Here is a 57,671-nt window from a genome sequence, read left to right as displayed (position 1 = left end):
GGCTACAAATTCAATTCCTTCCTCTTCCAACAGTTCAAGGGCATCATCACCTATTGAAGGGGCTACAAGTATTCCTCTGACTTTCTGCTTCTCTCCGTTTCTGCCTTTGATTTCTTTATTTTCCTTATTTTCAAAATCAGTCAGATATCTTCTTATCTGCTTAACAGCAGCCACTCCAGCTTTACGTGCCTTCAATTCCAAGACCATCAGGTTTCCTTCGCTATCCTTGCCTAATATGTCTATAAATCCATGTTCAGTGGCATATTCCCTTACTGTCGGTCTGAATCCCTCTTCGATTATGTGAGGCTTTTCCCAAATCATATCTCCCATATCCTTTTCATAGCCTGCTCTTTCAAGCTCCTCATAATCTTCAATTAGGTTATAGTTGGCATAATGGACTTTCCTTACCTCAACTTCCAACCTTTCAGGAGGACTGCGCCTATGGCTTTCCAAAAAGAGTATTTCATCTTTGATATATGCTCTTGGCCTTGATTTTGGAGGCTGCCAATTGACTGGATCCACCTTATTGTCCTGGTGAATCAGGAAGCAGCCGTCAGGTTTCATCATGATGATTCTCTCACCGTAATCAAGTTCGCTTAATGCACGGCCTTCATAGCTGACTCTACAGCATGCAAAAAGCAATATGGTTGCCTTTTTCCTAAGTCCTTCCTCAATGAGCTCATAGGTTTCCTCATAATTGGGGTTTTCCAATATTTTATATTTCATTTTATCAGTTTAAAATTTGTATTTAAATTTTTATTTTTAATAAATAGTTTACTAATCAATATTTGTTTTTATTTTTTATAAATTTAATTAATTTTAGTCTTTTTTGATTAATCATCATTCCTAAAAAATCTATTTCAAATTAAGAATGAATTCCCATAATTAAAATTTAAATTCTTAACATTTTATATATTACTATCTATATATTATTAATAGTTAGGAAATGATTATTATGGAAATGAATGAAAATGTTGAAATGATTACAGGAGACCCTAAAAAGGCAATCAATAAGCTTGCTTGGCCTTTGATAGCCAGTATGTTTTTGATTTTTTTAAACAATATTGTAGATAGTATTTGGGTTGCAGGGCTTGGTCCGGATCCACTTGCTGCAATCGGATATGTCACACCGCTCTTCATGGTGCTTGTGGGAATTGGAAATGGTATCGGTGCAGGTGCAACTTCCCTTATTTCCCGTTTCATAGGTGCTGAAAGGCGAGATGATGCAAACAATGCAGCCATTCACTCTGCCATATTAAGTGTAATTGTTTCACTAGTTCTTACAGTCATTCTGCTCTTATCATTGGAATCTCTATTGAAGATTATGGGAGCAAGTGCCGTATTGGATTATGCTATGGATTATGGTATGATTGTATTCCTTTTCACTGCCCCTATCTTGATTCCACCTATTTTTGGAGGAGCCTTTAGGGCTGAAGGGGATGTCAAAAGAGCAACCTTGCCTATTGCCATTGTGGCAGTCATCAACATGATCTTAGACCCGATATTCATTTACATATTCGGTTGGGGAATTTCAGGTGCTGCTTTTGCAACAGGATTGGCCCCTATCTTCGGTCTTTGCATGATGCTTTATTGGATCTTCATTAAGAAAGACACATATTTATCCTATAATAAAAAGGATTTCCATAATGATTTGACTATGTATAAGGATATTCTGGCTGTAGGAATTCCAGCAAGTCTGGAACAATTGATCATGTCTGCACTTGCAATCACTGTTAATTTCATGCTCACTATAGTTTCAGGCTCTGTCGCAGTGGCGGTTTATACCGCAGGATGGAGAGTTATTGCCTTAGGACTATTGCCTGCTATCGGTGTTGGAACTGCGGCGATTACCGTTTCCGGTGTTGCATATGGTGCAAAGAAATATGAAAACATCAGAACCACCTTAAGATATTCAGTGAAGTTAGGTTTGATATCTTCCATTATCGTTTGCATATTGCTCTTTGTATTTGCAAATCAGGTATCATATATCTTCTCATATTCAGAAGCGAGTGCTGAGCTATTGCCGCTCATTGCAGGATTTATCCAATTGATGTGCCTCTTCATATTGTATGTTCCATTTGGTGCAAGTGCAGGGAATGTATTCCAAGGCCTTGGAAAGGGAACAACTTCCTTTATCTTAACCACATTCAGGGAATTTGTTCTTGTATTGGCATTTGCTTATCTCCTAGGATTCGTATTTAATATGGGAGAGCGTGGAATTTATTACGGTATGCTCATAGGCGGTTTCATAGGTTCTGTAATTGCATATGGATATATTGAATATTATGTGGACAGATTGATTAAAGGAAAAGTGAAAGGGAGCAGGATCTAATGCAGAAAGTAATTAATTCACATTGTCACATTTATCCGGATAAGATTGCGGCAAAGGCCGTTAAGGGAATACGTGATTTCTATGACCTTCACATGTCTTTGAATGGAACTGTGGATGATTTGATTGAAGACGGCAATAAGGTAGGGGTTGTACATTACCTTATCCATTCAGTTGCAACAACTCCGAAGCAAGTCAAATCCATCAATGAATTCATCAGCTTTGAAGTAAAATCCCATCCCGGTTTATTTACAGGCTTTGGAACATTGCATCCTGATAGTGAAGACATTGAAGGGGATCTAGATTATATTATTGAACTCGGCTTGAAAGGAGTCAAGGTTCACCCGGATTTCCAACAGTTTGCCTTGAATGAGGAAAGGGCCTTTAAAATGGGTGAGGCAATCAATGAAAGGGGATTGCCTATCATGATTCATTGCGGTGATTTCAGGTATAATTATTCAAATCCCGAACATTTAAAGCCTTTCCTTGAAAGCTTCCCTGACCTTACTGTCATTGGAGCTCATTTTGCAGGATGGAGCATGTGGGAAAAGGCCACTGAGGAATTGGCAGGAACACCTAATCTGATTGTAGACTGCAGTTCAAGCCTCTATTCATTGTCTAGCGAGACTGCAAAGGACTTGATTCATGCATACGGTGCGGATAAGGTTCTATGGGCAACTGATTTTCCAATGTGGGAATCAGTGAGCGAGATGGAAATGTTCAACAAAATCGATTTGACAGATGAGGAAAGGAATCTGATTCTTTATGAGAATGCAGCTAAGTTATTAGGATTGGAAAAATAAGGTTTGGCGAGTGTATGTTTGATGTAGAAGCTATTGAAGCGGAGCATTTCAATATTCCAGAATTTAAGTTTAAAAATGGTGAAGTGTTGAAAGATGCAAAGGTGGAGTATATCACTTTCGGAACTCCAAAGTATGATGATAATGGAATCATTTCAAATGCATTGATATATTTCCACGGTTCCAGTGGCAGCTGTTACTCTGTAAAGCGTATTTCTGAAGATATCGGTGTCGGAGAGATATTTGATACGGATAAGTTCTTCTTCATATCATGCAGTGCCCTTGGCTGTCCGAATTCTGCAAGTCCTTCCACAACAGGGCTAATGAATAAGTTTCCAGAATATGATGTGGAAGATATGGTAAACTTCCAGAAGCAGTTCATTGAAGAGAAATTCGGAATCACTCATGTCAAGGGGCTTATAGGAAACTCTATGGGAGGATTTGAAGTCTTGACTTGGGGATGTGTTTATCCCGATTCCGTTGACTTCATTATTTCTCTTGTAAGCAGCTTTAAGGTAGGGGGACATAATTATGCCTTATCAAAGATAATGAACAATATTTTAGTCTCAGACCCTGATTATAATGATGGAGCATATGAGCTTCCTATTTCAGACTCATTAAAGAGAAGCTTGAAGCTTTCATCAGATGCGATGTACTGTTACGGTTTATCAAGGGAGGAATACCGCAATAACATGAGCAATAAGGAGATTGAAGAGGCCATGGCGGAATTTGCAGAGGAAAGCTTGGAAGAGGATCCTAATGATTTGATTTATATGAACAATTCTTCCTTGGATTATGATTTGACTGATCAGTTGGAAAATATCACTGCAAAAGTGCTGATAATAGCAATTAATCAGGACCAATACTTCCCACCAAATCTGGATGCGATTCCAATGAGCAAAATGATCAAAGACAATAAACTGCTTATCTTTGATTCTTGCATGGGCCATGTCGGCTCAAGCGAATTATTTAAGATAAAGGATGACTTGGAAGAGTTCATTAAGGAATTCAGAGACAATTAAAGATTATTCTCAGGTGTTATTATGGAAATAACTTACAAAGACATTCATGATTTTGAAGAAAAAGATTTAGAGGATTTATTCTTATCAGTGGACTGGTCTTCAGGCCATTTTCCAGACAAGCTTGTTATTGCCATGAAAAACTTTGAAACAGTCTATTCTGCATGGGATGGAGATAAGTTAGTTGGTCTTGTCTCTGCAATGGATGATGGAATAATGACCGCTTATGTTCATTATGTTCTCATCAGGCCTGATTATCAGGGAAAAGGCATTGGAAAGGAATTGCTCAAAAGGGTAACTGACAAGTACAATGATTATTTGCGTATTGTGGTTGTTTCCTATAATGACGAGATAGAGTTCTATGAACATTGCGGATTTGAAAAGGCAGATGACGCAAGTCCAATGTTCATAACTGATTTATGGACTTAATTATTTTTTAAGATTTAGAAAATTATTAAACTTTTAAGGAACATATTCTATTTGAGGGAGATTATATGTTAAGCGTTAAAGTTGAGGATTATGGCGAGACTGAAGATGAAATGCACTATGTAACCTATAGGGCATCTGGCTTAAGCGATAAGGAATTGGAATTCCTATTGAATAATCTGGAAGGAGAGACTGTTGTTGAAGATGGCGATCTGCTCCTCAATATATTTTATTCCAGAAAGTTCTTCCCATTTGCTTCAGATGATGCACATTTCAAAATCGATGATTTCATAAAAAGAGAGGAAATTGAAATGACCTATTTCATATCAAGTTTCCTGGAAGACATGAAATAATTTTCAATTTTCATTTAATTTTAAAAAAGAGTTTTTTAATTATTTTTCAAAAAAAGTTTTTATTTTTATTAAAATTTTTAAAAAAAAGAAAGGATAAAAAGAATATTTCTTTTTATCTAGTTATTTTACTATTTTTACTATTCTTATTTAGATGCTTCGAGCATTCTTTCAATTGCATTGATTGATTTTTCAGCTATTTCATCCGGAACGACTATTCTTGGCTCTTCATTCTTAAGGCAGTCTCTTACCTTTTCAAGAGTATGAAGTTTCATGTTTTTGCAGATAGCTCCTTCAAGCAATGGATAATAGGTTTTGTCAGGGAACTCAGATTCAAGTCTGGTAATGAGGTCCACTTCAGTTCCAATGACAAACTCGTCCTTAGGGCTGTCCCTTACATGTGAGAGCATTCCTCCAGTACTTAAGACATAGTCTGCAAGCTCTTGAACATCCTTATTGGATTCAGGGTGAATGATGATGTCTGCATTAGGATATTTCTTCCTTGCATCCTCTATGTCTTCCTTATGGAACAGTTTGTGCACATAGCAGTGTCCGTCACCTGGAATTGGAATGATCTTTTTGTCAGTGAATGGCTGTACGAATTCACCAAGGTTGTTATCAGGTCCAAATAGGATTGTGTCCTGTTCAATGCTTTCAACAACTTTCTTTACATTTCCAGAGGTACAGAGTATGTCTGATTGGGCTTTTGCCTCACCGAGACTGTTTACGTATAGGCAAACCGCAGCGTCAGGGTATTTTTCCTTAGCTTCTCTAACTTGCTCACCAGTAAGCATATGTGCCATAGGACATTCTGCCTCCATATCTGGAATCAATACCTTCTTGTCAGGGTTTAGCATATAAGCGGTCTCTGCCATGAAGTCTACACCACAGAAGACGATGATTTCCTTATCATCCACTTCTTTTGCTTTTATGCATAATTCTAATGAGTCTCCAAGAAAATCAGCTATTTCCTGAATTTCCTTTGGTTGGTAATTGTGTGCGAGGATAATTGCATTCTTTTCCTCTTTCAATTGAATAATTTCTTCTTGTAATTCATTTGTCATATTCTAACCCTTTTTTATTAGTTATTATCATGAGATTTTTTATTATATGATATTATTTTAGTTCTTTATGCATAAAAAATTAACGATTGTTATTTTTTTATATCTCTTTAAAATTTATTCTATTTTCAAGTTTTTTTCAATTTATTTTTTATATTTGATTTTTATTCTTCTGTTTTTCCTATATTCATCAGCTAATCTATTGATGTTTTCTAGGATTCTTATCTTTCCACAGTCAATATACTTATATTCTGTAATCCAGTAGCTAACCTCTACTTTAGGACCCCATTCAGTATAGTCCTTTGAAAAGAACGTGGTCTTGTCCTTAACGACCCAATCGTAGGAATACATTTTCTTATCAAGGTCCGCCTTGAATTCATCCAAGTTCATTCCATGAGGCAATACTGCAGTTATCCTAAGTCTGTGGTCTTCAGTTGGCTTATACATCTTATAGATGTTCTTGGCTAAGACAGAGTTTGGAATTGTTATCTCATAGTTGTCCTGATTTATCATATGGGTGTTTCTAAATCCGACTTTCTTGATGGTTCCCTTGAAATCATTGACTTCAATGACATTTCCAACTTGGATCTTCTTATCGCTGATTACAAAGATTCCTGAAATGAAGTTGGAGACAATGTCCTGGGATGCAAGTCCTATTATAATACCTACAACACCTAAACTGATTATGATGCTTTCCAAGTTGATTCCAAGAACATGCAGTATCCATGCGATGGCTATGATGATCACTGTGTATTTCAATATGTCCTTAAATAAATAATGGGCGGTGAGATTCAAGTCAAATTTATGCTCTATCTTGCTAAGTGCCCTATCCCCTAGTCTTATGATTATGATTCCGCCTATGATAATCAGTAGGATATAGAGAATATTTCTAAAATTGAAAAGATGAAGAAGTATTTCTAATATCTGGGAAGCGTAATCCATTTAACCACCTTTCATTATCCATTTTAATTAAAATTTAATCATGATTCTTTCATTCATTGTTTACAGTTAGAATATTCTTGAAGTTTATAGTTGTCTTATCCTTTCCAATGTTTATTTCTGTAAAGTCATTGGCCACAACAGTGTTTTCAAATATTTCCTTGGCCTCTTCCTTGATATTCAAGTCTGTTGTATATCTTGTGCTCATATGTGTGAGCACCAATAGTTTCACATTTGCCTCTTTAGCTATTTCTGCAGCTTCCTTTGATGTGGAATGGCAATTTTCAATTGCCCTGTCCCTGTCTGCATCTTCGTAGGTTGCTTCATGAATCAATACATCGCTGTCACGTGCAAGTTCAATCAATTGTTCGCAAGGCCTTGTATCTCCGGAGTATGTCACCTTTTTGCCTGCTCTCGGCGGGCCCAAGACTTGCTCAGGCTTGATGATCTTTCCATCCACTTCAACCTCTTGGCCGCTGTGAAGCTTTCCAAAGGCAGGGCCTACCGGCACTCCAAGCTCAATGGCCTTTTCCCTTAGGAAGCGAGGCTTTTTCTTTTCATAGATGGAGTAGGCAAGATTCTCAATATTATGCTCTGCAAGAACTGATTTTATGATGTATTCCTCTGTTTCAACAACTGTTCCTTCCCCTATTTCGTGAACATTGATATTGAAGTTTATTTGGAAGAATCCATAATTTGAAATCACATTCAGTATCTTATTCAATCCTTTAGGTCCGTAGATGTCCAGATCATCTTCCCTTCCTCTAAAGCCCATGGATTGAATGAGTCCTGCCAAGCCTAAGATATGGTCTCCATGAAAATGGGTTATGAATATCTTGTCTATTTTCATAGGGCTTATCTTAGCATAAGTCAATTGTCTTTGTGTTCCTTCACCGCAATCAAATAGCAGTGTATCCTTAAAGTACTTTAAGATAATTCCCGCATGGTTTCTATATTTTGAAGGCACAGCAGATGAAGTTCCTAAAAATGTAATTTCCATAAAATCACTTGAATTCTTGAATTTTATTGTCTATTCGATGTTTGGAATAGTTGAATCAGATTATTGTTTTTATTTTATGATTAATATTATGTTAATTTAAATATATAAAATATATTAATACTATGAAACATATATTATCTTAATTGAATTTAATTTCTAGAATATTTTTTTAAAATGTATAATTTATAAGTTTAATAATTTTTAATATCTTGGTGTAAGAATGGATGAAATTATAAGGTATATGCTTAGGGAAGATGAAGGTTTTGGAGATATCACTTCAAATGCCTTAATTCCAGAAGATAAGGTATTTTATGCTAAACTGATCTCTAAGGATGATGGAATCCTTGCAGGAATTGAAATCATAAAGGAAATGTTTTCAGAGTATGGCATTAAGATCATTTCCTCTAAAAAGGATGGGGATAGGATTTCCAAAGGAGACATTCTTTTAGAGCTTGAAGGAAATGCCCGAAAGATTCTTCTTTTAGAGAGAACTGCACTTAATCTTCTTATGAGAATGTCTGGTGTGGCTACCGTGACCAATAGGATTGTAAAGAAGGTGCATGAGCTAAATCCTAAGATAAGGGTTGCTGGAACCCGTAAGACTGCACCTGCACTTCAGAAGTTTGACAAATTGGCTATTTCCATCGGTGGCGGAGACCCTCATAGGTCTGCATTGGACGATATGATATTGATTAAGGACAATCATATTGCCGTTGTCGGTTCAGTGAAGGAAGCCCTTGAATTGGCCAAAGAGAACAACAGCTTTTCCAAAAAGATTGAGATTGAAGTTGAATCAATTGAAGATGCAATCATTGCCTGTGAAAACGGTGCAGACATTGTCATGTTTGACAATATGACTCCTGAGGAAGCTCAAGATACTCTAGATGCATTAGAGGAAAAGGATTTGAGGAAAGATGTATTGATTGAGATTTCCGGAGGAATCACAGAAGACAATATTCTGGATTATGCTCCATTGGATGTTGACATCATATCATTAGGTTCCATAACCCATCAGGCAAGCAGTTTGAACTTCAGTTTGGATATGGATTAAAAAGGCTTTCGGCTTATGGGCTTATGGATAAGTTTATATGCTATCTTGTTTAATGTAAATATAACTTTTAATATGAGGTGAAATTATGGCAGATCTTGAAAAGAATATTGAAGAAAAACTCACTGAAGTATTTAAAGGCGAATTTGAAAAGGAAGATTTCGAATTGAATTATCTCATAACCGATGATGTAATCACTTTCTTTTTCCCAATTGCAGAAGGAAAGGAGCTTTCCCTTGATGCAATTGAAAAGATTTCAAGCATTATCGATGGAAGATTCGAAGGTTCCAATCTTGTAAACCAAGAATACAGATATGCATTTAATTTAGATCCTTGTGCAGACTAAATTAATTATCAAAATTAAATTTTTTTAATTTTTATTATTTTTCTATTTTTCATTTATTTTTATTAAATTTATTAAATTATAATTTTTCTATTTTCATTATTGTTTTAAACATAGTATACTATTTCTATTTTTTACAACATTTTTAATTAATTTTTCAATTGATAATTTTCATATTTTAAACAAAATTCATAATTTTAAAAAAGGGATTTTTCAATTTTTTCATACCATCAAAATTATTGATTTTTGCTATAATTATTCATATAGTTTACTCAATAACTATATGAAAAATTAATCATAAAATTAAAATAATGCGATACCTTTATATATTCCTTTAAACAAATATATTATTACATCTAGATAAGCAAATGGTTTTTTTAGATTTTAAATCATTTTTTATTGAAAAATAAAAATAATTTTTTATCTAAATTTAGATTTCACTTGCTTTTCATGATTTAAATTTAATTTGAATAAATTTTATTAATATTGAAATTTTTATTGCATTCATCAAAATAATTTTTATGAATTGATAAATTTTTATGAACTAATTATTGCATTAGCCAGTTAATAATTCAGTTGTAATTAATTATTAATAAAATTTAAAATATTTATTAAGGAGTCGTTATTTATGGCTGAAGAAGAAATTGAAAATATTGAAATCGAAGAGGAAGAAGAAGAAAACTTACCTTTTGCTAAAGCAGAAGTTGTTCGTTTAATGAAACAAAACCTTGATGATGACAAAATGATCAGGGAAAGAGTAAAAGTTGAAATGAACAAGTTCTTGGGAGATATCCTCAAGCAAGTATGTGAGCAGCTCAATGACTACCCATACACTACCATTGAGTATGAGATGCTTAAGGAATCAACCTATCCATACACTAACATCAAAAGAATCAACCAAGAAAAGGAAAGAATCTTATTGCACTTAAACGCTATTAAGGCAGATTGTGATGCATTAGCTATGGATGTTCAAAAAACTCTCAAATTAAAAGATGTCGTAGAGGAAGATGAATTCACTCCATTATCTATGACCAAACAAGAAGAAGATGAAGAAATAGAAGAATAATTCTTCTATTCATTTTATTTTTTTTAACTTTTTTTATAGGATTTTAACTACTATTTTTAATATTTTTTTAAATTTTTTCTAAAGCTATTTTTCACTTTCAATCATCGATTATTGTAAATCCTGTTTTTAAATTCTTTAACTCTTCATCTGTTAAAGGTTCTGTTTTTGCACGGACATCCATTATTTTGCTTTGTCCGAATGGATCTTCTATAAGCAAGAGAGTTTCAAGCTCTCCATCCAATACCTTATGCAGGTTTTCAAGAACTCTTTTTCCGTTTGTTTGTGAAGTCTCATCAGTAAACATGTTCAATGCACGTTCAGTTGCTTCGATGAATCTTACAACAACTCCTTCAACATTTGATATGTATCCTTCAGACTTTGGACCAGGTTCAACCTTGATTCCAATCTCTGGAAGTGACACTGTAGCTGACTGTGAACGGACCACCCTTGAGTCGAGATTCTTTTTGCTAATGATCAAACTGTGTTTGGCAGGGTCCTTCTGTTCAGTTGCCAAAATGTCATTATGTCTGAATCCACATTTCTCACATTGTATGGTTGATTCAACAACCTCTCCAAAATAAGCAAGTTCATGAGTTTGAGTAGTATAGGTTGCAGTATTTTTTCCTCCACATACCGGACAATCCATTTTCATTTCTGCACCTTTTCCAGTCTTCACATCATCCATGTTCATATTAGTTTTCTCCTTAATTATTTTTTATAGTTGAATAATGGGTATTGATAATTATGATATCTAAATGCAATTATTTGCATAGTTGTTATCAAATCTCTATTTTAGATTTCATTGATGTAGATATAGTTTACCATATATTAAAAAGTAAGTTATTTTTATAAATTTTTTTAGTTTTTATTTTTTTAATTTTCAATTTGATGAAAATTTTGTCTAAGTTTTATTTTTCTATAATATTTTTATTTTTTTAATATTTATAATTTTTAATGTTATGATAAAGAAATCATTATCCTCATGAAATTCGATTTTAATAATTCTTATGCTAATATTTATTAATAATAATAAATATATACATACATTAAGATAAATTCTATAATGTTGGATAGTGTATTATTTATTGCATTAGTATTTAATATATGTTTTCTGAAAAGATTCAATATTTGAATAATTTATCATTAACTATATTTTTATCAAAATTACACAATTTTTTAAGAGGAGTGATTACTTGTATTCTATAAATTCTGTTGAAGATCTTCAAGAATTGAATCCTTATATTATTGTTGGATGTGGAGGTGGAGGAGAAAAATTCTCTAACCTTGAAGGGATTGAAACAGTAGGATTCCTTGATGATAACCCTGCAAAACAAGGAAAACCTTTCTGTGGTCTTGAAGTGGCATCAAACCTATCAGATTTATTTGAATCTACTGAAGCAAAAACTGTAGCCATCATGTTACCAATCGGCGCTGAAGGAACTGCACTCAAATATGCGGTTCAGGCATTGGCAAACGGCAAGAACGCAGTTGTTTCATTTAGATCTTTATCTTTATCTGAAAATGAATCTTTATTGAAATTGGCAAAGCAAAATGATGTTTGCATCAAAGAGATTAGTCCAAGATTGGATGTTGTCCGCAAGATTTGCGGTGTGGCACCTGAAAAATGCTGTGAAGTATTGCCTAAGATTTCATATGAGCCAAAGGCATCTGTTGTCTTTGTAGGAGGTACTTCCCAGGAGTGCGGTAAAAGGACCACCACCAAATCATTGGGAATCGAAGCAATGAAAAGAGGCTTGAAGGCTTCCATCATTTCAACTGATGAAATGGGATTGGAACAGCCTACTGCATTCAATTTCAGAGCAGGAAGCCTATCTGCAATGGACATTCCTTCAGCTATCTTAAGTTCAATCAAATATGTTGAGGAAAATGACCAGCCGGATATCATCTTCATTGAAGGACAATCAAGCTTGACTGAAGATGGAAACCCTCACCCAAGAGGATTGTCTGCATGCATATTAATCGGTGCAGATCCTGATGCAGTCATTGTAGGTCACAGGCCAAACCACCCATACCGTGAACCTAGAGGCATTGACTATGAGGTAAAGGCCATTGAAGCTGTTGTGCCTACCACTAAGGTTGTTGGATTGTCAATCAACATGAGAAATGCTGATGAGGATATGACTTTAGAAAGCTTTGAAGAGAAATACGGCTTGCCTGCAGCAGACATGTATGCTGGTGGAGCAGGCAAATTGTTAGATGCAATTTTGGAATATTTAGATAAAAATTAATTGATTTTTATTTAATTATTTTTTCTTTTTTTATTTTTTTTAATATAATTTTTAATATAATTTTTTAATTATTTTTAAATTCTATTTTTGATTTAATTTTTTATTTTTCATCAAAAAAATAATAAGTTTTATATCTATAAAAAAATATATACTTTAATGTAACAAAAGTTTAATCCATTAAACTTTTAAATTAATAAGCAAATTTTTTATAAAATTATATGAAATTTTTAGAATTTTTTTAAATTTATTTAAAATTAATAATCAATTTTATTCATTAAATTTAAGGGAAGAGTCAAAATGAGTTTTACTGATAATTTAAAGAAAAGCCTTGGTTTTGAAGAAGATGACTTTGGCAGTGCATATGGTATAGGCGATTTTGGAGAAGAAGAATTTTTCGAAGATGAATTCACTTCCATTTCTCCGGAACAAACCTTTTATGAGATCATTTTAATTAGACCAAAATCAGTTGATGATATGGATTATATTTTCGACCAAATCGTTGAAGAGAACAATCCTGTGATTCTTGATTTAAAATTCCTTGAAAAGCAAAGTGAAAAGGACTTTAAGCAAGCAGGAGAAATCATAAAGCTTTTAAGACACCAATATGGTGCAGAAGCAATCTTGCTTTCACAAGCTGAAGACAAGAACTTGATCATTGTAACTCCATCAAGAGTCAAATTGGTTAGAAAAGATTAATTAGAACTCATATTGTTCCTATTCTCTTTTCTTTTTCTATTTTTTTATTTTTTTTTAAGATTATAATTTCTTTTCTATTTTTAAATTATTTCATTGCTTTTTGTTCAATATTTTATTTCTGAGGATTAATTATGAATCATGTGGAAAAATCATTGGAATTGTTTGAATCTAAATTTAATTGTGCACAGGCTGTTTTTGCAAGCTTCTCTAAAGAATTGGGGCTTGATGAAAAACAAGCTCTTAAAATCGGAGGATGCTTTGGCAGTGGCATGCGTAAGGGTGAAGTATGTGGAGCCTGCACTGGTGCTTTAATGGTTTTAGGCCTAAAATATGGTCAAAGTGAAGTTGGAGACATTGACAGCAAGCTCAAATCTGATGATGTATGCGTTAAATTTCTGGAGGAATTTGAAGCAAAAAACGGTTCTTATATCTGCAATGAATTGTTAGGATGTGACATAAGGACTGAAGAAGGAGTTGAATATGCTCTGGAAAATAATCTCTTCACTGAGTTCTGTCCTAAGATGGTGGAATCCGCTACTCTAATCACAGAAGAATTAATTAAGGAATAATTTTTCATTATTCCCTATAAAAAAAGAATTTTTTAATTATTGATTAATACTTTTAAATATTGAAGAACTCTTTGGCATTTTCAAATGCCACTTTGTTTATCTCTTTTTCATCGTATCCTAATCTTTTCAATGTTCTGACTGTTTTAGGAACGGATAATGGATCAGATGGCTTGTTGCTGATGTCACTGTTCAATAGGAATTTGTCAAATCCATATTTGTCCAATATTTCAACTGCCTCTTCAACTTCCATCTTTTGAGGCTGCACGGTCAAGCCGATGGTGAAATCCTCATCAATGATCTCTTCAATGGTGTTAAGGTTTATATGATCAATGACCACAAGCTTAGGATTGATATTCTCGAGTACAATCTCTTTTATGTCTTTCAATACTTCCAGTTTGTTTTTTCTTGGGGTATGGATAATCACTTTTGATTGTGTTTTTTCAGCCAATTCCAATTGCTTTTTGAAGACTTTCTTTTCAATCTCTGTATTTTCATCCAATCCTATTTCTCCAATGGCTATTATGTCTTTGTTTTCTATCCATTTCTCCAATTCATTGAATATGATTTCATTGTTCTCTAAGGCATTGGCAGGATGAATTCCCAATGCAACCTTCAAGTCAAGGCCATATTCCCCCGCACGTCTTGGTTCAAAGTTCAGGATTCTATTTAAATGATTTAAAAGGATTTCAGGATTGTCATTGAATTTATATGGATAAAATGAGCAGGTGATAGCGGTATCTATCCCACTGATGAACATTTTTTCAAAGTCTTCACTGCTTCTTGAATCTGCATGCATGTGTGTATCGATCATATTCTCACATTCTTTTTGATTTTATCTTTTGCTTTTTATTGGAATTTTCTAATCATAATGTCTTTTTTATAGTCAGTAAGAAATTGGTTTCTAATTATTATTTGATTTCTTTTATCTATTATTTTTTTCTAAAATTCCCTTAAATCGGGTTTTTTCATAAAAATTTAACAGTTTGACATCAATATTGATGTCATCTCGTAATTGTCTTTCCCATTTTTCTTGCATGTTTATATAGGGGTTTACTAAAATAACTAATTAAGTTAACTATTTGTTAAACAGAAAAATTTTTGATTAGATCCTTAACCTTCTAAAAGGGTTATTGATTTGAGGGGTTTAATTTTTGTTTTATGATGATCTTTGAGTGGTGCGTCTGTATAGTTTTTTGAGGGGATTCTGATTTGATACTATGTATGGTGGTTATATGTATTATTTCTCAATAGTTGGAGATGAATTGAAATTTTTAAATAATTCTGATATTAGAATAAAAGTCTTGGTGGATTTGTTGAATGGGCCTTTGAAAATAAAGGATATAAATAGGAAGTCTCTATTGAGCTATAGCTCAATCTCAAGCAATGTTCATAAATTATGCGAGGAGGGCTATGTTGAAAAGATTCATAACAGCTTTCGGCTGACAAATCTTGGATTGATTTATATCACTATCCTGATTGACTTTCGTGATGTCATTTCAACAATAACAAATAATGCCGATTTTTGGCTGGACCACGACATCAGCTCATTGTCCATAGAGGATTTGAACAGATTGTCATCCTTGGAAGGCTCCGAATTGATCAGATGCAATTCAATGGATATCTACAGGACCCATAAGGAGTTCAAAAGATTATATAAGAATTCCAAGCACTTGAAAGTCATATTCCCCTATTTGCATCCGGAATATCCTAAATTAATCAGGAGATTGATTCTAAAGGGGATTAAAGTCGACTTGATCGTTTCAAGGGACATATTGGAGAGCTTCATAAGGGACATTGGGAAGGATGTCGTTAAAAAAGGAATTTATGAAGGGAATTTTTCAATGAAATACCTGGATGAGGATATCAAGATTGCCCTTGCGATTTCCAATGAGTTTGTTACAGTTGGATTGTTCAAGTTGGATGGCACTTATGACCAGAACAGACTCTTGCTGTCCGATAAGAAAAAAGCTATTGTTTGGGGATTGGCTATTTTTGATTCCTATGGCGAAAATGCATCATCCTTAGTTTTGGACTGATTTCATTTTCAATGAAAGGTTTTTTATTATTTGAATGATTTTTTAAGGTGGTTTGATGTTTAATGAAGAAGATTCAGTAGATAAGTATGATGATTTCATAACCGTTCGATTCTTATTGGCTTCAAAAATGAGGCCTTTATTGCTGTTGTTGCTATCCGAATCCGATTATGATTTGAATGGACTTAGAGAGGAATTGGATAAGCCTTCCGCTTCAATTCTACATGGATTGAAGGAACTGGAACATATCAATTTGATAAATAAGAATTTTAAGAAATATTCCCTCTCATCTAAAGGGGTCTTATGTTCCGCAAGCTTGAAGAAACTTTTTAAGGATTTGTATATCTTTCAAATCAATAGGGATTTCTGGCTGAACCATTCCATAGAATCGATTCCTAGTGATTCCTTTAGAAATGCCTATTTGCTGAAGGATTCTGTTTATGTCGAGTCCGATGAACATAATCTTTCAAAATCCTTCACCAAGTATCTGGAATTGTTAAGCGGTTGCGGCAATATGGAGATAATCCTCCCCATATTCTTGGAGGAGCATCTGGAGATAATCATTGAAAATCTGGAAAATGGAGATGACCTGCTTTTGATTACAAATGATGATGTATTGTCCTCCCTAAAGAAATCTAGATATTATGCAGATCTGCTTGATTTTTCAAGAAAAGGCCAAGTGGTCATCAGAAAGGTGGATTATGACTTAAGGATATTCCTAACGATCTGTGAGGATTTCATGTCTTTAAGTCTGTTTTTTAAAGATGGGCTTTTTGACAATTCATGTTTCATTCTCAATGAATATGATGATGGAATAGAATGGGCTAAGATTCTCTTTAAGAAGTTTTATGAAAAGTCAATCAGGGTGCTTTAATGTATGAAATCGTATGGTTTAAAAAAAGAATTTTGGCGGTTTATTAAAATTATTTATTTTTAAAAAGAAAAAAAGTTTATTGAAGTTTTGCTTCAATAACTTCTTTTAAATCTTCTATTTTTACTCTTTCCTGTTCTTCAGTGTCTCTATCCCTTATGGTTACAGTATTGTCCTCTTTTGTATCGAAGTCTACTGTAATTGCTATTGGAACACCCACTTCATCTGCACGAGCATATCTTTTTCCGATTGTTCCTGAAGTGTCATTGTCTACAGTGAATCCTGCTTCACGCAATTTGTGGGTGATGTCTATAGCTATTTCATCGAGACCTTCCTTGTTCATCAATGGGAAGACACTCACTTGAATCGGTGCGATTTCCTTTGCAAACTTGAAGTATTCCTTGTCAAAGCCATCCTCTTCGGTTTTGAATGAATGCAACAATGTACAGTAAAGGATACGGTCGATACCGAATGAAGGCTCAATGACATGAGGAATGATTCTTTCACCTTTCACTTCCTCTTCGATGTCTTCAAACAACAGGTGTTCCGGAAGTATTTCAAAGGTATTGTCAAGTTCAAGGATGAATTTTCCTTCACTTTCCATTGTTTCCTTAAGTGCAATCACCTCATCGTCACTAAGGTTTTCGATATAGGTCTTGATCTTTGGAGAATCCCCTTTGAATGCAGGTCCGAACAGTTTTAAGTTAGGTTTTGCAATGGTCTTTGATACAAGCTTAGGCTCATCGTATTCCATGTAAATGCTTAATTCCTCATTGCTGAATTGGCTGTGTGCGCTTAAGTCGTAATCTCCCCTGTCTGCAATACCGATGATTTCCACCCAACCGTATTGGTCGGTAAGGCATTCGACGTCCCAGCAGTCAAGGGCATAGTGAGCCATTTCTCCAGGCAAATGCTGTCTGAATCTGAGGACTTCATCTGGAATTCCCAATTCCTTTAGGAATTTTCTTGCAAGATACAATTGATAGATTAAGGTTTCTGAAGATACGACACCTTGGTCCAAGGCTTCCTGTGCTGTAATCTCCAATGTTTCCTTATCATTCATCTGAACGTCTTGAGAGGATAAGTATAATATCTCATCAGCTATTTGGCTGAATTTAGGATGGGTCTTGTCCTTAGGGTCCAGGAATATTTCCGCTTCAGCTTGGGTGAATTCCCTAAGACGAATGACTCCCTGTCTTGGTGAGATCTCATTTCTGTATGCCTTTCCCAATTGAACTGCACCGAATGGAAGCTTGTTCTTAAAGAATCTTGATAAACGCTTGAATAAAATGAAAATTCCTTGAGCGGTTTCAGGCCTCATATAACCTACTTTATCCCCTTTCGCTCCGATTTCAGTCTTGAACATCAAATTGTAATTCCAGATATTTGCCAAATCTCCACCACAGCTTGGACATTTGATTTTGTTTTCCTTTACAATCTCATCCATTTCGCTGTTTTCAAGGCTTTCAACATCTTCGCCGATTGCCTCTTCAATGATGTGGTCTGCTCTGAATACTTCTCCACAGGCAAGACATCTGGTCATTGGATCTGTAAAGTTGTCAACGTGTCCAGAAGCTTTCAACACTTCCTTAGGCATTACGGTAGGTCCTTCAATTTCATGGAAACCTTCTCCCGCAATGTACTGCTTTCTCCACTTTTGCATGATGTTGTTTTTCAGGCTTGCTCCAAGTGGTCCATAATCGGTAAATCCAGACACTCCTGAATAAATCTCAAAAGAGGGCCATAAGAAACCTCTCTTACGTGCTATATTAAACATTTTTTCATGATTCATTAATATTTCTCCATAAGTAAAATTAAGTGATAATCTTAAAATTTTGGATTGGCTATTTTTAATTCAAGTGATTTTCAGCTATTTCTTATAGTCAACCAATTCTCCAATCCTATTTAAAACGGAATCAACTGACTTTTGTGTGTAAGTCAATTCAATCGCATCAAATTTGCATTTTTGAACGCAATGTCCACAGCCAACGCATTTGTCCTGGTCAATAGTTATCTTTCCATCTTCAAGACTGATTGCACCACCAAAGCAGACATTGTCACCTAAACATTTCTTGCACATTCTGCAATTGTCATTTACAGGATGTACTTCAACATCATCAAGTCTTTTTACCTTATTGCTGATGTCGTCATCCAGATCCGGAAGCACTTTCCATAAGCAACAGCAAGGGCAGCAGTGACAGATTGTCAACAATTCCTCTTTAGGCCTTACATTCATCCAAACGCTATCAATTTTGTTTCTGCCGATGACATGGCTTAATCCTAATTCATCCGCTTTGTCAACATGGGCTAATGCTTCTTCAACACTTGCAGTTCTACCATATTTTGAAGCTATTTTCTTAGATGCAGGACCTATGAAGATACAGCCAAAGTCATGAGGATAATCCTTACAATTTGCTGAGCTTCTGCAAAGGCATTTGTGCATAATGACAATATCACTGGCTTCCTTGATGACTTCCTTGATGATTTCGCTTGGTACAAACTCGGAGTCATCCTTTTCAAAGCTTTGATTGATTTCAATGTTTGCAGTGATAGTTTCTTTTTTGGTATTGTGGATTGTATTCTTGTTTGGAAGGACATATACTTCATCATCTTGGAAAAGGATCCTATCAATGATTTTTTTAGCTATTTTTGATCTTCTGGTCAATCTTGAAAGGAAAAATCGTGTGTGGAAAGTGTATTTGACTAAGGTTGTAGTCACATCCTCATAATATCCTTTTCGTCTTTTTTCGTCCTTCATGTTCTAGTCTCTTTATGATTATAATTGGTTTTTATATAAGTGTTTATATTTAAACATTAAGTTTCTATATTAATTCTTTATTTATATCTATTTAAAACATTTGATAATTAGGTTAATGATGATATTCACTCTTTTTTTTAAAATATCTATTTTTCTTCTATCTTATTGTTCAAACGTCTTAAAATGCCTTTGAAGGTATGTGCTTCCCTTCCAGTAATGAATGCCCTATTGATGATATTCTTGAATACCTTAAGGCCGTTTCTCTTTTTATGGTCTGGAATGGACAATGAATCTATCAACTTTTCCATATCCTTTATCAGATATTCCTTTTCAAGTGCAGTGCTTTCCTCCAATCCTTCAACTGGAAAATTGTTCCTGTTCTTGAAGATTTCATAAAGGATTACTGCAGCTGCATGTGAAATGTTCATTATCGGATAGCTTGTGTCGGTTGGAATGCTTACTGTAATGTCGCACATTTCAATTTCTGCATTTTTCAAGCCATTTCCTTCCCTTCCAAAAAGAATGGCTATCCTGTCATTGTAATTCATCGCCTTTGCAAGCTCTTCAGGTTTCAATGGAATTCTTGAAAGATTGTAGCTTCCTCCAGGAGCCCCTGTGGAACCTACGATGAAATCAATCTTTTGGTCTTTTGCAAATTCCTCAACAGTATCATAAATCAATGCATTTTCAACGGTTTCCCTTGCATGCATGGCCTGGTAATAGGCTTCATCCTTAAGGGTGCATGGGTTGATCAGAACCAGCTTATGCAGTCCGAAGTTTCCCATTGTTCTCGCTAAAAATCCAACATTTCCAGGAGATTCGCATTCCACAAAGACTACATAGATATTTTCCTTAAGGCGAATGGTCTCTTCATCCTCAACCATTTCCTTGGCCTTGCCTCTGGATATGTCCTCTTGTCTTTTGTCTTTGTATTTCATGCTATCTCTTGGAAATTAGTCTATTAATATATTTTATCATCTAAGCAATGAAAAATAAATATCATATTCATTCATCATAAGCCATTTTAAGCAATTGAATAAGATTCATAATTTTAACATTCTCCAAACCGATTGCATTCAAACCGTCTTGAATGTTGATTTGACAGAATGGGCATATTGTGGTTACATAATCTGCACCGGTAACTCTAACCATTTCCGCTTTGTCCTTTGCAAGCTCCAAAGCAATCTCAGGCTTCCCTGACTTGATTCCTCCACCTGCACCGCAGCATTGGCAAGGAAGCTCAAGCTCTTCGAATTCAACTCCAGGAATCATTTCAATGATTTCCCTTGGCTGGTCCTTAATGCCTTGGCCTCTTGACAGGTGACAAGGGTCATGCCAGGTGACTTTGACATCAAGCTCTTTCATCTTGCTTGCATCAAGCTTATCCACAAGGAATTCACTGATATCCTGCACATTAAGCTTTGAACCGTATTTCGGATGGTCATTTTTTAAGGTAGCTCCACATCCTGCACAGATGGTGATTACCTTGTCATAATCCTTGAAGATTTCCTTGTTCTTGTCAACAAGATCTTGAACAACATCGACCTGACCGGTTCTTAGAAGCGGAGATCCGCAGCATACCTGTCCTTCCGGAATGTCTATTTCAATATTGTTTGCCTTTAGGACATCAAGAAGGGCATATCCCACTTCCTGGGCTCTGTAATCCACCATACAGCCTGTGAACAATGCAACCTTTTCCTTATTCTCATCCTCATCGATGTAGTATTTGCCTTCCTCTTCCCACTTTTTATGAACGGTTTCAATGAATGGCTCTTCTGGCTTGCTGACACTTCTTCCGCTTGCAACCACATTGTCCTTGAATACCTTATGGGCATCAAGTGGTCCGAGGTCTCTCGCATAAGCCATAGCCCTAAGCTTTTCTATTGCATCTCCAAAGCTGTTGATGTTTTTTGGACAGATTGAACCGCATTTTCCGCAGCTTGTACATGCATACATTCCGCTGTCAAGGGCTTCGATTATCCTGTCATATTCATCTCTTGGATCGAAGTCGAATTTGGAGATGTATCTTAAGTAATAAGGTCCGAGGAAGTCTTCCTTAAAGTGCTTTACAACAGGACATGTTGAAAGGCAGGTATAGCATTCAATGCAGCTTCTGACCTTTTTGGTATCCTTGATATCCTCAGGCTTAAGCTTGTCATGGGAATGCTTGCTGTCACAGTCAAGGCTTAATTGCAATTGCTTTATCTTAGCGTCTGCTGAGCTTCTATCAACAACCAAGTCCTTGATGACCGGGAAATCAAGAGGCTCTATCAATACTCCATCCTTAATTTCCGCCTTACATGCAAGTGCCCCATTTTGGTTAAGCTTTACACCGCATGAACCGCATTGCCCTGCAAGACAGGAGCTTCTGAAACTTATGTCCGCATCATATTTTCTATTGATTGCTTCCAAAGCATCCAGCACTTTCATTCCAGGATATTCTTCAATTTCATAGGATTCAACATGAGGCTCTTCATCAGTCTCCTTATTGAATCTTTTCACATAAACGGTTATCATAACAATCCCTTTTAAAACTATCAAATGGTTGATTTTTCATTCTTTAAATCATTATTTTTATTATATATTCTAATATTTATTCTAAATTTTATTCTTATATAATATAACAATATATCACTTTATATATTTTTATTTATTTTATTATAAAGTTTAGTATTTTTTAATGGATTATTTATGGATTTTTTATGGAATTATGGAACTTTTTTCCAAATTAAGGAATTTTTAAACATCTGATTTCCCTTAAAAAATGCCATGTATTAAATATGTAAAGAAACTTATATTTAATTATGATAATTTTTTAAATTTTTTTAAACTTTAAAGAATTTATTAATTATTATTTATCTTTACATTAATTACAATTTTAAAAAATGGAGATTAAATAATCGTTTTAGAGAGATATTTAATCTTAAATGGTGATTTTATGGCTTATGATCAATTAGTAACTAGTGAAAAAGGAGATAAGCTTTTCCTCTTGGGTAATGAAGCTGCTGTAAGGGGAGCCATTGAGGCTGGCGTATCAGTTGCAGCAACTTATCCTGGAACTCCTTCCTCTGAAATAGGAAATATCTTATCAGTGGTTGCTAAGAATGCAGAGATGTATTTTGAATTCTCTGCAAATGAAAAGGTGGCAATGGAGGTGGCAGCCACTGCAGCTGCAAGTGGCCTCAGGTCATTCACCTTCATGAAACATGTAGGATTGAATGTGGCTGCCGATTCATTCATGACCACTGCTTACTCTGGAGTTAAGGGAGGAATGATTGTTCTTGTAGCAGACGACCCTTCATTGTTCTCTTCCCAAAATGAACAGGATACAAGAAACTACTCAAGGCTTTCTTCCATTCCAATCCTGGAACCATCCTCTCCTCAAGAGATTAAGGACATGATGGTTTACGGTTTTGACTTGTCTGAACAATTCCAGATTCCTGTCATTCTTAGAACAAGCACTCGTGTATCTCACATGAGAGGAATTGTGGAATGCGGCGAGATTGAGAAACCTAAATCCACTACCAAGGCAACAGAATCAGACAGTCATTGGCTGAAGGGATACTTTGTCAAGGACCCAAAGCAATTCGTACCTGTACCTGCCAATTCACTTTCAATGCATTCAAGGTTGGCAGAAAAGATGGAAGAATTGGAGGAAGTGGCTAATGAAAGCCCTGTCAATGAAGTTATTTCCTTTGAAAACGGCACACTTCAAGGAAAATTCGGTGTAATCTCTTCCGGAGGTGCCTTCAATTATGCTTATGATGTTGTGGCTCAGGAAAATTTGGGCATGGATATTCTTAAGATTGGAATATCCTATCCTACTCCAAAGGATCTGATACATGAATTCTGTCAAAACCTTGAGGGAGTATTCATTGTTGAGGAAGTGGATCCTGTGCTTGAAAGGGATGTCCTTGCTGTTTTAGGTGAAAACAATCTGGACTGTCCTGTTTACGGCAAGTTCGATGGAACTTTCCCAATGGTTCATGAATATAATCCTGATATCGTGAAGGAATCCATTAATAAAATAATCTCTGATTTGGTTGATGATTCAGAGTTTAAGGAGGAATACAAATCAGAAAACGGTGAGGATTTCGAAGGTGATTTGATTGAAATCATCGAACCGATGGAATGCACTGAAGGATTGAATGAGCTTGTGGAGAACATTCCAACAAGGGCTCCTACATTATGTGCAGGATGTTCACATAGGTCCGCTTACTATGCGGCAGTTAAGGCTTATCAGGAACTTGGCTATGCTAAAGAGGATATGATATTTGCATCTGACATCGGATGCTATACCTTAGGAATCAGCCCACCTTATGAAACCGCTGACTATTTGCTTGCAATGGGTTCATCTGTCGGTGACGGTTGCGGATTCTCTGTTGCAACAAACCAGCATGTAATGAGCTTCATTGGAGATTCAACATTTTTCCACAGTGGATTGTCTCCACTTGTCAATGCAGTTCACAATAAGAACAGGTTTGTCCTTACAATTTTAGACAATAGGATAACTGCAATGACCGGAGGTCAGCCAAACCCAGGAATTCCAGTTGATGGAATGGGTGATGAGGCACCTGCAATCTCAATTGAAGATATTGTGGAAGCAATTGGAGTAAAATTCCTAAAGATTGTAAATCCTCATAACATCAAAAAGACTGTAGACATTTACAAAGAGGCACTTGAATACGATGGTGTTGCTGTTGTCATTGCAAGATACCCATGCACATTAATCAAAGGGCAAAAGAAAAAGGCGCCTATGGTGATAAAGGACAATTGTGTAAAATGTCTTACTTGTGTAAAGACTCTTGCATGTCCTGCTATTTCCTATCTGAATGATAAGGTAGTTGTTGATGAATCATTATGCAAATCTTGCACTGTCTGTATACAAGTCTGTCCGAACAAAGCTATTGGAGTGAAAAAAGGTGATTAAGATGGATAATAATGAAAATAACAATTACAGCATTTACATTTCCGGTGTAGGAGGTCAGGGAATCATTAAGACATCTGTAATCATTGGAGAATCTGCAATGCTTGAAGGTTATGATGTTGTAATGAGTGAGATTCATGGTATGAGCCAAAGGGGAGGATCTGTATCAACCGAGCTTAAGATAGGCAACTTCAAATCATCTATTGTAGAGGAATCCAAAGCAGACTTGATTCTTGCTTTTGAACCTATTGAAGTCTTAAGGGGATTGAATAAGGCAAATAAAGATACTACTCTCATCTTTAATACTTTCCCTATTGTACCTTCAACTTTAACTCAAACTGGAGAAAGCTATCCTGAAATTGAAGATATCATTAAGAATCTAAAGGATAATTTTGATTCAGTTTATCCTATTGAAGGAAATGGCCTTGCTAAAGATGCAGGAAGCATTTTATCATTGAATATGGTGCTTTTAGGTGCATGTGTTGCAAATGACAGTTTCCCACTTTCTAAGGAAACAGTTGAAACTGCAATGAAACACAATTTAGCTCCTAAATTCCATGAGATGAATTTAAAAGCTATTGAAAACGGTTATAATGCTATTAAAAGTTCATTATAATCCTATTTTTTTATTTTTTATTTTAAACTTTTTTTAAAATTATTTTTTAATAATTTCTTATTTTCCATGTAATTTTATACCGCAAATCTTACAGACCTTATCATCTTCCTTAACTCTATTACCACATTGAGGACAGAATTTAGGAAGTAACGGTTCGCTTGACTTAACTTTCTGATTAAGGAAAATATCCTCTCTGATCTTTCTGTTTTGAATGAGACAGGCTCTGTCCCAATCATGTTCCATTAATGTTTTCTTTACAAAATAAGCTTCGACCATACTATCATATTTGCCGAAATGTTCCTCTCCTCTTTTCACACAGAACTTACGTTCCTTATGGTCGAAGATGATTTCCCCTTCCTGTTCCTTCTTATTGAATTTCAGTCCCTTGATCTGTCCCCTTGGACGGCTTTCAGGAAATGGGGGAAGTTCCATGTTCTCATATCTGTTAGGCAAATCGCATTCCACAAGCAGGTCGTAATCAAAATTGCAATAGAAGAGGCAATCCCTTTCATAGAGGGCATCAGATAGCTTACTAAATTCGCCATAATCCTTATTATTATATTTTATACGATATTTCTTGCCGGATTTTACTATATTCCTATAAAAATATCTTATATTATTAGTTTCCATCTTGACACCTCCCTTGAATTGATGATAAGAAAATGCTCTCTATAAAGTTAATTTTTTATAGATTTCTTTAAAAAATAGGGTAAATATTATTTTGTATTATGTATTATATTAAATTTTTTAAATCATTTTTTTAAAATTGATTTTCTTAATTTTTCTTCCATATTTTCAGTATTGGTTTTTTGCATTTCAGCACTATGTTTTTGCATCTTGTTAATTTGGATAAGTATTCATTTATATAAGGATAAACTAAGTAATATTATCTAAAAACAAATGGAATTTCATTAATCATTTTAGAGAAAAGAAATTATAAAAAAATTTGTAGTGTGATTAAATGTCAGAAAGTGAATTATACAACAGAGCAGAAAAAAGAGTAGATGAAAAAATGGGCTTTTATCGCCATTTATACAGTTATGTTGCTGTCAACATAATTCTTATTATCATAAATGTATTGTTTTCCCGTGGTGAATGGTGGTTTTACTGGGTGAGCTTCTTCTGGGGAATCGGTTTGGTATCCCATTATCTCAAAACCTTCGTTTTCTTTGAGAAATTCGATGAGAAATACAGAGATCAAATGATTGAAAAGGAAATGGAAAAGATGAGAAAATAATCATTGATTTTAAAAATATTTATGTTCTTAAAAAACAATAATTAAGATTGATTATTAATTTATAAAAATTATTTGGTTATCTTATGAAAGTGCAATTATTTGTTTCAAAGGATCTTGAGGAACCTTATGCTGAGATATACACAGATGTATTGACAGACAATATTCAAAAGGCTATGGTTCTTCTGGAAAGTGAAACTCAAGAGGATGAGGAAGGAATCGGTGACAATTCAATATTGGCTGTTAAGAAAGGGCAGGATATTGTCCTTTTGGATTTTGAAGACATCTTCATGATTAGAGTGGAAGACAAGCAGACAAAGGTCTATACAGAGGATAGGGATTATTTGATAAAGAAACCTCTCTATCAGATTGAAGAGAATCTGGACTCTAATTTCGTAAGGGTCTCAAAGACCACAATTGTCAATTTGAGAAAGATAAAGAGAGTGGCTCCTTCTTTAAAGGGAATGATGTTCATTGAACTTAAGAACGGTTTGAAGGATAATATTTCAAGAAAATATCTATCAGATTTTAAAAGTGCTTTAGATTTATAATTTTATTAATGTAAAGGTGGTTATATGAAAATCGATTTAATAGAAAGATTAGGATTAGGGGCATTTGTAGGATGCTTTGTTGTAATGCTAGTAATGGTTTTGGGATCATATGCCATAGGGCCTGCCAATGTCTCATTCAGTGGTGGAGAAATTATAAATGCCTTCTTCGGATCCATTGTAATCGGATGGGCATTCAGCTTAAGTGGATTGATCTATGAAAAAGAGGAAGTTCCATTTCCACTTCAAGTCATTTTCCAAATGGTAATAGGTATGGGTGTATTGTTCGCTATGGCAATCTACTTGAAATGGATGCCTATTAGCTTAGGAATCGGTCCGATCATTACTTGGATTGCAATAGCATGTATCTTTGCCGCAGTGTTCTGGCTAGGATTTTTCATTTATTACTCTCTTCAAGCAAGAGATATAAATAAAAAATTGGAATTATCTAATGAATAGACAAGCTTTTTGAGGCTTTGCCTCAAAAACCTTGACCAAAACTTTTTCATGGCTTAAGAGTTTTTAACTCTTAACATTTTTTACTTTTTTTTAAATTTTACTTATTTTCTTATTTTAAACTATTCTTATTTTTTGGTAACTCCAGTCAATGTTCCATCTACAATGCAGTCGAAGTCAACCTTATCCAACCATCCTGCTTTGGTGAACATATCCATGTAGCCTACACCGATTATCTTGCCATCTTCCTTTAGGATTTCATTGATTGTCTCATTCAATTCATCAACATCCGTATTGGCCTTAGGCATGGTAAGTCCTCCTAACAGTACAACAGCATCAGATTCATGAGGGTCGGACACCTCATCGTTAAGCTGCATGCCGTATGGCTTGAATTCGAATTTGTGACAGGTTTCAATCTTTGTTGAAGAGATGAAATGAACTTCCTTATCCCTTATTGCATATGAGAACAATGCTGCAAATGGTGTACAGACACCAGGTGTGCCTAAGAATGTAACCTTTTCCACATCTCCGACCGCTTCCTTGAATGCTACAATGTTTCCGTTTAATCCTTTGAATTCACTGATTGTTTCCATGATTACACATCCTAATTATTTTAAGTTAATTAATAATTTTTAAATAAAAATATATAAAACTTATTTTAAAACTAATAATGATGAAGACTATAGCAAATGGATTGGTTCTGAAAGGAATTGAATTGAGTCCTGCAAAGGAAAACATTGTCATTGACGACGATAACAATATCATGGAAATCTCTAAGGATGCACTGGAAGGGGAAATCATTGACGCATCAGGCAAGATAGTTTGTCCAAGGTTCATGAATGCCCACACCCATATTGGGGATTCCATAATAAAGGATGAAGGAGACGGTCTGAGTCTTGATGAAATGGTTAAGCCTCCTCATGGAATAAAGCATATTGCTTTGGAATCAGCAGATGACGATGAACTGATAGACGCTATGAGAGAATCTATGTGGGACATGTACAATCTTGGAATCAGTCATTTCATTGATTATCGTGAAGGTGGCCTTGAAGGGGTCAGGCTTCTTAAGGAGGCAGCCAAAGACATTCCAATCACTCCAATCATACTTGCCCGTGACAGCTCTTTCTATGGTGAGGATGCAAATTACCATCAGGTTAAGGTAGCAATCAGAAAGTTATTGAAGGAAGCTGATGGTATTGGCCTAAGCGGTTTTGGTGAGATTGATACAACAGTGGCTGAAATCATCTGTGAAAAATGTGAAGCCGCTGGAAAAATATCATCCATTCATGTTGCTGAAAGTGAAGACAACCAATTCGCATCACTTGAAAAAACAGACAAAACAGAGCCTCAAAGGGCATTCGATGCAGGATTCAATCAGATTGTCCATATGACCAATCCAAAGGAAGATGACATCAATCAGCTTTCAAGATCAGATTCATCCTTAACAATCTGCCCTCGTTCAAACGGTGCATTGAGCGTTGGAATCATTCCACTTTTTGACATATTGAAAACAGGAGTAAAACCTTTGATAGGCAGTGACAATATAATGATAAACAGCCCTAATCTATTTAGAGAAATGGAGTTTACCTTAAAGATAATGAAAGGGATTTCAAAGGATTACATAGCACCTGTAGAAATATTGAAAATGGCAACAACTAATGTAGGCATAAACACTTCATTAGCTTCAAAAATCAATAAACCTTACATAGAAGTGGGTCAAAAGGCGGAGTTTATGATCATTAATCAGAAATCAAATAATCCATATCTCAGTATAATCAATAGAACTGAAGTGAATGACATATCAGATATTTTTTAGAAAAAATACTTTTCATAGATTGAGGTTTAAAATGAAGGAAATGAATTTGGGATTAAGAGAAAATCTTTATAAAAACTTTGAGAAGGAGATCGAGTTTGATTTAGAGAATAATCCATTTAAAAATTTTTTATCTTCAAGATACACCATGTCTGCAAGACTTAATGTGGAAGGTATGTGGAAGTATTCGAAAAGACATGATTGTTCTTTCTTTGTCTTATCTCTTGGGGCTTTAATGGGTGCATTAAATAGGATTCCTGCAATGAGAAGAAGAATTGTTGATGGAAAAGTGATTGAATATAATTATATAGATGCGATTTGCCCTATAATGAATGAAGAGCATACAGTTTTTAAGGAAATAAGAATACAATCCCCTCAATTATTTAGCAGTTTTATCCGATGGCATGAAAATGTTGAAGACAATATATTAAATGTTTTAGAGGGAGTTGATTCAGCTTTTACTATAGGCCCTTTGGAAAGGGATGAGCTGAACATTGCAAACTTTTCTTGCATTCCTTGGGTTGATTTTGATTCAATAACTAATGCAACTGCTTCTGGAAATGCAATACAACCATTGATTACTTGGGGTAAGGTCAATGAGGATTATGAAATGACTGTATCCATAACAGTTAGCCATATTTTTGTAAATGGTTTGGATTTAGCTCAATTTTATAAATATGCTCAAGAGAACTTTGATTGCTTCGAATAAAAATATTTTAGATTGAACATTTTTAATAATATTTTTTACAATAATTTCTAATTTTCACATAAAATAATTTGCTAATCCACTAATTAATTTTTATTTTTTCACTAATTTCCTATTAATTACCTATAATTATTTAAATGATAAACGATATATTAACAAATGTATAATAAGAATACTACTTTTTGTTAAAAAAATTTTATAACAAAAATATTTTTAGTATGTGATAATTAGGTGTGAAAATAGAAAAATATAATTATTTTAAAATTATCACAATACTCTTTCTTTAATCTTATTTAAAAAACAATTATGGTGTTACTTATGAAAGTAAAAGATGTAGCGTCTACAGATGTTATTCATGTGACAGTTCCAGGAAGCCGTGAAGATGCTTTGAGAATCATGAAAAAAGAGGATGTATCTGTAGTACCTGTTATTAAGAATGATACTAACAAATTAGTCGGGATTTTGACTCGTTCTGATATGATCACCAATCCTGATGAAGAGCAAATTGCTATGTTAATGACCAGAGATTTAATTACAGCAAAAATGGATGATGAATTGAAGACCGTTGCAGAAAAGATGGTTGAAAACAATATCAGAAGAATACCTGTTGTAGATGATGAAGATGAATTGGTAGGTATTGTAACTTCCTTTGATATTGTGGCTTTAGCCATTGCAGACATGGGAATCAAGGACCCTGTAGAAGATTACATGATCAAGACCATTCCTGCAACTTGGGATGAAACTCCATTGAATGTTGCATTTGAAGTAATGAAATTCTTCGGATTGAAATCAGTTATCGGATTGAACTCAAACAACAGAATGACCGGTATATTGACTGAAACCGACTTCATTGCTGAAAGTGAAATCATCTCTGAAAGAACTGAACACAGCTCTTCCGTTGGTACCGAAGGAGACAAATGGTCTTGGGACAGCACTTCAGTTTTATACATTGAGAAAAACCATCTCAAGTTTACTGACAAAGTGTTCAAGGATGTTGCAATCAAGGATGTTGTAACTGCAAACACCAAAACAAAAGTCTCTGTATGTGCTGAAAAGATGAGATCTCTTGATGTTGAGCAATTACCTGTTTTAGGAATTGAAGGAGAGCTCGTTGGGCTCATCAGAGCCAGTGATTTAATTAAGACTTTACTCTAGTTTTAATTATTTCTTTTTCTTTTTTATTTTATTTCTTCATTTTTTTTCGTTTTTATAAAATTAGTTTTCAGATATTTGTTTCATATATTACAAACATTTAATAAATTTTCAATATTTTCATATCTTTTTATATTTTTAAAAAAAATAGTAAAGGAAGAACAATTAAACGGTTCTTCTAATCAATGGCAATATTTTAACTAAAGATTCTTTTGCATCGTCTTTATTTTTATTATTCCCAATGCTTATTTTACCATCTCTAAATATTCTAGACTCTTTTTGATCAACATTTAGTTTAATGTATCCAATATCCTCAATGGTTTCAACATTGCTTATATGTTCATTATCATTCTCTTCAATTATTCTTGAGGTCTCTGAAATATTTATTCCAAATGGCAATTGCTTTCTTAAGGTCAGATTATTGGTTCCTTTTTCAAGCTCTTTGTCTTCAATGAGGTTTTCCTTATTGTTATCCATCATAAAATTGAATAGAATCTTATCGTATTGGGCTAATTGAAGTTCCTTGACGATTGATTCGATCCTTTCCCTCTCTAAGATGATTCCCATATTTTCCAATTCGATGGTGGCTGTGTTATTGCTTTCTCTAAGTTTGGCCACTTCAGAGTTTGTTTTTTCCTTAATGAATGATTCGCAGTAATCAATTCTATTTACCTTATCGAGGGTAACGGTTTCATTTGTCTTGACTCTTGTTGCAAGACAGGTTGTTGACTTTGAATATTCAATATCATTTTCCTCAAGGAATTGATGAATCTCATAGGTTTCAAGTTCGGCTTCTATGAATGGACTTTCTATCTCAAACTCATATTTCATAAGTATTCCTGGCCTATCGTGAGTAAGGTCTGTTATATTGTTTCCATCTATGATTATTTCATAACCTTCTTGATTAGCCAGTTGTTTAATGGCACCGTACATCAATCTTCTGCACACTAAACATCTTTTAGGACTATTGTTAACAACATCATCTACATCTAGGAAATTATTTTCAATAATTTCGTGTCTTATTCCAAGTTCGGATGCTCTTCTTTTGGCAAATTCCAAAAATCCGCTTGGAAATATCTGGTTGTCATAGGTTATTGCAAGCACATCACAACCCACCTCTTTTGCAAGGTATGCAAGGAGTGTGCTGTCTGCCCCTCCGGAGAAAGCCAAGGCTATTTTGTTATAGTTTTTTAATATCTCCTTAACCTTTTCCATCTTTTGATTGGTGCCCATATTATTCCTCCTTATGAGTTAAAAATAGTATTTTCTTATGAGTTAAAAATAGCATTTTAATTATAAAATTAATGTGTTGTCTATAAGTTTTAATTTTTATGATATAAATAATTAACGATTGTTATTTTTTCATATTTATTCTAAATTTTTAATATACTCTAAAACTTCAATGGCATCCAGATATTTGATGTCCTTTTCCTTCAATACAAAATCAATAAGCTTGGTTTTCTTCTCATCTTCCATTTCCACTTTTGAGAAAATGTTCTGATAGGACCTTTTCGGATAATAAATCTCTTTGGCAATGTTATGAATGTAATCCTTCTCCTCGTCTGTAATTATTCCTTCATCAACTGCCAATTCCAGTTTGTAGTCAACATTCACAAGAGCTTCTGATATTGGCACATTACGTTCAGGGTCAAAGCTAAGTGCGACATCATCATCTGATGTGATCGCTCCTGACCTGTATGCCTTGTAGACATAACCGATTCCAACCATGCCTAAATCATCCAGTTCAGAGGCTCTAAGGGCTCCCATACTGCTTCCCCCAACTACAGTGATCCCCTTGTCCAATGCCTTCATGATTTCCTTATGGGCAACTGCAGGTGAGTGGTGGAAAACCCCATCTATAATTCCTATGACATCTGGCTTTTCAGCTATTGCCTTTAGGATGTCTCCCCTTTTTACTGGAGGTCTGTAGTCGGCATCCAATATGGTCTTTGCCTCATCTTCCAAAATGGATAATCCTAAATAGACAATGATCTTTTTTGTCATATAATCAACCTATTCTAGTTAAAAATAATCAGACCAATCCTCTTCTTGCTTTTCTATCATATTCCAGAGCTCTAGTACCTAATCTTTCCTCATCAAGTGAGTATAACTCCGCCTTTGGAATGATTACCCTTGCAACATTGATTCCAATTTCCTCTCTTGTAAGGTCAGTGTAGAGGATTTGATCAAATCCTACTTTTCTACACTCTTCAACGCTTGTTTCAATGTCCTTTTTGATTGAATGGGAACTTTTGTCTTCAATGTCTTCAAGATCGATTGTTTCTTCTTCCCTTTGGAAGTAATGTCTGTTCATCTTCTTCATATGCTCATAGCCTGACTTTCTCATGAAATCCGCCCTTATGGTGTCTTCACGGGTTCCATGGATTTGGGTTGCCCTGCTTTGGGCAACTTCAGTAAGGGCCCTTATGACTGCCACTTCAGGGTTCAGGTGGGTTCCGACACCTAAAGTGAGTAGTGCAGGATCCTTAAGCACGGTATCGTCAGCGCTTGCAGCTATTGTTGTAATCTTCAAGTCAGCTGTAATGTCCATAAGCTTTATTTCAATTCCTTGACTATGGAATTTATCTAAAAGTTCATTGATGATTTCGTTATCAATATTGTCCTGAGCGATTTCCTTTTTGTTTCTTTTGGTTAGTTCAAAGATGCTCCATGCATCCCTTTCAACGACTTCAAAGATTCCATGCAAAACGGATTCCTCTATGATGTTACCAGAGGCAAGGCCATTTGTATTTCCTTTAAAAATAGCTATTGGACTAGGATTTACATCTCTTGTTGGAATGTAAGGGTGGAAGACCGCATTTGATGGGACATAAATGGTCTCTTCACTGATTATGTCCTCTGCCTCTATCCATTCAAGCCTTGAATTTTCCACATTCTGGTTGCCATAGTTATTCGGCAATAGGAGGTCTCTTGGGTCAAGCACATTGTTAGATATGGATGGGTCATTCTTGATGTTATTGTATGTGTCTACAAAGGTTCTCTCATTGTCTATATCCTGTCTTTCAGCAGAATACCTTTCGAATCCTTCCATCATTGCAGATGCCTTTGCCTGCTCGGTTGTGGCACCTTTTCCCGCATAGACGCTCACTCCACCGGACTGGGCGGTTGGGCGAATGGCTGAAAAGACCGGAATCTTGACCCTATCAAGGTCTGTAATTTCAGTGAGCCTTGTTATTCCAGCGGTTCTTAACTTATCCTCATTTATTTCAATTGTCTCCTTCGGGTCTCTTATCCTATGAGTTCCCTTAAAGAATTTTATTGGAATATCCTCAAACATGTTTCTTATCCTTAGCTATTTTTAAAATGTTTTTAAATTTATAATATTTATATTATGTATTTGATTATTTATAATAATTGTTATGTTGGAATTTTTAAAATATTAGTTTAATTTTTAAATAATAAAGGATATAACAAATTATAGAAGAAATTAATAATTCAATTGAGGCCTTTAAATGCAGATTAAAGAAAATGATATTCATAGATTTCACATCAACAATATTCTAAAGAAATTGGAAGAAAAGGACCAGGATGCCATGCTGGTAGCTAATTTCAACAATATCCATTACCTATCAGGTTATTTGTCAACAAGCTTTGCATTTCTAATCATCAAGGAATATCCGATCATTTTTGTATCTGGAATGGATATGGAAATTGCAAGGGACACCTCTTCCATTGATATTGTAAAATATGAGTCCTTTGATGTGATGATTAAGTATTTGAAGGAAGAGGGAATTAAGAATTTGGCCATTGAATCAGACTTGACTGCAAACGTCTATCAAAAGTTCAATGACTTCAATCTAAGCATTTCAGATGCAATATCAACCGAAAGGATGATAAAGTCTGATGATGAAGTTGAGAGGATACTCAAGGCAACAGATATCGCACATAAGTCCCTGATTGAATTGGATGTGAGGTCCAAGCAGGAGAAGGGAGCGGAAGAATGGGAATGTGCCTATGAATTAGGCTATCTGATGAGAAAAAACGGTGCAAGCATTGAATCATTCGACACAATATTCGCATCAGGTTCAGTGTCAAGCTTGCCACATTCCACTCCAAGACAACATATATTAGAGACTCCTGTACTGGTCGATTATGGGTGCAAGTTTGAAGGATATTGCTCTGACACTACAAGAACATTCCTATACACAGAAAGGCAAGAGGAAATATCTGATATTGTTCTTGAGGCTCATGACAAGGCCATCGATGCAGTCAAGGCAGGGGTAAAGGCCTGTGAAGTGGATAAGGTGGCAAGAGATATAATAACTGAATATGGATATGGTGACAATTTCATTCACAGCACTGGCCACAGCTTAGGATTGGATATCCATGAAAACCCTTCCGTATCTTTAAAGGATCAAACAGTATTGGAGAACAATATGATTATTACCATAGAGCCAGGAATCTATCTTGAAGGAGAGTTTGGAATAAGGATAGAGGATATGGTTCTAGTGGATAAGAAGGGCAAGTTGATTGGTGATTTGCCTCAAATATTATAATCTTTTTTTAAAGATTTTTTTTTAATTTTTTCATTCTAATTTTAATTTTTCAATTTAATTATAATTTCACTAATTCTTTGTTATTTTTTAAATTAACTTTAATATTGATGTTATTTTGAAATTTGGGGCTTTAAAAATCGTTATATTTAAGTATAATACTCAAAAAATCTATTTTTAGGTTTCACCATCTAAAAAAATCAGATATTCTCAAGAATGATTCGGAGGTGAATTTATGGAAATAAGTTTAAGAACAATTTTATTGCTTCTTGAAGTTCTAATAAAATTATTTCTAATCTTTATCCAGTAGTCATCTCTGCTATTTAACACCATGTAAAAAAAGTTTGGTTAGATTTTATCCTTGATGGGCTTTTCCTATCATTTTGCATTAATAATAACTTTTAAATATCATGTTAATTATATTATATTTATGGATTTAAATAGCAAATCCGAATCTTTTTGAGAATATCTTGTTATATGAATTCTTTTTGAATTCATTTAACATTTTTACTTTTTTTACATTTTTTTTAGATTTTTTCCAATATAATTTTAATTTTTCAATTTAATTATAATTTCACCAAATCACTTTAATTTTTCAAAATCAGTATAATTTTACTTGTTTTTTATAATATTCTAATTAAATCATTTATTTAACTCTATAAATAAGTTAAATTTATTAATAACTTATACAAATCTATAAATAATGTTTATAGAAGATTTAATTATCAAATTATCGAATATAATAGAAAACAAAACTAAAGAATCTATTTTAATAGGCTTTCAGGAATACCTTCTGAAAGCAGGAATATTTACATTGGCTTCCCAAATCTTAGCAATAATTCTGATGGTTTATGCCATATCCGTAATTCTGTTTACACTAACCTCATTAATGCTGTCATTTAACATAATTTTCGCTATTATTTTAGCCATTCTCATTCCAACAGCATCATTTATTTTAGTGCTGTTTATGAAAATAGAGAAAAGGGCAAGTGAAATAGAAAACTCCATTCCAGACTTTCTAAGGCAATTGTCATCTATGCTGAAGGTAGGTTTGAGCTTGGAAAACGCTTTGCTTGACATGTCCGACCATGGAAATGGACCATTGTATGATGAACTTAGAAGAGTTGTTGTAGAGATTCGAATGGGAAAAAGCTTGGACGAATCATTCAATAATATGGCAATCAGGCTCGATTCGAAAGACTTGGAAAGAAGCTTTAAGATTATATTGAATGCTCATAAGAGCGGAGGGTCCTTATCTGACATCATTCTTGATGTAAGTGATGACTTAAGGGCCATGCTGATATTGAAAAGGGAGCGCAAGGCAAGTGTTATGATGTCAATCATGTTTCTAATAATTGCATCAACAATTGCAGCTCCTTTTGCACTAGGAATGGTTGGAGTCTATTCTTCCTTTATGATGGAATTGGGAAAGGGAGGAGCCATCTGTGAAGTTGCTCCCCTTGCAGCAGAGATTTATTTGATCATCCATTCAATATTAGCAGGATTTTTGATAGCCTTAATCATGTATGGGGACTTGAAGAAGGGACTTAGATATTCAATTCCAATAACTTGCTCTGCATTTTTGGTCTTTTATTTAATAAATAACTTTGGAGCGGGTTTCTTTGGATTGGTCTAATTGGTGTGATGATTATGAAAAATGAGGAATTTAATTTATTAAATAGGCTTTCTCAAGACAATAATGGACAGGGTTCTGTTGAATTGATATTGATCATTGGAGGAATCATTGTAATCATTCTCCTTGTAGTTTCAATGTATAAATCTTACTTGGTCGATTTGGGAACTGAAATTGATTCAAATGAAATGAATGCATTAAACGGTTCATTTAATGAAATCGCTTCTAAATTCGAATAGATTTGATTTTGCCAAAACTTATTATTCAATAAAACAAATAGTTTAATAATTATTAAAAAAAATAAAAATCTAATAAAAATAAGATTTAGGAGTCAAAATCATGAAATTCTTAATCAATGGTGAACTTATAGACAAATCCGACCATTTTGATGTCATCAATCCGTATAATGGAGAACTTGTGGATACAGTTCCGATAGGATACAGAAGTGATGCAGATGATGCCATTGAATCTGCAAACAATGCAAGAAGAGCATTGAATGACTTGTCTGCAAAGGAAGTTTCAATCAAGTTATTTGATGCTTGTGAAGAGCTTGAAAGGGAAAGCGAAGATATAGCAAAGCTGATTGTTGCTGAAGCTGGAAAGCCATATAAGCAAGCCATTGTAGAGCTTCAAAGGTCTGTTGAAACATTGCAGTTTGCAGCGGAGGAAGCAAAAAGAATCTATGGTGAATCAGTGCCTATAGATGCTACAGGTTCTGTTGATGCGAGGTTCTTTGCATTTACCAAAAAGGTTCCTCTTGGTGTTGTCGGGGCAATCACTCCATTCAATTATCCTGTAAATCTGGCCCTTCATAAGATAGCTCCAGCCATTGCAGCAAAGAACACTGTTGTCATGAAACCATCTATGGAAGCGCCATTGGCTGCATTGAGATTGGCTGAAATAATCAACAATCACTTCCCAGATGGTGTGATAAACTCTGTTACAGGCTATGGTAGTGAAGTTGGAGATGCTATGGTCGTGTCAACCGGCATTAACAAGATCTCATTTACAGGTAGTGTGGCTACAGGTTTGTTCATTTCATCAAGGTCTGGTATGAAGAAACTGACATTGGAGCTTGGTGGAAATGACCCGTTGGTAGTACTTGAAGATGCAGACGTTGAAAAGGCTGTCAGTGCAGCTACATCTGGAGCATTTCTCTTCTCAGGACAAGTCTGCATTGGTGTTAAGAGAATAATTCTGGATAATAAGATAGCTGATGAGTTCATTGATCTTTTTGCAAAAGAGGCAAGCAAATTGAAGATGGGAAATCCAATGGATGAATCAACTGACATTGGTCCTGTAATCAATGAAAGCGCAGCCATTCATATTGAAACTGCAGTAAACAGTGCGATTGAAGATGGTGCGGAACTTATTCTTGGAGGAAATCGTAAGGATTGCTTCTATGAACCTACCATTCTAGACAATGTCAACATGACTATGGATCTGGTGGCAAATGAAACCTTTGGTCCAGTTGCCCCAATCATTAGGGTTGATGGATTGGATGAGGCAATCAAGGTTGCAAACGATACCCAATATGGCCTTCAGGCAGGAGTGTTCACCGAGAGCATTCGCAGTGCATTGAGATGTGCAAATGAAATCGATGCAGGTTCAGTATTAATCAATAAGGAATCAACCTTCAGGACAGATGCAATGCCTTTTGGAGGATTCAAGTCAAGTGGAATGGGCAAGGAAGGAATCAAATATGCGGTTGAGGATATGTGCAAGACCAAATTGATTGCATTCAATTGCAAATAGTTTAATAGGTATTAGAAATAAATATCTATTTAAGTAAAAACTGAGAAAGCATTGTGATATTATGTGGGATACTGCTAAAGATTATAGAATACTAATAGCCATGCATGCTCGTGAATTATTCTTGAGAACCGTTCAAACAGGAAGTTTCAGAGGCAATTGGAATAAGAAGGGAGCTATTGAAGAAACCAAAAAGATGGAACCGGATTTGAAGTCCTTGCTTTACTGCTATCTTGAAGGGGATGCTCTAGCTAATTGTGAAGATGTTGAAAAGCTTGAGGATAAGGCTCATAGGATCATTGACTTCCTTGGCGGCGATGATTGGGCTCATAAATTCATGAATGGCGCTCCTAAGGATGAAAGGGAAAAGACAGAAGAGAACATTGCCAAGGTAAGATTTTTCCTTGACACCATTTTAGGCCTTAGGAACAGATTTAAGTTTGGACCAATCGATGATCCGATTATCGGCATTGATGTTAAGGTTGGAGAGATTATGAGCGTAAGCAAACACCCTAAAGCCGATTCCCTGATGATCTGCAATGTGAATCTTGGAAAGAGGGCTTTGAAAGTGGTTACCAATGACCTGACAGTCAAGGAAGGCAATAGGGTTGGTGTTTCCCTGCTTCCGCCAGCTACTTTTATGGACATTGTTTCCGAAGGAATGTTCTTGGGAATGAACGGCAGCATTCTAAAGGATGTGAAGGGTGAATTGGGCCAAATGCCTAATGGAATACCTATGGAATCATTGAATGAAACCAAAAACATGATTACAAACTTTTTAGATTCTAAATAGTTTTAAAGGATTTTTTCAGATCACTTTAAAATTATCTTTTATCTTTTTCTTTTTTTCTTAATAATTTTTTAAATTTTCTTAATATCTCCACCAAATTCCTTAATGATATTATCATGACATTAACATTTTTTTCAGATTTCATGTAATTTTCAATGATATTATCATGTTATTATCATTTTTTCGAAATTTTCGGATTTTTTCTTGGAAATTTTTCTTATTTTTTCGGTTTGATATAAAATTTTTCTTATTTTTTTATTTTTACAAATGATTTATGATTATTTTTAATTTTTCTTTAAATTTTTTAACTTTTTTTAAATTTTAATAGTTAATTTTGACTTAAAAAACATAAAGTATTTATATAAGCAACTATACATATATTATATAATAGGCTTATTTGATGTTTAATTGTTAAATTCTATATGGATTTCTTAATAAATTTCAAAATTAAAAAATTCATATCTTTAATTATTAATTCATTGTTCATAGGCTAAAATTTTTAGAAATTAAAGGATTTTTCAATGTTTTAAGTGCATTGATAATAAACATGTTATTTTGATTTATTGAGTTATAATGGTGAAAAAAATGGTAGAAGTTTCAACTCTTTACGATTTGGATATATATACATTAGCAGGACAGTATGTAGGACAAGTACACGACGTAGTTCTTAATATCAGATACGGAACTATCTCTAGACTTCAAGTAAAAGCTTTAGAACCTGAGAAAAAAACTGCAGGGTTCAGAGATATCTTTAGAGGCGGATTCCAGTTCGTACCTGAAGAAGAAGTAGGCAGAACCTTCCAAGAAGGCTTACTTAACATTGAGTTCGACAGAGTCACTGCTATTGGCGACATTATGTTAATTGATCCTCAGGACTTAAAAAGACCAAAACCTCCAGTAGCGGGGGAAGAAATGTCTATCCGTCCAAGACCAGAGCCTGTTAGAGCAGCTCCGGCAGAAGCTCAAATAGAAGCTCCTGTACCAAAAGCACAATAGTTCTTTAACTGAATATGTTTTTAATCTTTGAGATTTTTACCATATCCTTTGATTATTAGCCTATTTTTTCTAAATGTAGTTTCAGATTAATTAACATATTTATTTTATTTTCTCTTTTTTCATTTATTTTTCATGAAGCAAATTTTGATCTTTTTCTTGTTATTATCAATGTTATTAACAATTTATAATAAATGGTTTACAAATTCTTAAGATTATTATTAAGATAGTTTTTTATTTAATAAAGATTAATTATTATTATGGAAAGCAAATTAAAATTTTAAAAATTTTATATTTATTCAAATTTATTTATGATTTTTCAAATTTTTACTTCGAGGTGAACTTATGATAGTAGGTATTGTAGGATGTGGAGCCATTGCAAATACAATAGTCAATGAAATCCTATCTGAAGATGGAATAGAAATCAAGTATTTCTATGATCGTGATGTTGAAAGAGCGGAAAACCTTGCACAGATTGCTCATGGAATAGCTGTTATCAAGCTTGAAGACATGTTGGATGAAGTGGATCTGGTTGTTGAGGCAGCTTCACCTATGGCCTTGAAATCCATAGCTATTGATATTTTGGAAAAAGGCATAGATCTAATGGTCATGAGTGTAGGTGCATTGATGGATAGGGAATTCAGAAACAAGGTCCATAAGACCGCTCAGGAGCATAAGGCGAAAGTATATGCCCCATCAGGTGCCATTGTAGGTTTGGATGGTATCAAGGCGGCATCCATCGGTAAAATCACCCAAGCTTCCCTTACCACTAGAAAGGCACCTAAATCATTAGGCAGGGAAGTTGAAGAGGAAGAGATCCTATTTGAAGGAAAGGCCTCTGAAGCTGTAGAGAAGTTTCCGGTAAACATCAATGTGGCTGCTTCATTAAGCATTGCATGCAATATGGATATTGATGTAAAGATCATAGTGGACCCTAAAGTTGACAGGAATGTTCACGAAGTTGTAGTCAAGGGGGACTTCGGTGAGTTCAGGACAAGTTCTGAAAACTACCCATTTGCAGCAAACCCAAAAACAAGCATGCTGGCTGCATTTTCAGCTATCAAGCTGCTAAAAAGCTTCAACGAATGCTTCTCCGTAGGAACATAGCTACGATTCGCTCTAGTGAGATTCATAAATATTAAGAAAAATTAGTTTAGGTGATTGAATGAAGGATTATGAGATTTATTCAACTATGAAGGTTCCAAAGAACTCAAACATCATCATACGCTTGGATGGTCGCAAGTTTCATAGTTTATCAAAAGCATTAAGTCTTGAAAAGCCTTATGATGAGAAGTTTTATAAGATCATTTCAAATGTTTGCCTCGACATCTTCAATCAGTTCGCACCTAAATTCATTTACACTTTCTCAGATGAAATCAGCATACTCTTGGATGAGATTCCATTTTCAGGGAGAGTTGAGAAGATAAATTCAGTGTTCGCCTCACTGGCCTCAAGTTCCTTTACATATTATTTATTGAACGAATATTCTAATGAATTTGATTTGGACAAGCTATCAGATAATGAAAGGAATATTGTATTTCCTATATCCTTTGATTCAAGAATAATTCCAATAGACGCTCACCATATATCAAGCTACTTCAAATGGCGACAGGATGAATGTTGGAGAAACTGCATCAACGGATATGGTATCTGGGCACTCAAAAAGGAATACGATTCTGAAGAGGCAAATGAAAGGATAAAGGGATTAAAATCAAATGAAATCCATGACCTTCTCTTTGAAAGGGGAATAAACCTCAATGATGTTGAAACCTGGAAGAAAAGAGGAATCGGAGTTTATAAGAGGTCATGGGAGATTGAAGGTTTCAATCCTAAAAAGCAGGTAAAGACAGTATCCACAAGGTCTGAAGTTTATGTTGATTATGAATTGGACATTTTCAATCAGGAATTTTTTGAAGAATTAGAATGAAATTTTACTTTAATAAGAATTTTTAAGAATTATAAATTTAACTATTAAATTATCTATTTTTTAAAGCCAGATGTGATGATATGGGATTTGATGATTTAGTATCCAAGATGAATGAAAGGAATCAGTTTGAAAGGGTCTGTGTTGACCAGGGAGTGATTGATTCTGTGGTTTTCTATTCCAAGAAGTCATATCCCAATGAGTTTTTGGCCATGTTTGACGGTCATGTAAAGGATAAGGTTCTCTACATTACAGGGCTATTGTTCCTTCCTGGAGAGAGGTCACATACAAGTGCCAGCTTCAATGACTGGATGATTCCTCCAAGCCAGAAAAGATGGGGTTCCGTACATTCCCATCCTGGAAACAATGCAAATCCTTCCCATGCGGATCTTATAACATTCTCAAAGCATGGTCCATTCCACATAATCGTTTGCGAACCTTATTCATTGGAAACAATGAAGGCATATAATGCTTATGGCGAACCAACTAGCTTTGAAGTTGGAAGTTTCTCCGATTCAAATAGGGATTTGATGCTTGAGGACTTAGAGCAGATCAAAGAGGAGATTGATGGAATGGAGGATGAGGAACTCAGTCCGTCATTCTTTGATTTGGATAAGGACCTTTCATATTTTGATGACGATAGGGAAAAGACCAATAAGTATTCCCATGAATTGGATGAGACTCTTAATCCTTACAGTGTTTCCGATGAGGATTTGGGAGCCATTGACTTGAATCCGAAAGTTGTTGAAATAGGTGGGGAGAGAATAAATGGCCAAAGCCCTAAATTAGGTCTTGTAATTGAGTTTAGGGATGGAAAGCCTATTTTAAAAGGAGTAAATAACAGATTCCTTGAAGATTTGGATGATGAAAATAATTATTAGATTCATTCATCTAAAAAAAATATATTGATAAAAAACTATTTTTAAAAAAAGAAAAAGAGATTAGAATTCAATTGAATTCTAATAATTATTTTTAGTTCAAATATGAACTTTTTAATTTTAATTTTGTTTTAACTGTTTTTCCACTTAAAGGGTTAATCTTGCGGCGTCATAGACATTGTCCAATTGCTTGATTGCTTCAACTGCCTCTTTAGTGGCAGGTTCATCCAAGGTAAGGATCATGATGGCCTCTCCACCGGAGGAGTCTCTTCCCACTTGCATGATGCCTATGTTAATGTTTTTCTCTCCGAAGATGGTACCGATTGCACCGATGCTTCCAGGAATGTCCTTATATTTTGCAATGAACATGTTTCCTTCAGGTTTCACATCCACCCAGTATCCATTGACCTTGATGATCTTTGGTTCGTGCAAGTAAGTACCGTCTGCAGACATTTGGCCAGCCTTGGTTTTGGCAGCAACCTTGATCATGGTTTCATAACCTTCGCTGTCATCGCTTACCGCTTCGGTAATGCTGATTCCTCTTGCCTTTGCAACAGTGGTTGCGTTTACAGCGTTAACTGCAGTTTCAGTGATTGGGTTTAGTATACCTTGCAGGATGGTTCTTGTGAAGAGTTCTCTATTCGGAATCTTTGCGATTTCACCTTTGTAGGTGATTTCCAATTTGTTTATTGGGCTGCTTACGGATTGGGAAATGAAGCTTCCTAACTTTTCACAAAGCTCCAAGTAATTGTTGGTTCCTTCGAATTCACTGTTGTTCATGCGAGGCATGTTGATGACGTTCTTAGGCATGTCTCCTTTGAATAATGTGATCACTTCATTCGCTACGATGATAGCTGCATCCCTTTGAGCCTCTTTGGTGGATGCTGCAATGTGAGGGGTGCATACGATATTGTCCAATTCGAATAATTTGTTGTCCTTTGCAGGTTCCTCTTCATATACGTCAAGACCTGCTCCTAAGATTTCTCCAGTAGTCAACGCTTCGTACAATGCGTCTTCATCAATGACTCCACCACGTGCACAGTTGAATATGAGTGCGGTGTCTTTCATAAGTTTGAATTGTTCAGTGGAAATTGAATGTTCGGTTTCAGGAGTGAGTGGAACGTGAATGGTGATTACATCCGCTCTGGTCAATACGTCTTCAATGTCTTCGTATAATTCCACACCCATGTTCTTAGCCACTTCAGGTGGCAAGTATGGGTCGTAAGCGATTGCATCCATTTCAAATGCCTTGCATCTGTTTACAACTTGTGATCCGATTCTTCCCATACCGATTACACCAAGGGTCTTGTTTCTAAGTTCCATACCCATAAATGCCTTTTTCTCCCATTTTCCAGCTTTGGTGGATTTGTCAGCAATGGCTATCTTACGGATAGTGCTTAGGATGAGTCCCATTGTGTGTTCAGCTACAGTGATTGAAGTGGATTCAGGTGCGTTGACTACCATGATACCTTTTTTGGTAGCTGCATTCACATCAACGTTGTCCACACCTACACCTGCCCTTGCAATGATCTTGAGATTGTCTGCCTTTTCAATCACTTCAGCAGGCAATTTGGTTCTGCTTCTTATGAGAATTGCATCATATTCCCCGATTGTTTCGAGTAATTCTTCAGGGGTTATGCTTGTGTCCACAACAACTTCACATACTTCCTTTAAGTTTTCGATTCCTTGTTCATTTATTGCATCTGCGACTAATGCTTTCATTATTTCACCATTTTCCATTGAAATGAATTTTTATAAGTTTTAAATTTTTTAAATTAATGATAAATTACCTAATGAAATATAATCAAGATTAGATAGTTTATAATATTATTATCTATTGTTGACATTATATTTAAATAATTGTACAAAATTCATATTGCTGTCATTTTCATTTTATCTGATGTTTTTAATATTTATTTCAGTTCTAAATTCTTTAAATTAGATTTAATAAAGTTTATATACTTAATGCCTCTATATTATTATAGTTAACCTTTGTTAACGCTAGAAAAATAATGTGAGGTATTTAAATGGTAAGTATAGAAGAATTTCCTATTGCAAGTGCGGATTATATTCCAGGATACAAGATTGTAGAAGAAAAAGGATTCGTATATGGATTGACAGTACGTGCACGTGGTCTTGGCGGAGACATCGGTGCAGGATTGAAAGGACTGTTAGGCGGAGAGATCAAGCAATATGTCCAGATGATGGAAGAATCAAGAAATGAATCCATTGAGCGTTGCATTGAGCACGCTAAGGAATTAGGTGCAAATGCAATCATAACCATGAGAATGGATTCAGACAGCATATCCCAGAATATGCAGGAAGTATTGGCATATGGTACTGCTGTTGTAATTGAAAAAGAAGAATAGATTTCTTTTTATTCTTTTTTTATTACTTTTAATTATTTTTTCTCTTTTCATATTCATTAATTTCAGCTATTTTTTTCTTTATTTTGAACTTTTCTAATCATTAACTTTATATATCATCACTTCAAAATATATAACTACCGAACGGTAGGTAGGTAAAATATGAACACTAAAGAGAAGATATTTGATGTGTCTTTAGATTTGTTTTCAAAAAAGGGATATGATTCCGTTTCACTTAGAGAGATTGCAGAGGAAGTGGGGATTAGAAAAAGTTCAATATACAGCCACTACTCCTCTAAAGAAGCGATATTGATGGATATATTTGATTACTTAAGAAACCTTTTTGAATATGATGAATTGCTGAATAATGAGGAATTGGACTTGAGTGCAGACAATGAGATATTGATTGAAAACCCTGAACTTTTCTATCATATGGGTTCTGAAGCCATCAAGACAATGTTCTCTGAGGAGAGAAACCTTAAGATATGGAAATTGATATTTATCCAGATGAATCATAACGAAAAGATCAGATTCTTTTTCCAGGATGAGATACTTGTAAAGCCATTGATTTTTTGGGAAGGGTTCTTCAGCATTTTAAAGGAAAAAGAAATTATTAGGAAAGATTGCAACCCTAAGCTATTGGCTAAGGAATACTATAGCTTTCCAATCTATCTTCTTTTGGAGATTTGTGCGAAATATGATGACATTCCTGAAAGCACATTGGATAATTTCTTTAAGGAAGCGGAAGAGCATGCAAACTTCCTTTTGGATTGTGTGAAGGTGAAATAATGGCAGAAAATAATTTAAATTTACAGGAATATCTTTCGAGTGGAGTGGAGAGTATTCTAAAGGATGCCATAAGGGCTTCACTAAAGAATCCTAAGGAAAGTCTGTTCTTGGCAAGATTTGCAAAACATGCAAGAAAAGCGACCAAAATTAGAGGGAAATATAATGAAAAAGGCCAAAACATTCCTGTTTTCTTGATTGCAAGCATTACAAGCACATGTAACCTCCATTGCACAGGATGCTATTCAAGGGCAAACAATGCATGCAGTGATGATGCCCCATTAAACCAACTCAGTGGAGATGAATGGGAGGATATATTCACTCAAGCAAAGGATCTTGGCATAAGCTTCATCGTTCTTGCTGGTGGAGAACCTATGATAAGGGAAGATGTCATCAGCAAGGCAAGCAATTTTCCAGAGATTCTATTCCCTATCTTTACAAATGGAACATTGTTGAATGATGATTATCTAAAGCTATTTGATGAAAACAGAAACCTTGTCCCTATCTTTTCCATTGAAGGAGATGAGGGAACAACTGATTCAAGAAGAGGAGAAGGAGTTTACAGTCAGCTATTGAATTCAATGGAACTGATGAAAAGGAATAATATCATTTTTGGTGCTTCACTTACCTTTACAAAGGGAAACCTAGATGGCTTGCTTAAAAGAGATTATATTAATCAATTAAGGGATTTCGGATGCAAAGTAATATTTTTCATTGAATATGTTCCTGTAAATGAAGAAACAATAGATTTGGCTCCTGGCGATGATGAGAGAGAATTATTGTTAAATGAACTGGAACATCTTAGAAAGGAATATGATGATATGCTGTTTTTATCATTCCCTGGTGATGAAAAGGAATCTGGCGGTTGCTTGGCAGCAGGTAGGGGATTCTTCCATATCAACTCCCATGGAGGAGCTGAACCATGCCCCGCTTCACCTTACAGTGACATAAATGTTAGGGATTCCTCTCTTCTTGATGCCCTTGATTCCAAATTATTCAAATCTCTTAGAGATGGTGGAATCCTTTTGGATGATCATGAAGGCGGCTGTGTCCTTTTTGAACACAAGGAAGATGTTGAGAGAATATTGAATGAATGATATTCATATTCTCTATCCTTTTTCCTTTTTTCATTAGCTATTTTTTTAACTTTTTTTCGATAAATATAATAATTATTTTAGTTAAATTTTTATTTAGATTTAAAAAATTTATTATTCAATTTAGGTTGTGTTTATCATATTTAATCAAGATTTAGAATTTAAAGGAAAATCTATCCCTAGAGTGGTTTTGGGAAATGCCCCATTTCTTGCAGATGCCTATTTCGGCCATAGGACTCGATTGTATAATTTGGACTTGCTTAGAAACCCTAAAAATGTAAGCAAGATCATCGAAAAATCCTATGAATGTGGAGTGAAGTCCATTAATTTAGCAAACAAGGAGAACCTGTTGAAAGCATTTGACATTGCCTGTAAAAACGGTGTGGAAATGAAGGCAGTCTCCACTATTGGAAAGACTGAAATGGATTATGTCTTCCCTAATTATGAACAGGCTAAGATGGAAGCCACCTGGAAGGAAGACATTGAAAATCTCTCACAATTCGATAGCTCTATGATGCTTGTTGATGAGTTCCTTATAGACACATATGACTGGGATTTCATAACTGAGATATTGGATGCAATCAATGATGCTGGAATTCCATCTGGAATAATCACTTCTTTTCCTTTCAAAACAAGTGAAGAATTAATCGATTCACCTATTCTTGAAGATAAAAGCTTGTTTGACTTTTACATGATTCCAGTAAACAAGCTTGGATACATGATGGATGTTCCTGATTTCAGGTCTGATAAGCAGGATGAATTGAAAGGAATGCTAGATAAAATTGACAAAAAGATAATCATCAATAAGATTCTTGCAGTTGGTATTCAAAGACCAGAGGAAGCTTTCAATTTCCTGAACACTTTGGATTTTGCTGATATGGTTTCTGTTGGTATTGCAAGTGAAAGAGAGGCAGAGGAAACATTCAAAATTTTAAATGAAATTTAATATAAATTTATAAATATAACTATTGTTATAAATTATATTGTAAAATTAATAAATTATAGAAATTGATAATGTTAAAATTAAGATAATTATTAGATTTTTATTTGTTTTAAGGTGAGAATATGGAGTTCATTAAAAAGATTCCTGCAATCAGATGGGAAAATGGAAAATATGAGCATGTTGAGGAAGAAACTGTTGAGGATGAAAACATATATTTCTATATAGACTTCCTCCAGCCACGTAAGTTTTCCACATATCCTGCAGATTTGGATGATTTTGCCGTCGGATATTGCTTAGGGGATGGATTGATCAAGTCTGTTGATGAGATTGTAAGCATCGAAATCGATGACAAGAAGGTCATCATCAAAACTGTCAATATGCATACTCCAGAAATTGACCTTGAAAGCGATGATTTGGTTCAGGAAAAGGAAGGTGGAGCTAAACATGCCTGTGCCTGCAGACTCTTGGAATATCAGGGAGTTATGTCTGATAGTGCAGGGGGATGGAGAAGTGAGCTTAAAACAGTTGAACCAGTGGAATCTGATTTGGTTGTCAATGCAACAGAAATTATAGAAAACATGAAAAGGCTTACTGCCAAGGCGGAAATATGGCAAGAGACTGGTAGTGTTCATGTTGCACAATTGGTTTATGGAGACCAGTTCATTACCCGTGAGGACGTAAGTCGTCATGTAGCTGTTGATAAGGTAATCGGTGCAGCTGCTAAGGCAGGATTTGACTTATCCCAATGCTATGTATGCTATAGTGGAAGAATGCCTGCAGACATGCTTATAAAAGTGGTTAGGGTAGGTATTCCTATATTGGTTTCAAATGCAGCTCCTGCAGGATCCGGTTATGACATTGCAGAAAAGGGAAACATTACCATGGTCGGATTTGTACGTGGTGACAGATTTAACCTTTATACTGCAACAGAAAGAATCAATTTGGATAAATGATTCTTTTTATTTTTTTCAATCAATATATAACTATTGTTATAATTCTAATGTTTTTTAATAATTAACTTTTAATATTAATTTTTAATATTTAAATTTAATTTTTTAATTTTATATTTAATTTAATGAAAAGTGATTTTATGTCAAATGAAAATCAGGAAAGGAAAGTTTATAATCTTCTAATATCCAAGGGCATTGACACTTATGATGAGTATGAATTCTATAAGGAGAGAATTAATAGCCAAAAGGATTTCCTATGGAATGAATATAATACAGAAGATGATGAGTTAAATGAGGATCTGTTTGATAAGATAGATGTTATTGTACTGTTATATGGCCTTTATCATGACAATAAGGACATTTGTGATGAATTGATAGATAAGTCAAAGGAATTGGATATTCCATTGCTTTTTGTCCGTTCATATGGTGTGGAATATGTTATAGAGGAAATAGTGGAAAAGGCTGATGCTGTGGTCGGATGGAATCCCCATTGCATAGTTGATGCAATTGAAACTCTAGTGGAAGGAGAAGAGGAATGGATAAAGCCATGCGACATTGAAGATGAATCCTGAATCCATCTCCATCTCAATCTTCCTTTTTTTTAAATTTAATCTATTTCTTAAACTTTTCAACATAAATGTTAACTGCAATTACAATAATTGCAAGAATGCCTAATCCTAAGATGATTGGGTTTTTGACTCCAACATAAAATGTTAGAATGGCAGCCAATATCAATGCAACAATAAGTATGATCAGTCCTTTGTTCTTTTCCAAATCCACATTTCCACCTTTTTTTAATCGATAAAATAATAAAAAATTAAACTAATTGTTTCTTCTTTCCCTAATCAATCTCAAGAACTCCTTGGAATTCTCGACCTCTTTCATTTCCCATGATTTTATTACTGGAATTCCATCGATTGAATCCTTGATTCTATCATCCTTAAGCACAAAGAATGGGTCTGAAGAGGTTACAAGTGAAAGGTCCTTCAGGCTGATTGCCATCTTCTTCAATGTCTTTGTGTTCTGCTCATCCTGAACATTCAAATTTGCTATGAGTGGAGTCTGCTCTTTCTTTCTGGTAGCTATTTCAGCCTTTGCAAGTGCATCAAATGGGCTTTTATTTGTTGAAACCACACCGAAACCAAGTTTTGCCAAGTTTTGTGCATTGGTTCCTTGGGTTTGGTTTAAGTTGCTTGTATCTGCCTTCAGCTTGATGTCTTCCTGATAAGGCTCGAAAAGGTCGATGTCAAGGGTGATCTTTGTATTCAGGATTTCCTCAAGGAGCATTGCAGTTTCAGTGTTTGCTCTCACCATTCCATTCTCATACTTGTACATTGTAGCTCTTGAAACATGTGCCAAATCGGCTAAATCCTTCAAGGATAAGTTGTATTCTTCTCTGTATTCCTTCAGGACATTTCCATTGATTTGGACGTAATATCCTCCACGATCTGCAAGAATTTCAGGATATTCGTCATATACAATCATGTTTTTAAGTGTTTCAAGGCCAATTGCAGGAAGTCCATGCCTTTCATAGACAACATCCTCTTCCAATATATGATTTTTTGATTTGACTCCGACAATAATTGGGCTAGCCAAGAAAACATGGGATATTTGTCGGATTTCTTCCACATGTGCTTCGTTAATACTATCAATATTTACGAGGACTTTTAAAAGTAGGATAAGCAATTTCTTACGAGCAACTATATCAAAGCAGCTTTGTTCATAGATATTGGATGTTTCAAAGCCCTCTTTGTTTAATAGCTGATAAACTTCTCGTATCAATTGATTCCTATTAGTTATTGCCATAGGATTACCTCGCATTATGTAGAATTTTTAAGAAAATTTTTATTAATTAGTTTAAATAAATTTTAATAATATTATTATCTTTAAAGATTAATATAAAATTGACTATTTAATTTTTACATATTCAGTGATATTATGGATTATTTTTATATTGGAATAGATGATACAGACTCTCCGGATGGAATGTGCACAACATTTCTAGCATCCACTATCCTAAACGAATTTAGGGAAAATGGCATTGAAATCATTGGTTATCCTAGATTGATTCGTTTAAATCCTTTTGCCAGATTCAAGACAAGGGGAAATGGAGGAGTATCATTTAAATTAAGTTTAGATCAAAACATTGATTTGGCAAAGGAAATTGTGCTCAAGTATGTATCTGAGCTTTCAATGTTTGATTGTGACAACACCAATCCGGGAGTTGTTTTCTACCAAGGTGAAATCACTGAAGAAATGATTGAGTATGCCTTTAAGGCAATCTATTCCATCATCACTATCGAAGAGGCAGAAGAATTTGCAAATAAGATTGGAGCTGAAATTCATAAGTTCAAAAAGGGAAGGGGAATCATTGGTTCCATTGCAGCTATTTCATGTCCCCTTGAAGATTTTACCTATGAGCTATTGGCATATAGGGATTCATCCAGATACGGTACAGTCAGACAAATTGATTATGATTCTGTAGTTAAGATGGACAAGGAGACTTTTCCGGAAACCTTTGAAAATATAGATGGAAAGTATTTGGCAATTGAACCTAAAACTCCATGTCCTGTATTGTATGGTATCCGATCCAACAGTCCTGAAGTTCTATTGAAAGCAAAAGATATTGTCATTCCAAATGAGGAAATTGTTGATTCATGCATTTTCAAAACCAATCAGCACACTGATATGCACATTCAAAATGTAGAAAATATTTCTTCAATGAAACAGTATTCCTGCTATAAAATAAAAGGATTTGTTAAGGACAAACCTCATATAATTGAAGGCGGACATATGTTTTTCACTTTATATGATCAATCTGGTGAAATTGAGGCTGCAGCATATGAACCAACCAAAAATTTCAGAAAGGTTGTAGCAAAATTAATGGCTGGGGATGAGATTGAGCTCTATGGTGGAATCGGTGAACAGAACACTTTCAACATTGAGAAGTTCCAAGTCATAAATCTGAACGAGTTTGTTTATAAAAATCCTGTTTGTGATTGTGGAAAAAGAATGACTTCTGCAGGAAAAGGAAAAGGATTCAAGTGCAAAAGCTGTGGTAAAAGAATAGAATCAGATGAAAAGGTTCCAGAAAAGGTAGAAAGAACTTTAGTAAATGGTAAATTCTATGAAACTCCAGTTTCAGCAAGACGTCATTTATCAAAGCCTTTGATTCGCATGAATCTCTAGATTTTTTAGCATTTTTAAAATAGGCATTCATGATGTTTAACGTTAGTATTAATATTTTTCAGATAACTCTCTGATTTTAGTTAATTTTTTAAATGCAGTAATAAATTATCATGATTTGTAATGAATTATCATTATTTATAATTTTTTAGAATTAAATAGATTAGTTTATAAATAATAAACTTAAAACTAACATTAATAATACTTAATTTATTTTATAAAATTTTTTCTATACAAAATCTTAAGGCGGGATTTTATTACTGGTAATCAACAGCACCCATATAGGGAAAAAACAGATAGGGCAATTAAGAAGAGACCTCCATGGAAGGAATATAATCTTCATGTTGTTGTCTTTATTTTGGTTGTAATATCTATGTTTATTGGTGTTAAGGAGATTAAGATAACTGACACTATCAGTATTTTGTTGCTGCCTTTAATTTATGCTCTAGTTATGGGATTGGCTCTTTATTTAGCAAAGCCTATTAAATTTGTAGGCAGCAAGCAATCTAAAGTGGCTGAAGGGGCTATGGTTTTATTTATTGGTGTTTTAATCTGTAAATTGGCTATTGCAAGTGGTCAAGCCATATCCAGTATTTTCCAAGTAGGTCCTGCTTTGATCTTACAGCAGATAGGTAACTTAGGAACCCTTTTGGCATTGCCTATTGCACTGTTTTTTGGTTTCAGAAGGGAAGTTATCGGTATGACCAGTTCCATTTGTCGTGAACCTAACTTAGGAGTCATCATTGACAAATATGGTTTTAAATCCCCAGAAACCCGTGGAGTTTTAGCTGTTTTTGTCATTGGATCAATTTTAGGTACACCTTTCATTAGTTTCCTATCAAGTATCAGCGCTTCACTTATCCCTATGCACCCATATGCTTATGCAATGGCATCAGGTGTAGGAAGTGCAAGTATGAATGCAGCGGCTCTTGCTCCGCTAATGCATATGTTCCCATCAATGGCTACTCAGCTTGAGGCTTTTGCTGGATGCAGTAACCTTCTTTCATTCTGTTTCGGTATTTACATGTGTATATTCGTTTCACTCCCTCTTGCTGAGAGAATGTATACCTGGTTGTCTCCTTTGTTCGGGCCTAAAGATGAAGAGACTATAGATGATGAATATGCAATTGAAGGAGTCAAGCATGATAAATATGCAACTACAGATGACTTGACTATAGGTAAGCTTGAAAGATGGGGTACTTTCCTTGTATTGTTCTCCTTTATTGTAGCTGTTGGAAACTTCATAGGATTTAAGACTCCAATCGTTGATGCATTCATTGGAATGCTTTTGATTTCAATCATTACCATTATAGGAATGTCTCTTGAAAGGCTTATTCCATGGAATATCCAATCAATCATTTACATAAGCTTAATCGGTATATTTGTAGCTATTCCTGGTGTTCCAACTGCTGATTTCCTGGTTCATTACGTTTCCCAAATTGATTTGACTACAATCTGTACTGCATTCTTGGCTTATGTTGGTATTGCAATTGGTAATGATTGGGAAGAGTTCAAGAAGATCGGTTGGAAAGGAATCATCATTACCTTAATTGTAATTTCAGGAACTTACCTTTGTTCTGCAGCTATTGCACACTTCACTTTAATAGCTACTGGAATGATTTAATTAATTAATTTTTTTAAAAAATAGTAGTTACTTATTTTCTCTATTTTTTTCTGATTTTTAAAAAATAGCAGAAATTATTTTTTAATATTTTTTCTTATTTTTAAAAAATAGTTGATTTTTAAATTTATAAAAAAAGTAAATGATAGAATTAAATTCTATCAAAAAATTTATTATTTTTGTATTCTTTTATAGTTAATTTTCATCTTCTTCGTCATCTTTTTTTTCTTTTTAGTGCAAATAAAATGAAGAATAAGGCCAATGCTATAGGAATAATCAATAATCCATAGTTGATATTAAGCTCTTTATCGGCATTTTGATTTTCATTGGAATCATTTGAATCCGCTAATGGAGAATCAATACCGGATTGAGTTGAATTTAATATTTTCAGATTATCTTTAACATTTTTCAAATTGACATTTTTGTTAATATCCCTTTGATTAGTGTTAAAATCATTATTATTCTCTTCAGATTCATTAGTTTTAGAGCTGTCTGAACTATTAGAACTATCTGGATTATTATTTTCATTGGATTTTTTACTATTATCTGTGAGATTTAAGCTAATTGTCTCACCATCAATATTTGCACTGACAACGCTATTTGACTTAAGGGAAATGGTTTTTAAAAGAGAACCTTTCTTAACATTTAATTCATAGCTTTTTTCATTTCCATTCGCTTCTTTTACCTTAAGAGATGTTTTAAATGTTGGCAATAGATTAGGTTTTTCTAATCGTTCTTCTTCACCATTTTTATTAATGGTTTTATCAAAGCTAATATTCAATCCTAAACTAGAGTTTACTTTAAATGGGGTAGTGTTTGTAAAACTCATTATAATCCATTTAAAATCATCACCAATCTCATAATTTAAAGAAGCTTGGAAATCCGGGTTATTTGAACCCCACCAATTATTATTTAAGGAAATATTCTCTTCATCGCTATATACATCATTTCCAGAGGATGCCTTATTGTCCGAAAATGATGAATGGCTGATTGTAGTGTTTTTTCTAGCCATTATAGCCCCACCTAAAGAGTCTGCAGTATTCTTATTGAATATTGATCCGCTTATCTTAAGGTTTCCATTATTGTCAATTGCCCCTCCATTTGCAGTTGCTTCATTATCAGTGAAGTTTGACTTGATTATTGTTAAATCTCCACCATTGTCAATCGCTCCAGCACCGTAAGCGTAATTCTTTTCAAAATCACAATCCTCAATGGTCATTATTCCGCTATTGTCAATGGCTGCACCATAGCTAATGGCTTTGTTTGATATGAATTTAGATGATTTTATTGTGGAATTTCCTTCAAATGTGAAGATTACTCCCCCTTCATCTGCACCGGAATTCAAACTGAAAATGGAATTTGAAATGTTCATGTTTCCATTTCTCATAAAGATAACTCCGCTTTTATGGGTTACTTTCTGTTTTGTAAATTCTGAATTGTTTATCAATAGGTTTCCATTGCTATAGATTGCCCCTGCTTCGTATGCCTTGTTATTCTTGAAAATTGAGTTATTTATAGTGGTGTTTTTTGAGTTGTATATGACTCCACCATATGTTGCTTCATTAGAGTTGGCATTTAGCTGGTTTAATTTCAATAATCCATTATTGTATATTACTCCACCGTTAGTTGCCTTGTTGCTGTTTGCTGTAGAGTTTGAAATATCCAATGTTTTTTGATTATATATTGCTCCGCAGTTTTTAGCATTGTTTGAATTTAGAATGGATTCTTTAATGCTTAAAGTGCCTAAATTGTATATTGCTCCTCCTTCATCTGCCTTGTTCTTATTAATGCTGGAATTGCTAATTTTTACAGAAATATCATTTATATAAATTCCTCCACCAGACTTTGCACTATTGTTTTCTATAATTGAATTGCTTATTTCTGATGTGTATTTATCTAAATAAATTCCTCCTCCTTTGCCATTTGCAGCATTATTGATTATAGAGGAATCTTTCATTTTCAAATGTGCATCTGGGCAACTTATTCCAGCACCAATTTCTCCTTCATTATCTTTAATTGTTGAATTGGTAACTGCCAGCCAAGATCCAGCATCTGCGAATATTCCTCCCCCTCTTTCAGCAGTGTTGTTAAATATTGAGCAATTTATTACATCCATACTATATTCAAAGGTATATAATCCTCCACCACACCAATCAGCATAATTGTTGCTTACATTGGAGTTATATATTATGCATGTTCCCCAGTTCTTTACAGTTGCTCCTAAATTAGTTGCTTTATTATGGGATAAATCTGAATTATTGATAACGACCTTTCCATGATTATTGTATATTACTCCTCCACGAGCAGCAGTATTATTTAGAAAACTTGAATTGAGAATCTGTATATTCCCATTATCAGTGTAAATAGCTCCTCCATCACTTTCTCCTTCATTGAATCTAAATAGTGAATTGGATATGATTACATTTGACTGGTCGTGATAAACTGAACCTCCAATGCTTGCATAATTGCTTTCAAACAATGAATTGTTTACATTGAGAATGGACCCTTTAGAGCAGTATACTGCTCCTCCACCAGAGTTGGAATTGGCTATTTTGGAACTTTCAATAGATAATTTTCCATTATTGTATATGGTTCCGCCATCTCCTCCATCATTTCCATTAATTAAACTTAATCCATTAATCTTCACTTGAATATTTTCGCCGATTATGAATATGTTTGATTTAGAATCAGCATCCAATATTGTAGTGAGATTGTCAGAGTTCAATGGGCTTGATTTCAATGAATCTATATCTAAATCATTGTTAAAACCATAAATGTTCAAGTTTTTATTAATGTATATTGGAGTTCTGTTTCCTTTATAAGTCTTGTTTTCCAAATATATGGAATCCCCATCTTTAGCTTTATCGATTAAGTTTTGCACATATTTAAAGTCATCACCAACAGATTCTTCTTTTAGGTTTTCTTCGTTGGCTTCCTTCAAATCAATAGTTGAACAATCATTTAATTCAATATCCTCTGATAGGGAATCGCTTATTATAATCTCATTATCACTTGCATAAACTGCATTAATCATTAATATCGAAAAAATTAAGGTAAAAATAAAAATTAACTTAAATTTTTCATTTATTATTATTTTCACCTCCAATTATCGTTATATAAATAATTAAAAAACTTTAAAATCATTTTTTTCAAGTAAAATGTATTTTTTAACCTTTTTAAATTATTTATTCTTTATACGTTATTTAAGATTGTATTTACGTTAATTCATCAT

General features: G+C 34.5%; 57 protein-coding genes and 1 pseudogene (1 of these 58 running past the window's edge). 39 read left to right on the top strand and 19 right to left on the bottom strand.

Annotation, left to right across the window (positions count from 1 at the left end; genetic code table 11):
* A protein-coding gene (gene nucS / locus IJE13_RS03755) for an endonuclease NucS (protein ID WP_292777257.1) crosses the window boundary here: on the bottom strand, nt 1-726 show its 5' portion. The gene continues 60 nt to the left of window position 1, outside the view; 726 of the gene's 786 nt are visible here — the first part of the coding sequence; the start codon lies at nt 724-726; its stop codon lies off the left edge, out of view.
* Nucleotides 727-955: 229 nt separating this feature from the next.
* Here nucS and IJE13_RS03750 point away from each other — a divergent pair, with 229 nt between their 5' ends.
* From IJE13_RS03750 to IJE13_RS03730, 5 genes are all read left to right on the top strand, one after another.
* Nucleotides 956-2,332: an MATE family efflux transporter gene (locus IJE13_RS03750; RefSeq protein WP_292777255.1), complete on the top strand. Its 1,377-nt coding sequence runs from the start codon at nt 956-958 to the stop codon at nt 2,330-2,332.
* Nucleotides 2,332-3,132, top strand: a complete 801-nt coding sequence (locus tag IJE13_RS03745; RefSeq protein ID WP_292777252.1) for an amidohydrolase family protein — start codon at nt 2,332-2,334, stop codon at nt 3,130-3,132. Before IJE13_RS03750 ends, IJE13_RS03745 begins: the two co-directional genes overlap by 1 nt.
* Before the next feature lie 14 nt (nt 3,133-3,146).
* Nucleotides 3,147-4,151, top strand: coding sequence for an alpha/beta fold hydrolase (locus tag IJE13_RS03740; protein ID WP_292777250.1), 1,005 nt, complete (start codon nt 3,147-3,149; stop codon nt 4,149-4,151).
* Between the two features lie 21 nt (nt 4,152-4,172).
* Nucleotides 4,173-4,577: a GNAT family N-acetyltransferase gene (locus IJE13_RS03735; RefSeq protein WP_292777247.1), complete on the top strand. Its 405-nt coding sequence runs from the start codon at nt 4,173-4,175 to the stop codon at nt 4,575-4,577.
* A gap of 65 nt (nt 4,578-4,642) precedes the next feature.
* Nucleotides 4,643-4,927, top strand: a complete 285-nt coding sequence (locus IJE13_RS03730) for a DUF5750 family protein (RefSeq protein ID WP_292777244.1) — start codon at nt 4,643-4,645, stop codon at nt 4,925-4,927.
* A 143-nt stretch (nt 4,928-5,070) separates the two neighbouring features.
* Here IJE13_RS03730 and nadA read toward each other — a convergent pair whose 3' ends face one another.
* The 3 genes from nadA to rnz form a co-directional block, all read right to left on the bottom strand.
* Nucleotides 5,071-5,988, bottom strand: coding sequence for a quinolinate synthase NadA (gene nadA, locus IJE13_RS03725; protein WP_292777242.1), 918 nt, complete (start codon nt 5,986-5,988; stop codon nt 5,071-5,073).
* A gap of 141 nt (nt 5,989-6,129) precedes the next feature.
* Nucleotides 6,130-6,927 carry a mechanosensitive ion channel domain-containing protein gene (locus IJE13_RS03720; RefSeq protein WP_292777238.1) on the bottom strand — a complete coding sequence of 266 codons (798 nt, stop codon included), beginning with the start codon at nt 6,925-6,927 and terminating at the stop codon, nt 6,130-6,132.
* A 49-nt stretch (nt 6,928-6,976) separates the two neighbouring features.
* Nucleotides 6,977-7,924, bottom strand: coding sequence for a ribonuclease Z (gene rnz / locus IJE13_RS03715; RefSeq protein ID WP_292777235.1), 948 nt, complete (start codon nt 7,922-7,924; stop codon nt 6,977-6,979).
* Between the two features lie 220 nt (nt 7,925-8,144).
* Here rnz and nadC point away from each other — a divergent pair, with 220 nt between their 5' ends.
* The 3 genes from nadC to IJE13_RS03700 all read left to right on the top strand — a co-directional run bounded on the left by nadC (nt 8,145) and on the right by IJE13_RS03700 (nt 10,381).
* Nucleotides 8,145-8,975 carry a carboxylating nicotinate-nucleotide diphosphorylase gene (gene nadC, locus IJE13_RS03710; RefSeq protein ID WP_292777233.1) on the top strand — a complete coding sequence of 277 codons (831 nt, stop codon included), beginning with the start codon at nt 8,145-8,147 and terminating at the stop codon, nt 8,973-8,975.
* An 85-nt stretch (nt 8,976-9,060) separates the two neighbouring features.
* Nucleotides 9,061-9,318: a hypothetical protein gene (locus IJE13_RS03705; RefSeq protein WP_292777231.1), complete on the top strand. Its 258-nt coding sequence runs from the start codon at nt 9,061-9,063 to the stop codon at nt 9,316-9,318.
* A gap of 625 nt (nt 9,319-9,943) precedes the next feature.
* Nucleotides 9,944-10,381 carry a hypothetical protein gene (locus IJE13_RS03700; protein WP_292777229.1) on the top strand — a complete coding sequence of 146 codons (438 nt, stop codon included), beginning with the start codon at nt 9,944-9,946 and terminating at the stop codon, nt 10,379-10,381.
* A 97-nt stretch (nt 10,382-10,478) separates the two neighbouring features.
* On the opposite strand, the gene IJE13_RS03695 is transcribed toward IJE13_RS03700, so the two are convergent.
* Nucleotides 10,479-11,072, bottom strand: coding sequence for a ZPR1 zinc finger domain-containing protein (locus IJE13_RS03695; protein WP_292777227.1), 594 nt, complete (start codon nt 11,070-11,072; stop codon nt 10,479-10,481).
* 502 nt (nt 11,073-11,574) lie between these two features.
* Between IJE13_RS03695 and IJE13_RS03690 the strand changes: the two genes are divergently transcribed.
* The 3 genes from IJE13_RS03690 to IJE13_RS03680 all read left to right on the top strand — a co-directional run bounded on the left by IJE13_RS03690 (nt 11,575) and on the right by IJE13_RS03680 (nt 13,895).
* Entirely contained in the window at nt 11,575-12,630 is a 1,056-nt protein-coding gene (locus IJE13_RS03690; protein WP_292777225.1) for a DUF1611 domain-containing protein, read from the top strand.
* Nucleotides 12,631-12,927: 297 nt separating this feature from the next.
* Nucleotides 12,928-13,326, top strand: coding sequence for a cell division protein SepF (gene sepF / locus IJE13_RS03685; protein ID WP_292777222.1), 399 nt, complete (start codon nt 12,928-12,930; stop codon nt 13,324-13,326).
* 131 nt (nt 13,327-13,457) lie between these two features.
* The gene (locus IJE13_RS03680) at nt 13,458-13,895 is read left to right on the top strand and encodes a C-GCAxxG-C-C family protein (protein WP_292777220.1); all 438 of its coding nucleotides are present in this window, start codon (nt 13,458-13,460) and stop codon (nt 13,893-13,895) included.
* Nucleotides 13,896-13,947: 52 nt separating this feature from the next.
* On the opposite strand, the gene IJE13_RS03675 is transcribed toward IJE13_RS03680, so the two are convergent.
* Nucleotides 13,948-14,706 (bottom strand): TatD family hydrolase, encoded by a 759-nt coding sequence (locus IJE13_RS03675; protein ID WP_292777218.1) that lies wholly within the window; start codon nt 14,704-14,706, stop codon nt 13,948-13,950.
* A 421-nt stretch (nt 14,707-15,127) separates the two neighbouring features.
* Here IJE13_RS03675 and IJE13_RS03670 point away from each other — a divergent pair, with 421 nt between their 5' ends.
* Together IJE13_RS03670 and IJE13_RS03665 are read left to right on the top strand one after the other, a co-directional pair.
* On the top strand, nt 15,128-15,931 hold the full coding sequence (locus IJE13_RS03670) for a transcriptional regulator FilR1 domain-containing protein (protein ID WP_292777216.1): 804 nt from the start codon (nt 15,128-15,130) through the stop codon (nt 15,929-15,931).
* A gap of 55 nt (nt 15,932-15,986) precedes the next feature.
* Entirely contained in the window at nt 15,987-16,802 is an 816-nt protein-coding gene (locus IJE13_RS03665; protein WP_292777214.1) for a transcriptional regulator FilR1 domain-containing protein, read from the top strand.
* A 76-nt stretch (nt 16,803-16,878) separates the two neighbouring features.
* Here the strand turns inward: IJE13_RS03665 and glyS are convergent, their stop codons facing one another.
* From glyS to tfrB, 4 genes are all read right to left on the bottom strand, one after another.
* Nucleotides 16,879-18,591, bottom strand: coding sequence for a glycine--tRNA ligase (gene glyS, locus IJE13_RS03660; RefSeq protein ID WP_292777212.1), 1,713 nt, complete (start codon nt 18,589-18,591; stop codon nt 16,879-16,881).
* 78 nt (nt 18,592-18,669) lie between these two features.
* The gene (locus IJE13_RS03655) at nt 18,670-19,557 is read right to left on the bottom strand and encodes a 4Fe-4S binding protein (protein ID WP_292777210.1); all 888 of its coding nucleotides are present in this window, start codon (nt 19,555-19,557) and stop codon (nt 18,670-18,672) included.
* A 146-nt stretch (nt 19,558-19,703) separates the two neighbouring features.
* On the bottom strand, nt 19,704-20,441 hold the full coding sequence (locus IJE13_RS03650; RefSeq protein WP_292777343.1) for a TrmJ/YjtD family RNA methyltransferase: 738 nt from the start codon (nt 20,439-20,441) through the stop codon (nt 19,704-19,706).
* Nucleotides 20,442-20,562: 121 nt separating this feature from the next.
* Nucleotides 20,563-22,074 carry a fumarate reductase (CoM/CoB) subunit TfrB gene (gene tfrB / locus IJE13_RS03645; RefSeq protein ID WP_292777207.1) on the bottom strand — a complete coding sequence of 504 codons (1,512 nt, stop codon included), beginning with the start codon at nt 22,072-22,074 and terminating at the stop codon, nt 20,563-20,565.
* 421 nt (nt 22,075-22,495) lie between these two features.
* Here tfrB and iorA point away from each other — a divergent pair, with 421 nt between their 5' ends.
* Together iorA and IJE13_RS03635 are read left to right on the top strand one after the other, a co-directional pair.
* Entirely contained in the window at nt 22,496-24,487 is a 1,992-nt protein-coding gene (iorA, locus tag IJE13_RS03640; RefSeq protein WP_292777205.1) for an indolepyruvate ferredoxin oxidoreductase subunit alpha, read from the top strand.
* A gap of 1 nt (nt 24,488) precedes the next feature.
* On the top strand, nt 24,489-25,100 hold the full coding sequence (locus tag IJE13_RS03635; protein WP_292777202.1) for an indolepyruvate oxidoreductase subunit beta: 612 nt from the start codon (nt 24,489-24,491) through the stop codon (nt 25,098-25,100).
* A 57-nt stretch (nt 25,101-25,157) separates the two neighbouring features.
* On the opposite strand, the gene IJE13_RS03630 is transcribed toward IJE13_RS03635, so the two are convergent.
* The gene (locus tag IJE13_RS03630) at nt 25,158-25,730 is read right to left on the bottom strand and encodes a zinc ribbon domain-containing protein (protein ID WP_292777200.1); all 573 of its coding nucleotides are present in this window, start codon (nt 25,728-25,730) and stop codon (nt 25,158-25,160) included.
* A gap of 331 nt (nt 25,731-26,061) precedes the next feature.
* Here IJE13_RS03630 and IJE13_RS03625 point away from each other — a divergent pair, with 331 nt between their 5' ends.
* The 3 genes from IJE13_RS03625 (at nt 26,062) to IJE13_RS03615 (ending at nt 27,341) form a co-directional block, all read left to right on the top strand.
* Entirely contained in the window at nt 26,062-26,337 is a 276-nt protein-coding gene (locus IJE13_RS03625) for a 2TM domain-containing protein (RefSeq protein WP_292777198.1), read from the top strand.
* An 83-nt stretch (nt 26,338-26,420) separates the two neighbouring features.
* Nucleotides 26,421-26,885 carry a LytTR family DNA-binding domain-containing protein gene (locus IJE13_RS03620; protein WP_292777195.1) on the top strand — a complete coding sequence of 155 codons (465 nt, stop codon included), beginning with the start codon at nt 26,421-26,423 and terminating at the stop codon, nt 26,883-26,885.
* 24 nt (nt 26,886-26,909) lie between these two features.
* On the top strand, nt 26,910-27,341 hold the full coding sequence (locus tag IJE13_RS03615; protein ID WP_292777193.1) for a DUF3021 domain-containing protein: 432 nt from the start codon (nt 26,910-26,912) through the stop codon (nt 27,339-27,341).
* A 125-nt stretch (nt 27,342-27,466) separates the two neighbouring features.
* On the opposite strand, the gene IJE13_RS03610 is transcribed toward IJE13_RS03615, so the two are convergent.
* Nucleotides 27,467-27,931: a DUF2124 family protein gene (locus tag IJE13_RS03610; protein ID WP_292777191.1), complete on the bottom strand. Its 465-nt coding sequence runs from the start codon at nt 27,929-27,931 to the stop codon at nt 27,467-27,469.
* Between the two features lie 80 nt (nt 27,932-28,011).
* On the opposite strand from IJE13_RS03610, the gene IJE13_RS03605 reads away from it, so the two are divergent.
* From IJE13_RS03605 to IJE13_RS03595, 3 genes are all read left to right on the top strand, one after another.
* A complete protein-coding gene (locus IJE13_RS03605; protein ID WP_292777188.1) occupies nt 28,012-29,154 on the top strand; it encodes an amidohydrolase family protein in 1,143 nt (380 codons plus the stop codon).
* A 31-nt stretch (nt 29,155-29,185) separates the two neighbouring features.
* Nucleotides 29,186-29,860, top strand: coding sequence for a CatA-like O-acetyltransferase (locus IJE13_RS03600; RefSeq protein ID WP_292777185.1), 675 nt, complete (start codon nt 29,186-29,188; stop codon nt 29,858-29,860).
* A gap of 315 nt (nt 29,861-30,175) precedes the next feature.
* Complete coding sequence (locus IJE13_RS03595; RefSeq protein WP_292777183.1) at nt 30,176-31,012, top strand: CBS domain-containing protein; 837 nt, start codon at nt 30,176-30,178, stop codon at nt 31,010-31,012.
* A gap of 162 nt (nt 31,013-31,174) precedes the next feature.
* On the opposite strand, the gene IJE13_RS03590 is transcribed toward IJE13_RS03595, so the two are convergent.
* From IJE13_RS03590 to IJE13_RS03580, 3 genes are all read right to left on the bottom strand, one after another.
* Nucleotides 31,175-32,242 carry a 7-cyano-7-deazaguanine synthase gene (locus IJE13_RS03590; RefSeq protein WP_292777181.1) on the bottom strand — a complete coding sequence of 356 codons (1,068 nt, stop codon included), beginning with the start codon at nt 32,240-32,242 and terminating at the stop codon, nt 31,175-31,177.
* A gap of 135 nt (nt 32,243-32,377) precedes the next feature.
* Nucleotides 32,378-33,013, bottom strand: coding sequence for a TfuA-related McrA-glycine thioamidation protein (locus IJE13_RS03585; RefSeq protein ID WP_292777179.1), 636 nt, complete (start codon nt 33,011-33,013; stop codon nt 32,378-32,380).
* 28 nt (nt 33,014-33,041) lie between these two features.
* Nucleotides 33,042-34,307 carry a YcaO-related McrA-glycine thioamidation protein gene (locus IJE13_RS03580; RefSeq protein WP_292777177.1) on the bottom strand — a complete coding sequence of 422 codons (1,266 nt, stop codon included), beginning with the start codon at nt 34,305-34,307 and terminating at the stop codon, nt 33,042-33,044.
* A gap of 175 nt (nt 34,308-34,482) precedes the next feature.
* On the opposite strand from IJE13_RS03580, the gene IJE13_RS03575 reads away from it, so the two are divergent.
* The 10 genes and pseudogenes from IJE13_RS03575 (at nt 34,483) to IJE13_RS03535 (ending at nt 43,496) form a co-directional block, all read left to right on the top strand.
* Nucleotides 34,483-35,526 (top strand): aminopeptidase P family protein, encoded by a 1,044-nt coding sequence (locus IJE13_RS03575; protein ID WP_292777175.1) that lies wholly within the window; start codon nt 34,483-34,485, stop codon nt 35,524-35,526.
* A 700-nt stretch (nt 35,527-36,226) separates the two neighbouring features.
* Complete coding sequence (locus tag IJE13_RS03570) at nt 36,227-37,159, top strand: type II secretion system F family protein (RefSeq protein WP_292777173.1); 933 nt, start codon at nt 36,227-36,229, stop codon at nt 37,157-37,159.
* 14 nt (nt 37,160-37,173) lie between these two features.
* Nucleotides 37,174-37,395, top strand: coding sequence for a class III signal peptide-containing protein (locus IJE13_RS03565; RefSeq protein WP_292777170.1), 222 nt, complete (start codon nt 37,174-37,176; stop codon nt 37,393-37,395).
* 100 nt (nt 37,396-37,495) lie between these two features.
* Entirely contained in the window at nt 37,496-38,911 is a 1,416-nt protein-coding gene (locus IJE13_RS03560; protein ID WP_292777167.1) for a lactaldehyde dehydrogenase, read from the top strand.
* 61 nt (nt 38,912-38,972) lie between these two features.
* Nucleotides 38,973-39,701 (top strand): tRNA-binding protein, encoded by a 729-nt coding sequence (locus IJE13_RS03555; protein WP_292777165.1) that lies wholly within the window; start codon nt 38,973-38,975, stop codon nt 39,699-39,701.
* A 570-nt stretch (nt 39,702-40,271) separates the two neighbouring features.
* Nucleotides 40,272-40,553, top strand: a pseudogene (locus tag IJE13_RS08715) (PRC-barrel domain-containing protein); the annotation flags it as partial.
* Complete coding sequence (locus tag IJE13_RS08710; RefSeq protein WP_366514847.1) at nt 40,554-40,694, top strand: hypothetical protein; 141 nt, start codon at nt 40,554-40,556, stop codon at nt 40,692-40,694.
* Nucleotides 40,695-41,036: 342 nt separating this feature from the next.
* Nucleotides 41,037-41,798, top strand: a complete 762-nt coding sequence (locus IJE13_RS03545) for an aspartate dehydrogenase (protein WP_292777160.1) — start codon at nt 41,037-41,039, stop codon at nt 41,796-41,798.
* Between the two features lie 58 nt (nt 41,799-41,856).
* On the top strand, nt 41,857-42,618 hold the full coding sequence (locus IJE13_RS03540) for a tRNA(His) guanylyltransferase Thg1 family protein (protein WP_292777158.1): 762 nt from the start codon (nt 41,857-41,859) through the stop codon (nt 42,616-42,618).
* Nucleotides 42,619-42,698: 80 nt separating this feature from the next.
* Nucleotides 42,699-43,496 carry a Mov34/MPN/PAD-1 family protein gene (locus IJE13_RS03535; RefSeq protein ID WP_292777154.1) on the top strand — a complete coding sequence of 266 codons (798 nt, stop codon included), beginning with the start codon at nt 42,699-42,701 and terminating at the stop codon, nt 43,494-43,496.
* A gap of 144 nt (nt 43,497-43,640) precedes the next feature.
* On the opposite strand, the gene serA is transcribed toward IJE13_RS03535, so the two are convergent.
* Nucleotides 43,641-45,215: a phosphoglycerate dehydrogenase gene (gene serA / locus IJE13_RS03530; protein ID WP_292777152.1), complete on the bottom strand. Its 1,575-nt coding sequence runs from the start codon at nt 45,213-45,215 to the stop codon at nt 43,641-43,643.
* 305 nt (nt 45,216-45,520) lie between these two features.
* Between serA and IJE13_RS03525 the strand changes: the two genes are divergently transcribed.
* From IJE13_RS03525 to IJE13_RS03500, 6 genes are all read left to right on the top strand, one after another.
* A complete protein-coding gene (locus IJE13_RS03525) occupies nt 45,521-45,862 on the top strand; it encodes a heavy metal-binding domain-containing protein (protein ID WP_292777150.1) in 342 nt (113 codons plus the stop codon).
* Nucleotides 45,863-46,021: 159 nt separating this feature from the next.
* A complete protein-coding gene (locus tag IJE13_RS03520; RefSeq protein ID WP_292777148.1) occupies nt 46,022-46,648 on the top strand; it encodes a TetR/AcrR family transcriptional regulator in 627 nt (208 codons plus the stop codon).
* Entirely contained in the window at nt 46,648-47,742 is a 1,095-nt protein-coding gene (locus IJE13_RS03515) for a radical SAM protein (protein ID WP_292777145.1), read from the top strand. The genes IJE13_RS03520 and IJE13_RS03515 overlap by 1 nt, the downstream gene beginning before the upstream one ends.
* 181 nt (nt 47,743-47,923) lie before the next feature.
* Complete coding sequence (locus IJE13_RS03510) at nt 47,924-48,685, top strand: hypothetical protein (protein WP_292777142.1); 762 nt, start codon at nt 47,924-47,926, stop codon at nt 48,683-48,685.
* Between the two features lie 119 nt (nt 48,686-48,804).
* Nucleotides 48,805-49,635: a formate dehydrogenase accessory sulfurtransferase FdhD gene (gene fdhD, locus IJE13_RS03505; RefSeq protein ID WP_292777140.1), complete on the top strand. Its 831-nt coding sequence runs from the start codon at nt 48,805-48,807 to the stop codon at nt 49,633-49,635.
* A 137-nt stretch (nt 49,636-49,772) separates the two neighbouring features.
* Nucleotides 49,773-50,204 carry a nuclease gene (locus IJE13_RS03500; RefSeq protein ID WP_292777139.1) on the top strand — a complete coding sequence of 144 codons (432 nt, stop codon included), beginning with the start codon at nt 49,773-49,775 and terminating at the stop codon, nt 50,202-50,204.
* Nucleotides 50,205-50,244: 40 nt separating this feature from the next.
* On the opposite strand, the gene IJE13_RS03495 is transcribed toward IJE13_RS03500, so the two are convergent.
* The gene (locus tag IJE13_RS03495; RefSeq protein WP_292777137.1) at nt 50,245-50,412 is read right to left on the bottom strand and encodes a hypothetical protein; all 168 of its coding nucleotides are present in this window, start codon (nt 50,410-50,412) and stop codon (nt 50,245-50,247) included.
* 42 nt (nt 50,413-50,454) lie between these two features.
* Entirely contained in the window at nt 50,455-51,432 is a 978-nt protein-coding gene (locus tag IJE13_RS03490; RefSeq protein WP_292777341.1) for a transcriptional regulator, read from the bottom strand.
* 138 nt (nt 51,433-51,570) lie between these two features.
* Between IJE13_RS03490 and IJE13_RS03485 the strand changes: the two genes are divergently transcribed.
* Both IJE13_RS03485 and IJE13_RS03480 read left to right on the top strand, forming a co-directional pair.
* A complete protein-coding gene (locus tag IJE13_RS03485; protein ID WP_292777135.1) occupies nt 51,571-52,821 on the top strand; it encodes a tRNA(Ile)(2)-agmatinylcytidine synthase in 1,251 nt (416 codons plus the stop codon).
* 370 nt (nt 52,822-53,191) lie between these two features.
* The gene (locus IJE13_RS03480; protein WP_292777132.1) at nt 53,192-54,442 is read left to right on the top strand and encodes a DUF3100 domain-containing protein; all 1,251 of its coding nucleotides are present in this window, start codon (nt 53,192-53,194) and stop codon (nt 54,440-54,442) included.
* A 211-nt stretch (nt 54,443-54,653) separates the two neighbouring features.
* Here IJE13_RS03480 and IJE13_RS03475 read toward each other — a convergent pair whose 3' ends face one another.
* Nucleotides 54,654-57,473: a right-handed parallel beta-helix repeat-containing protein gene (locus IJE13_RS03475; RefSeq protein ID WP_292777130.1), complete on the bottom strand. Its 2,820-nt coding sequence runs from the start codon at nt 57,471-57,473 to the stop codon at nt 54,654-54,656.
* Nucleotides 57,474-57,671 lie beyond the last annotated feature (198 nt).

It is taken from the genome of Methanobrevibacter sp., assembly GCF_017410345.1.
Taxonomy (GTDB): domain Archaea; phylum Methanobacteriota; class Methanobacteria; order Methanobacteriales; family Methanobacteriaceae; genus Methanobrevibacter.
The sequence above is the reverse complement of the archived record's forward strand: the minus strand, read 5'-3'. Positions and strand labels throughout refer to the sequence as shown.

Excerpts from the sequence above, each read along its gene's own strand:
- IJE13_RS03730 (WP_292777244.1), top strand. The coding sequence starts at position 4,643 with ATGTTAAGCGTTAAAGTTGAGGATTATGGCGAGACTGAAGATGAAATG.
- glyS (WP_292777212.1), bottom strand. The coding sequence starts at position 18,591 with ATGAATCATGAAAAAATGTTTAATATAGCACGTAAGAGAGGTTTCTTA.
- IJE13_RS03695 (WP_292777227.1), bottom strand. The coding sequence starts at position 11,072 with ATGAACATGGATGATGTGAAGACTGGAAAAGGTGCAGAAATGAAAATG.
- IJE13_RS03750 (WP_292777255.1), top strand. The coding sequence starts at position 956 with ATGGAAATGAATGAAAATGTTGAAATGATTACAGGAGACCCTAAAAAG.
- IJE13_RS03630 (WP_292777200.1), bottom strand. The coding sequence starts at position 25,730 with ATGGAAACTAATAATATAAGATATTTTTATAGGAATATAGTAAAATCC.
- IJE13_RS03615 (WP_292777193.1), top strand. The coding sequence starts at position 26,910 with ATGAAAATCGATTTAATAGAAAGATTAGGATTAGGGGCATTTGTAGGA.
- IJE13_RS03560 (WP_292777167.1), top strand. The coding sequence starts at position 37,496 with ATGAAATTCTTAATCAATGGTGAACTTATAGACAAATCCGACCATTTT.
- IJE13_RS03655 (WP_292777210.1), bottom strand. The coding sequence starts at position 19,557 with ATGAAGGACGAAAAAAGACGAAAAGGATATTATGAGGATGTGACTACA.
- IJE13_RS03540 (WP_292777158.1), top strand. The coding sequence starts at position 41,857 with ATGAAGGATTATGAGATTTATTCAACTATGAAGGTTCCAAAGAACTCA.
- IJE13_RS03520 (WP_292777148.1), top strand. The coding sequence starts at position 46,022 with ATGAACACTAAAGAGAAGATATTTGATGTGTCTTTAGATTTGTTTTCA.
- IJE13_RS03570 (WP_292777173.1), top strand. The coding sequence starts at position 36,227 with ATGTTTATAGAAGATTTAATTATCAAATTATCGAATATAATAGAAAAC.
- IJE13_RS03585 (WP_292777179.1), bottom strand. The coding sequence starts at position 33,013 with ATGACAAAAAAGATCATTGTCTATTTAGGATTATCCATTTTGGAAGAT.
- serA (WP_292777152.1), bottom strand. The coding sequence starts at position 45,215 with ATGAAAGCATTAGTCGCAGATGCAATAAATGAACAAGGAATCGAAAAC.
- IJE13_RS03650 (WP_292777343.1), bottom strand. The coding sequence starts at position 20,441 with ATGGTTGAGGATGAAGAGACCATTCGCCTTAAGGAAAATATCTATGTA.
- IJE13_RS03720 (WP_292777238.1), bottom strand. The coding sequence starts at position 6,927 with ATGGATTACGCTTCCCAGATATTAGAAATACTTCTTCATCTTTTCAAT.
- fdhD (WP_292777140.1), top strand. The coding sequence starts at position 48,805 with ATGGAGTTCATTAAAAAGATTCCTGCAATCAGATGGGAAAATGGAAAA.
- IJE13_RS08710 (WP_366514847.1), top strand. The coding sequence starts at position 40,554 with ATGTTAATTGATCCTCAGGACTTAAAAAGACCAAAACCTCCAGTAGCG.
- IJE13_RS03600 (WP_292777185.1), top strand. The coding sequence starts at position 29,186 with ATGAAGGAAATGAATTTGGGATTAAGAGAAAATCTTTATAAAAACTTT.
- tfrB (WP_292777207.1), bottom strand. The coding sequence starts at position 22,074 with ATGATAACCGTTTATGTGAAAAGATTCAATAAGGAGACTGATGAAGAG.
- sepF (WP_292777222.1), top strand. The coding sequence starts at position 12,928 with ATGAGTTTTACTGATAATTTAAAGAAAAGCCTTGGTTTTGAAGAAGAT.
- IJE13_RS03475 (WP_292777130.1), bottom strand. The coding sequence starts at position 57,473 with ATGATTAATGCAGTTTATGCAAGTGATAATGAGATTATAATAAGCGAT.
- IJE13_RS03515 (WP_292777145.1), top strand. The coding sequence starts at position 46,648 with ATGGCAGAAAATAATTTAAATTTACAGGAATATCTTTCGAGTGGAGTG.
- rnz (WP_292777235.1), bottom strand. The coding sequence starts at position 7,924 with ATGGAAATTACATTTTTAGGAACTTCATCTGCTGTGCCTTCAAAATAT.
- IJE13_RS03545 (WP_292777160.1), top strand. The coding sequence starts at position 41,037 with ATGATAGTAGGTATTGTAGGATGTGGAGCCATTGCAAATACAATAGTC.
- IJE13_RS03735 (WP_292777247.1), top strand. The coding sequence starts at position 4,173 with ATGGAAATAACTTACAAAGACATTCATGATTTTGAAGAAAAAGATTTA.
- IJE13_RS03525 (WP_292777150.1), top strand. The coding sequence starts at position 45,521 with ATGGTAAGTATAGAAGAATTTCCTATTGCAAGTGCGGATTATATTCCA.
- IJE13_RS03665 (WP_292777214.1), top strand. The coding sequence starts at position 15,987 with ATGTTTAATGAAGAAGATTCAGTAGATAAGTATGATGATTTCATAACC.
- IJE13_RS03535 (WP_292777154.1), top strand. The coding sequence starts at position 42,699 with ATGGGATTTGATGATTTAGTATCCAAGATGAATGAAAGGAATCAGTTT.
- IJE13_RS03670 (WP_292777216.1), top strand. The coding sequence starts at position 15,128 with ATGTATTATTTCTCAATAGTTGGAGATGAATTGAAATTTTTAAATAAT.
- IJE13_RS03605 (WP_292777188.1), top strand. The coding sequence starts at position 28,012 with ATGAAGACTATAGCAAATGGATTGGTTCTGAAAGGAATTGAATTGAGT.
- IJE13_RS03745 (WP_292777252.1), top strand. The coding sequence starts at position 2,332 with ATGCAGAAAGTAATTAATTCACATTGTCACATTTATCCGGATAAGATT.
- IJE13_RS03705 (WP_292777231.1), top strand. The coding sequence starts at position 9,061 with ATGGCAGATCTTGAAAAGAATATTGAAGAAAAACTCACTGAAGTATTT.
- IJE13_RS03590 (WP_292777181.1), bottom strand. The coding sequence starts at position 32,242 with ATGGGCACCAATCAAAAGATGGAAAAGGTTAAGGAGATATTAAAAAAC.
- IJE13_RS03555 (WP_292777165.1), top strand. The coding sequence starts at position 38,973 with ATGTGGGATACTGCTAAAGATTATAGAATACTAATAGCCATGCATGCT.
- IJE13_RS03480 (WP_292777132.1), top strand. The coding sequence starts at position 53,192 with ATGTTTATTGGTGTTAAGGAGATTAAGATAACTGACACTATCAGTATT.
- IJE13_RS03485 (WP_292777135.1), top strand. The coding sequence starts at position 51,571 with ATGGATTATTTTTATATTGGAATAGATGATACAGACTCTCCGGATGGA.
- IJE13_RS03700 (WP_292777229.1), top strand. The coding sequence starts at position 9,944 with ATGGCTGAAGAAGAAATTGAAAATATTGAAATCGAAGAGGAAGAAGAA.
- IJE13_RS03580 (WP_292777177.1), bottom strand. The coding sequence starts at position 34,307 with ATGTTTGAGGATATTCCAATAAAATTCTTTAAGGGAACTCATAGGATA.
- nadC (WP_292777233.1), top strand. The coding sequence starts at position 8,145 with ATGGATGAAATTATAAGGTATATGCTTAGGGAAGATGAAGGTTTTGGA.
- IJE13_RS03635 (WP_292777202.1), top strand. The coding sequence starts at position 24,489 with ATGGATAATAATGAAAATAACAATTACAGCATTTACATTTCCGGTGTA.
- IJE13_RS03595 (WP_292777183.1), top strand. The coding sequence starts at position 30,176 with ATGAAAGTAAAAGATGTAGCGTCTACAGATGTTATTCATGTGACAGTT.
- iorA (WP_292777205.1), top strand. The coding sequence starts at position 22,496 with ATGGCTTATGATCAATTAGTAACTAGTGAAAAAGGAGATAAGCTTTTC.
- IJE13_RS03610 (WP_292777191.1), bottom strand. The coding sequence starts at position 27,931 with ATGGAAACAATCAGTGAATTCAAAGGATTAAACGGAAACATTGTAGCA.
- IJE13_RS03740 (WP_292777250.1), top strand. The coding sequence starts at position 3,147 with ATGTTTGATGTAGAAGCTATTGAAGCGGAGCATTTCAATATTCCAGAA.
- IJE13_RS03625 (WP_292777198.1), top strand. The coding sequence starts at position 26,062 with ATGTCAGAAAGTGAATTATACAACAGAGCAGAAAAAAGAGTAGATGAA.
- IJE13_RS03675 (WP_292777218.1), bottom strand. The coding sequence starts at position 14,706 with ATGATCGATACACACATGCATGCAGATTCAAGAAGCAGTGAAGACTTT.
- nadA (WP_292777242.1), bottom strand. The coding sequence starts at position 5,988 with ATGACAAATGAATTACAAGAAGAAATTATTCAATTGAAAGAGGAAAAG.
- IJE13_RS03500 (WP_292777139.1), top strand. The coding sequence starts at position 49,773 with ATGTCAAATGAAAATCAGGAAAGGAAAGTTTATAATCTTCTAATATCC.
- IJE13_RS03680 (WP_292777220.1), top strand. The coding sequence starts at position 13,458 with ATGAATCATGTGGAAAAATCATTGGAATTGTTTGAATCTAAATTTAAT.
- IJE13_RS03575 (WP_292777175.1), top strand. The coding sequence starts at position 34,483 with ATGCAGATTAAAGAAAATGATATTCATAGATTTCACATCAACAATATT.
- IJE13_RS03565 (WP_292777170.1), top strand. The coding sequence starts at position 37,174 with ATGAAAAATGAGGAATTTAATTTATTAAATAGGCTTTCTCAAGACAAT.
- IJE13_RS03620 (WP_292777195.1), top strand. The coding sequence starts at position 26,421 with ATGAAAGTGCAATTATTTGTTTCAAAGGATCTTGAGGAACCTTATGCT.